We start from the raw sequence: 56,390 nt of genomic DNA on the forward strand, positions 1-56,390 counted from the left end.
GCACATGGCCTGGCGCTGGCAGGCGCTGATCCTCGCGATCGCGCTGCTGGTCGGCTTCGCGATCTCCGCCGCCATCCTCGTGGCCGCGGGCGTGCCCGCCGACGAACTGGCCAACGAGTTCGTGGTGCAGACCTTCCTGGACGGCCAGAACCTGCGCGCCGTGCTGTTCCAGGCCGCGCCGATGATCCTGGTCGGCCTGGCGGGCGCCATCGCGTTCCGCGCGCGCTTCTGGAACCTGGGCCTGGAGGGCCAGATGGTCTGGGGCGCCATCGGCGCGACCGCCGTCTCGATGTGGCAGATCGGCCCCGAGCACCTGCGCCTGCCGCTGATGTTCATGGCCGCCATCGGCTGCGGCCTGCTCTGGGTGCTGGGGCCGGCGTGGCTCAAGCTCAAGCTGGGCGTGAACGAGATCATCTCGACGCTGATGCTCAACTACATGGCGGCCAACTTCCTCTTGCACCTGGTCTACGGAAGCTGGAAGGACCCGAAGGACAACTTCCCCTATTCGCCGCAGTTCCGCGCCTTCGAGCGGCTGCCCGAGCTGGGCGCGGGGGTGGGCAGCGCGATCCTGCTGGCGGGCATCGTGGCGCTGCTGGCCTGGTGGCTGGTGGGCGTGAGCCGGGTGGGGCTGTACCTGCGCTTCGTCGATGCGAACCCGCGCGTGGCGCATGCCAACGGAGTGCCGGTGCGCCGCACCATCTATGGCGCGGTGCTGCTGTCGGGCGCGATGGCCGGGCTGGCGGGCTTTGCGGTGGCGGCGGGCCAGGAGGGGCGGCTCACGCAGGCCTTCTACCAGGGCTACGGCTTCTCGGGCATCCTGATTGCGTTTCTCGCGCGCAACAACCCGCTGGCCGCCACGGTGGTGGCGCTGCTGGTGGCGGCGCTGTTCGTCACCGGCCGCAGCCTGCAGGTGTTCTACCAGGTGCCGTTCTCGATGGTGCAGCTGATCCAGGCTATCGTCGTGGTGTGCGTGGCGTCGAGCGACTTCTTCATTCGCCACCGGCTGCGCCGCGTGGGTGCTGACATCGGCACCAACACTACGGAGACAGCAGCATGAGCGGCAGCGTCATCCTCAACTGGCTTGCGAACACGCCGGACTTCGCGGTGCCCTATGCGCTGGCGGCGCTGGGCTTGATCATCTGCGAGCGCGCGGGCGTGCTCTCGCTCGGGGCCGAAGGGCTGATGCTGGTGGGTGCGCTGGTGGGCATCGGTGCGCAGATCGCGCTGGGCCAGCCGGTCGTCTCGCTGGTGTTGGCGATGCTCGCGGCCAGCCTTGTCTCGGTGCTGTTCGCGGTGATGGTGATCTGGCTGCGGGTGAACCAGGTGATCGCAGGCCTGGCGCTGGTGTTCTTCTGCCAGGGGCTCACGGCGCTGGTGGGCAGCCTGGCCGAGTGGACCAACCATGCGACCGAGGGCATCGGCACGATGGCGCTGTGGCCGTTGTCGCTGCTGCCAGGGGTGGGCAGGTTGTTCGAGCAGAACGCGATGGTGTGGCTCACGCTGCCGATCTTCGGTGCGGTGGCCTGGTTCTTCGCGCGCACCTCGACGGGCCTGCGGCTGCGCGCAGTCGGCGAGAACCCGCAGGCGGCCGATGCGGCCGGCATCCGCATCACGGCGTGGCGCTTCGCTGCGGTGCTGGCAGGCTCTGCGCTGGTAGGCCTCGCGGGCGCCTACATCTCGGTGGTGAGCACCAAGCTGTGGATCGCGGGCATGACCGGCGGGCGCGGCTGGATCGCGGTGGGGCTGGTGATCTTTGCGCGCTGGTCGCCGTGGAAGGCGCTCATCGGCGCGCTGCTGTTCGGCTGCATCGAGGCGTTGATCCCGCAACTGGCCGCGGCCGGGGTCCAGCTGCCGCAGTACTTCGTGATGATGACGCCGTATGCGGTCACGCTGGGCGTGATGGTCTGGGTCGCGCTCGGAAAGCGCAGCGGCGATGACGAACCCGGGGCGCTGGGCCAACCGTACGTGAGGGAAGAACGCCGATGAAGGCCTGGGTCTACAACGAGGAGCGCGAGCTCGACACGGCGCAGTTCGCCGACTACCTGAACCCCGCGACCACCGCGGTCGTCTCCATCGACATGCACCGCGGGCACCTGGACAACAGCCCCGATTGCCCGTGCCCCGCGCCGCGGGCCCGCGACGTGGTCGCGCCCATCGACAGCTTTCACGACGAGGTGCGCGCGCTGGGTGTACGCATCGTGCACATCAAGTCGGTGCTGCGGCCGGGCGGCGAAGACGACATCCACGGCATTCCGGCCGCATGGCGGCGCACCTTTCCGCTGCATGTGGGCGCGATTCCCAACGCCGACGCGCACGCCATCGAAGGCTCGCGCTGGACCGAATGGGTCACGCGCGTCGAGCCCGGCGACATGCGCGTGGACACGAAGCGCCGGCTCTCGGCCTTCTATCCGACGGACCTCGACTTCCTGCTGCGCAACCAGCGCATCGAGACCGTGGTGCTCAACGGCGGCTTCACCGATTGCTGCGTGCTGAACACCGCCTTCGACGCCAACAACCACAACTACCGCGTGATCGTGCTGCGCGACCTGGTGCGCGGCACCGACCCGCATCTGGAGGGCGCCGCCCTCGCCATGGTGTCGCTGCACCTGGGGCTGGTGGTCGATTCGTCCGAACTGCTGCGCCAGTGGCGCGGCTGAAAGGCAGCTAGCTGCGGCCCAGCCAGCGCTCGGCCACCGCTTGCATCTGCTGGCCCTGCGAGGCCTCCCACACCATCTCGGGCGCGGCCACGTGCACGCCCGGCGGCGCGATGCGCAGCGAAACATCGACCAGCTCGGCCACCTTGGAAGCGCGCACCGGCTGCTCGCTGCTGGGCACCATGAAGCGCACGATCGACAGCATCCAGGCGGCGAGCCGCTCGGCGGGATTGGCGAACTTCGCGTTCAGCGGCTTGCGCGCCGAACGCACGAGGATCACGCGATCGAAACCGTTGGCGACCACCGCCTGCTCGTCGAGGCTCGCGAGGCCGCGCTTGAGCGCCTCGGGCAGTTTGCCCTGGTCGTGCGGCTGCACGATGGCCAGGGTCCGCACGCCGGAAGCGCGCAGCCATCGCGAGAGTTCGGGCAGGTCGGCAGGCTGCGGCACCCACAGCGCGCGCTCGCGGTCGTGGTACAGCCGCGGCGGGTCGAAGGCGATGACCGCGGTATCGGCCGAGGTCAGCGGCCATTGCGCAATCGGGAGGTCGGGACTCAGATAGGTTTCGACGCCGCGCAGCCCGTCGCGGATCGGCTCGCGCGCCAGCACGCGGGCATGGGCATACCGATGGCTGCCCGCCAGCCGCCGCAGCAACTCCTGCCCCAGTGCGCCCGTTGCCCCCGCAATCAGCAGCGTGCCGGTGGTCGCCGCCGCCGCAGGCCCGGCGGGACGGTTCGCGGCCTGCAGCGCCTGCAGCGCCTGCAGAGGGTCTATGGAATCGGGGGGCATGGAGGCACCTATGCTACCTTCCGCTTCTTCTCGCGGAGGTAATGCAAATGATGATGAAGCGCTGGTTCCTGATCCTCGCCGCGGCCGTTTCCCTGAGCGGATGCGGCTACAACGATTTCCAATCCCTCGACGAGGCCAGCAAGTCGGCCTGGAGCGAGGTGCTCAACCAGTACCAGCGGCGCGCCGACCTCGTGCCCAACATCGTCGCCACCGTGAAAGGTGAGGCCGGCTTCGAGCAGGACACGCTCACCAAGGTGATCGAGGCACGCGCCAAGGCCACCTCGATCCAGGTGACGCCCGAGACGCTCAACAACCCCGAGGCCTTCAACAAGTTCCAGCAGGCGCAGGGCGAGCTCTCCTCGGCGCTGTCGCGGCTGATGGTGGTGTCGGAGCGCTACCCCGAGCTCAAGGCCAACCAGGCGTTCCGCGACCTGCGCGTGACGCTCGAAGGCACCGAGAACCGCATCACCGTGGCGCGCAACCGCTACATCGAAAGCGTGCAGGAGTACAACGTGCTCGCGCGCAGCTTCCCCACCAACATCACCGCCAAGATCTTCAGCTACGCGCCGAAGCCCAACTTCTCGGTGCAGAACGAAGCGCAGATCTCGACACCACCCACGGTCGACTTCAGCGCCCCGAAGAAGTAAGCAAGAAGCACCGATGGCTGCAGCCCTGATCCGCCGCGCGCTGGCTGCAGTCTTCATCGCAGTCCTTGCGCTGCCTGCGCTGGCGCAAGGACTGCTGCCCGTGCCGACGCTCACCGCGCGCGTCATCGACCAGACCGGCACGCTCGACGCCGCGCAGCGCTCGGGTCTCGAGACCAAGCTCGCCGCCTTCGAGCAGCGCAAGGGCTCGCAGATCGTGGTGCTGATGGTGCCGACCACCCAGCCCGAGGACATCGCCAGCTACGCGCAGCGCGTCGGCGACGCCTGGAAGATCGGCCGCAAGGACGTGGGCGACGGCCTCCTCGTGATCGTCGCCAAGGATGATCGCAAGATGCGCATCGCCACGGCCAAGGCGCTCGAAGGCGCGGTGCCCGACCTCGCGGCGGTGCGGATCATCGACGAGGAGATGAAGCCGCGCTTTCGCAACAACGACTTCGCGGGCGGACTGAATGCGGCGGTGGACCGGATCATCGGACTGGTCGATGGCGAGCCGCTGCCGGAGCCTTCGCGCAGCAACAGCGGCAGCAACGGTTCAGGCGGCGACTTCGACTGGGAGAACCTCGCGATCTTCCTGTTCGTCGGCGTCTTCGTCGGCGCGCCGATCGTGCGCGCCATCCTCGGCAAGACGCTGGGCTCGGTCGTCATGGGCGGCGGCATCGGCGTGGTGGCGTTCTTTCTCACGACCAGCATGGTCATCGCGGTGATCGCCGGAATGATCGCGCTCATGGTCTCGCTGTTCACCGGTCTTGCCGGGTTCGGCGGGGGTCGCGGAGGCGGCGGCGGTGGCGGCTGGACCAGCGGCGGGGGCGGCGGATGGAGTGGTGGCGGCGGAGCCGGGGGCGGTGGCTTCAGTTCCGGCGGCGGTGGCAATTTCGGCGGCGGCGGCGCTTCGGGAGACTGGTGAACATGGCAACGGCAACTGCAGAACCCACGCTCTTCTCGAAGCTCGGCCGCATCTGGCGCCACCGTTGGACCGACGAAGCCGCGGTGCGCCGCGTGCTGCCGGCCGACGTGATGCAGCGCCTGGCGGCCCGCGTGGCCGCGAGCGAGCGGCGCCACAGCGGCGAGGTCCGCATCTGCGTCGAGGCGGGCCTGCCGATGTCGTACCTGTGGCGCCATGCGCCACCCAGGGAGCGCGCTGTCACGCTGTTCGGCAAGCTGCGCGTGTGGGACACCGAGCACAACAACGGCGTCCTGATCTATCTGCTGCTGGCCGAGCATGCGATCGAGATCGTGGCCGACCGTGGCATCGACTCGCGCGTGGACGATGCCGAGTGGGCTGCGATGGCGCAGCGCATGGGCGCAGCGTTTCGTGAGGGTCGCTTCGAGGATGGGCTCACGCAGGCGCTGGAAGAAATGTCGGCCTTGCTGGTGGCCCACTTTCCGCTGGCCGAGGACGAGGCCGACACCAACGAGCTGCCTGACGAGCCCGTGGTGCTCTGACTTTCTTTCTCCCTCCCGTTCCGGGGGAGCAACCGTGTCAATACCTACCGAGCAATCGGGTCAGTGCGCCAGGGCTGCTCGGACTTGAGCATGGCGTTGAGAATGACGAGCAGCTTGCGCATGCAGGCGGTGATGGCAACCTTGAAGGGCTTGCCGGCAGCGCGCAGGCGCTCGTACATCGCCTTGATCACGGGGTTGCATCGCGCTGCGCTGAGCGCGGCCATGTACAGCACGCAGCGCACGTCTGCGCGCCCGCCCTGGATGTACCTCTGGCCACGGCGCTTGCCGCTGTCGTCGGCAAACGGGGCGACGCCCGCCAGCGCAGCGATGCGCTTTCTCTCCAGCGTGCCCAGCTCGGGCATGCGGCTGAGCAAGGTGGTGATCGTCACCCGTCCCACGCCCGGCACGCTGTCCAGAAGGTCGTATTTGGGCCGATACAGAGGCGAGTCCTTCAAGCGCCCGTCCAGGTCACGCTCGATCTGCCTGATGCGTGCATCGAGCCACGCGATGTGCTCGCGCACGCTCTTGCGCGCAACCGGCTTGACCGTGGTCAGGCGCGCCTTCTCCTGCGCTCGCATCGCCACCAGTTGCGCGCGCCGGTCCACCAGCTCGGTAAGTTCCTGCTGCGCCTCGTCAGGCAGTGCATGCACCTGCGGGCGCATGCGTTGGGCAAATACCGCGAGCACCTGCGCGTCCAGCTTGTCGGTCTTGGCCAGGATGCCCGCGGCGCGGGCAAAGTCGCGCACCCGCTTCGGATTGACCACCGCCACGGGAACGCCGGCCAGGCACAACTGGCTTGCCAGCGCAGTTTCAAAGCCACCCGTGGCTTCCAGCACCACCAGCGTGGGTCGCAGCCGTTTGAGTTGCTCCACGAGAACGGCACGGGCACCATCCTCGTTGTCCACGCGCAAAGCAAATGCACTGGCTTCACCTGCAGCCAAGGCGGGCACTTGTGCCACGTCCAGCCAGGCCTTGCATACGTCGATACCGATAAAGATTTCGTCGTTCATGACACAGCGCCCTTCCTTGTGTTCGATGCGGTCTCTCAGACCTCACAACCGTTCGGGCTGTCTGTTCACTACGAACCGAGGTCGGCCGGCACGACCCTCGCTCCCCCTCGGTATGACCATGAAGGCCTACCCTGGGTCGATCGGCCTGTGCCGGCCAAGCGCTACTTTGCTACATACAAGGGCCGGGGTGGGGGCAGGCGGCGTATCCATTGAACGCTCTGTGCGCCCCCATCCCAACCTTCTCCCAGAGGGGGAAGGAGCAAAACCATCAATCCGATGGCGGCAGCGCCCACACGGTATCGCCACCCACTGCGTAGAAGCGCCGCTCCGGCGCGGTCTCCATCAACCAACCGCCCGTGAACTCGCCGAAGGCCGGCAGCACGGCCTGCCGCGCATCGCTCACGAAACAGGGCAGCCGCACGCTGTCGCGCCCCCGTCCGTAGAGCCGGCACGCCGGATGCAGGTGTCCCGCGAGCACGAAGTGCGTGGCGTGCGATTGCGGATGGTGGCAGCAGGCGAAGGGGCCGAGCAGGAACGGCTCGTCGACCACCTCGATGCCGAGCGCCGCCGGCGGATCGCCCGCGCGGCTGTCGTGGTTGCCGCGCACCAGCGTCATGGCAAGGCTGGCATTCGTGGCGCGCCAGGCTTCGAGCGCGGCCAGCACCTGCGGTGTGCGGGCCTGGGCCGCGTGCAGGAAATCGCCGAGAAAGACGATGTGCCCGGGCGCATGCGCCGCGATCAGGTCATCGAGCCGCGCGAGGTTCTCCTGCGTGGTGCCGCCCGGCACCGGCTGCCCCAGCGCGCGATAGGTCGCCGCCTTGCCGATGTGCAGATCGGCGATGAACAGCACGCGTCCGCCGGGCCACCAGAGCGCACGTTCGGGCAGCAGGTGCAGCAGCTCGCCGGCCCATTGGACAGCGAGCGTGGAGGCGGTAAGGTGCGAAGAAGTCACGGCCAAGGAGTGTCGCAAAAGACGCGCAAACCGGCCGCCACCTTGCAATTCAACCGGACGAGCCCCAGTTTTTCCTCATGACCGAATCGCCCCCGAAGCTCATCGTCTGCCCGCACTGCCACACGACCAACCGCGTGCGCGCGGAGCAGTTGGGCAGCGCACCCGACTGCGGCAGTTGCCACAAGGCGCTGTTCACCGGCCACTCCACCGCGCTCCCGGATGCGGCCACCTTCGACCGCCACATCGCACGCAACGAGATTCCGGTGCTGGTCGATTTCTGGGCGCCGTGGTGCGGCCCCTGCCGCCAGATGGCGCCGGGCTACGAACAGGCCGCGGCCCAGCTCGAACCCCATGTGCGCCTCGCCAAGGTGGACACCGAGGCCGTGCCCGCGCTCGGCGCGCGCTTCAACATCCGCAGCATCTCGACGCTGGCGTTGTTCCGCGGCGGCCGCGAAGTGGCACGGCAGGCCGGCGCGATGGGCGCGGCGGACATCGTGCGGTGGGTGAAAGCAAACGGCGGCTGATCGATCGGCTCACAGCGGCGGCAGCGGCCTTGACGGCCGCCTCCGCTCGCGCCGTGGCTTGGGCGGCGACTTGCCTGGCCCCTCCTGCCCGAACGCCAGCGTGCTCTTCACGCGCTCCACACCACCGGCCGTGACCACGCCGCCCGCGGCCTTTTCGAGTTGCTCGACCATGCGCGCGATGCGGTCGGCCACGTTCTCGTTCGACAGCTTCTCGCGGAACAGCTCGACCATCAGCGGAAACGAAAACGGCGTCGGCCGCTCGAGCGGCTTCAGCACGAGTTGCTGCGTGGCCATGCGCTCCAGGCTCGCACGCAGGCGTCCGATTTCCAGCTCCTGCGACAGCAGTTCCTTCTCGGCCTGCAGCAGCAGCTTGTTCGACGGGTCGTACTTGCGAAACACCTCCCAGAACAACGACGACGACGCCTGCAGCTGCCGGCTGCTGCGCTTCTCGCCCGGATAGCCCTGGAAGATCAGCCCCGAGACGCGCGCGATCTCGCGAAATCGCCGCTGCGCGAGTTCGCCCGCGTTGAGCGAGGCCAGCACCTCGTGCAGCAGCGCCGTGTGCGCGTCGGTGTTGCCGTCGCCTTCCGGCAGGCGCAGCACCTGCGGCAGCAGCGCGGGCCAGTCGACCTCGGTCGCACTCAGCAGTTCGAAGCCGTAGTCGTTGACGGCGATCGAGAAGGTGCGCGCCTCGTGCTGCGCGACGCGCCAGGCCAGCAGGCTCGCAAGCCCCAGGTGCACGTGCCGGCCGGCAAACGGATAGAGAAAGAGATGCGAGCCCTCGCGCGTCTTCAGCGTCTCGGCGAGCAGCGTCTGCGGTGTCGGAAGCGCCGACCACTGCTGCTGGATTTCGAGCAGCGGCCGCACGCACTGCAGCTCGGGCGAGTCGTAGTGCGCCTCGCCCGCCCGCGCGAGCTGCTGCACCACCGCATCGGCCAGCGTGTTCGACAGCGGCATGCGCCCGCCGTTCCAGCGGGGCACCGCGGCGCGCTTGCCGGTGGCGCGTCGCACCCACGCCGTCATGTCGTGGATGCGCACGAGTTCGAGCAGGCGGCCGCCGAACAGGAAGCAGTCACCCGGCTTCATGCGCGCGACGAAACCTTCTTCGACGCTGCCGATCTTCGCGCCGCCCAAGTACTGCACCGCCATGCTCGCATCGCTCACGATGGTGCCGATGTTCATGCGATGGCGCCGCGCGAGCCGCGCATCGGGCACGCGCCACACGCCCTCTGCATCGGGCACGACGCGCTTGTAGTCCGGGTACGCCGCAAGCGACGGGCCGCCCTGCGAGACGAAGTCGAGGCACCACTGCCAGCTCTCGCGCGAGAGCGATGCATAGGCCGCTGTACCGCGCACTTCCTCGTAGAGATCGTCGGGCACGAAGCCACCGCCGAGCGCCACGGTCACCAGGTGCTGCACCAGCACATCGAGCGGCTGGTCGGGCGAATGGCGCGCCTCGATGTGTCCTTCTGCAATCGCGGTGCGCGCGGCCGCGCCCTCCACCATCTCGATGCTGTGCGTGGGCACGAGGGTGATGCGCGACGGCCGCCCCGGCGCATGGCCCGAACGGCCCGCGCGCTGCAGCAGCCGCGCCACGCCCTTGGGCGAGCCGATCTGCAGCACGCGCTCGACCGGCAGGAAATCCACGCCCAGGTCCAGGCTCGAAGTGCACACCACTGCCTTGAGCTCGCCGCTCTTCAAACCCAGCTCGACCCATTCGCGCACTGCGCGGTCGAGCGAACCGTGGTGCAGCGCAATGGTGCCGGCCCACTCGGGCCTGGCTTCGAGCATCGCCTGGTACCAGATCTCGGCCTGTGAACGCGTGTTGGTGAAGACCAGCGTCGTGCTGCTCGCGGCGATCTCCTCGATCACCTGCGGCAGCATCGTGAGGCCGAGGTGACCGCCCCACGGAAAGCGTTCGGCGCGGCCGGGCAGCAGCGAATCGATGACAAGCTTCTTCGGCACTTGGCCCTGCACGAGCACGCCATCGCCGTTACCCAGCAGCGAACGCATCGCCTCCTGCAGATTGCCGAGCGTGGCCGACATCCCCCAGACCGCGAGGCCCGGGTTCCATCGCCTGAGCCGCGCGAGCGCGAGCTGCACCTGCACGCCGCGCTTGTTGCCGAGTAGCTCATGCCACTCGTCGACGACGACCATCTTCACGCGGCCCAGCACAACGCTGGCATCGGCGCGTGCGAGCAACAGCGAGAGGCTTTCGGGCGTGGTGACGAGCACGGTCGGCAGCCGTTCGTTCTGCGCGCTGCGCTCGGCCGACGAGGTGTCGCCGCTGCGCGCGCCGGCGCTCCACGGATGCACCTCGGCGCCGAGGGCTTCGAGCGGCTGCTTCAACGCACGCAGCGTGTCGGCAACGAGCGCACGCATGGGCGTGAGCCACAGCACCGTGAGCGGCGGTGCGGCGGGCCGTGCGGTTTCCTTGCGCGCCTGCGAGAAGACCTGCAGCGCGCCGAGCCACACCGCATAGGTCTTGCCCGCGCCGGTGGTCGCATGCAGCATACCGGACTTGCCGTCGGCAACGGCCTTCCATACTTCGCGCTGGAACTTGAACGGCTTCCACTCCCGCGCGGCAAACCACGCATCGAGCGCCGCCTTCACCGCCTTGTTCATGACGGCAGCAACGCAGCCAGCGTCTGCAGCGTGTCGGCTTCCGCCACCGGCTTGTCTTCCCGCCAACGCAGCATGCGCGGAAACCGCACCGCGATGCCGCTCTTGTGCCGCGTACTGCGTGCGATGCCTTCGAACCCCAGCTCGAACACCAGCGTCGGCTTCACGCTCTTCACCGGCCCGAAGCTCTCGACCGTGGTCTTGCGGATGATCGCGTCCACGCGCGCCATCTCCGCATCGGTGAGGCCGGAGTACGCCTTGGCGAACGGCACGAGCTTGCGGTCTTCCTGCTCCGGCGGGCCGTCCCACACCGCGAAGGTGTAATCGCTGAAGAGGCTTGCGCGGCGGCCGTGCCCGCGCTGCGCGTAGATGAGCACGGCATCGATGCTGAGCGGATCGATCTTCCACTTCCACCACACGCCCACGTCCTTCGTGCGGCCCACGCCGTACTGCGCGTCGCGGCGCTTGAGCATCATTCCTTCGACACCCATGGTGCGCGCCGCTTCGCGCTGCCGCGCGAGATCGCTCCAGTCGAGGCCGGTGAGCATCGGGCTGGGCAGCAGCGACGGATGCTGCATGCGCGTGACGAGGTCGTCGAGCAGCACGCGGCGCGCCGATTGAGGCTCTGCGCGCAGGTCGCGCCCTTCCCATTCGAGCAGGTCGTAGGCCAGCAGCACCACGGGGATGTCGCGCAGCAGCTTGGCGCCGAGCGTCTTGCGGCCGATGCGCTTCTGCAGTTCGGCGAAGGGCTGCACCTTGTCTTCACGCCACACGGCGATTTCGCCGTCGAGCACCGTGCCGTCGGGCAGCGCCTCGCCGAGCACCGCGAGTTCGGGGAAGCGGTCGGTCACCAGTTCCTCGCCGCGCGACCACAGCCACACCACGCCCGCGCGCTTGACGAGTTGTGCGCGGATGCCGTCCCACTTCCATTCCACGATCCAGTCGACCGGCGGGCCCAGCACCGCATCGAACTGTTCGAGCGGAATGTTGAACGGGTGCGCGAGGAAGAACGGGTACGGTTGCCCGCTGGTCTTCTGCACCTGCTCGGCATCGGACTCGGGCGCGATCAGCGTCGCGTAGTCGCCCGCTCGCGGCCGCGCGCCGATGTGCGTGTAGCCCATCAGCCGCTGTGCGACGCGCTTGGCATCGATGCCGCCCACGGCCGCGAGCGCCTGCGTGACCTGCAGCTTCGACACGCCGACACGGAACGCGCCCGTGATGAGCTTGAAGTACACCAGCCGCTCCTCGGCCGCGAGCTGACGCCACTGCGCGCGCAGTCGGTCCGCCAGTTCTTCCGGTGCGGTCTTCGCGGCCTCGCGCAGCGGCAGCAGGTGCTGCTCGACCCAGGCCGCGAGCCCGAGGTCGTGCACTTCGCTCGGCGGCGGCAGCAGGAGCGCGATGGTCTCGGCAAGATCGCCGACCGCGTCGTAGCTCTCGTCGAACAGCCACTCGGGCAGGCCCGCGGCTTCCTGCGCGAGGAGGCGCAGCAGCTTGGTGGGCACGAGCTGGCGCGGCTTGCCGCCCGCTAGGAAGTAGACGGCCCATGCGGCATCGGCCGCGTCGGCGTTGCGCAGGTAGCGCTGTAGCGCGGCCTGCTTCACGAGGTTCGACGTGCTCGCGTCGAGCTCTCGGTAGAGCGCGGCGAAGTCCTTCACTTCGCCTGCTCCTCGCCAGCGGCGAGTTCCGCGGCCGGGGCCTCCTGGTCGTCCTCGTCGCCGTACTCGGTCTTGAAGCCCTGCGCGTCGAGCCCGTTCTCCGTGAGCCATCGCACCATCACCTGCACGCTGCCGTGCGTGACGAACACGCGCTCGGCGCCCGTGCCCGCAATGGCCTGCTGCAGGCCAGGCCAGTCGGCGTGGTCGGACATGACGAAGCCGCGGTCCACGCCGCGCCGGCGCCGCGTGCCGCGCAGTTGCATCCAGCCGCTCGCGAAGGCATCGGCGTAGTTGCCGAAGCGCTTCATCCAAGGCGTGCCCTGCGCGGACGGCGGTGCGAGCACAAGGGAGCGCTTCAGCAGTGCCGCATCGACACCGGGATCGGTGACACGCACCGTTTCCGGCAGCACCACGCCCGCCGCCCGGTACACCGCGTTGAGCGGCTCGACCGCGCCATGAACGACGATCGGCCCGACCGACGCATCGACCCCGTGCAGGATGCGCTGCGCCTTGCCGAAGGCATAGCAGAACAGCACCGACGCGCGGCCGGCTTCCGCATTGGCGCGCCACCACGCGTCGATCTCAGCGAACAGCACGGCCTGCGTGGGCCAGCGGTAGATCGGCAGGCCGAAGGTCGATTCGGTGATGAAGGTGTCGCAGGGCACGGGCTCGAAGGGTGTGCAGGTGCCATCGGGCTCGGTCTTGTAGTCGCCCGAGGCCACCCACACGCGGCCGCCGTGTTCGAGCCGCACCTGCGCCGAGCCCAGCACATGGCCGGCCGGGTGCAGCGAGAGTCGCACGCCGTGGTGCTCGATGACCTCGCCGTAAGGCAGCGTCTGCAGGTCGATGTCGGCACCCAGCCGCGTGCGCAGCGTGCCGGCGCTGTCGGTGTGCGCGAGGTAATGCGCGTGGCCGATGCGGGCGTGGTCGGAATGCGCGTGCGTGATGACCGCGCGCGCCACCGGCCGCCACGGGTCGATGTAGAAATCGCCGGGCGGGCAATACAGGCCCTCGGGCCGGGCGACGACGAGATCCACCTTGTCGGGCATGGCCGCCATCGTAGGCTGGAGCGGGCGGCCGCGCTGCCGAACGGCGACCGCGAAGCGGTGTGGGCCGGCGCCTACTTGCCTGCTACTTCTTGCCGCGCGCGCCCATCATGTCGTTCACGTTCATCTTCATGCCGTTCATCACCATGTCCCCTGGCTTCTGGTCGGGCTTGCAGGGGCCGACCCAGCGGGCCTCCACGACGGTGGTGGCACCGGCGCGGCCCATGAGCGGCGGGCTGTAGGTGGACTTGCTCTCCAGGCGGTAGGCCGTGCTGAGGTCACCGGTCATCACGGCCTGCGAAGTGGCCGTGGTCTGGCCGATCTTGCAGACCGAGTCGATCACCAGCTTGCCGCCCTCCATGCGCATGTCCTGCTTGGCGCACATGTCCTTGCCCATGCCCTGGCCCATGTCGCGCAGCATCTTGTCGGTGGCGGCGTCGATGCATTGCTGGATGGCCTGGGGGCTCCCCTTGCTGCCGGGTCCGTCGCTGGTCTGCATTTCCCAGAGGCCCGGTTTGCGCGCGGGGTAGTCGAGGGCGAAGGCGGCGCCGGCGCCAAGGCCGGCGGCCACCATGCAGGCAGCGGCAACGGACGAACAAATCTTCATGAGGGCTCCTGCATCGGATGAAAGACGATGGCAGGTTGTACCGCAGGCGGCACGCCCGGCAAATACAACGGCCGGCCTACACCGCGCGCGCGCCCACGGGCTGCATGGCCACGCCGCGCTCGCGCGAGACGAAGCCGAGCGCGAGGCCCAGCGCCAGCCCGCCGAGCACGTCGATCAGCACATGCTGGCGCACCGCCATCGTCGAATACACGATGGCCACGGCCCATGCCACGTTGAAGAGGCGCAGCCATGCGGGCGCGCCGGCGTCGCGCAACTGGCGCGCGAGCACGATGCAGGCGAACACCGAGAACGACACGTGCAGCGACGGGAAGGCGTTGCCTGCCGAGTCGACCGTCTTCAGGAAATGCAGCGAGGTGCCCGGCGTGGCATCGATGGTGAAGTTCGGGATCGCCGTGGGCATGAACCAGAAGACGACCAGCGCAAGCGCCGTCATGGCCGCGCAGCCGAACGAGAAGCTCCACAGCTCGCGCTTGTCTTTGGCCAGCAGCACCGGCAGCGCGATGTAGCCCCAGAGCGAGAGATAGATGGGCAGCACCGCCGGCCAGAACGCGATCAGCCGGTCGAAGGCGGTGAGCGGCAGCACCCACGCCTGGCCCGCGTTCTTCATGATCCAGAAGTACAGCGGAAAGAAGCCGATGGTGGCGACCGTGTTGCCGACCAGCTTCAGCGGCCACAGCGTCTTGCAGCGCAGCCACAGGGCGCGCAGCCATTGCATGGAAGAGGATTCGTCCAAAGGGGAATGCGTCATGGATGCCGATGGCAGCGCGGCATGGCCTCGCGGGTGCGAGGCCGGCGCATCACCAGGGCGTCCACTTTAATTCGCTTTGGGCCGACGCCACCGTGCGCTCGATGAAGCGCACGCCGCGCGCGCCGTCTTCCACGCGCGGATAGTCCGCCGCGAGCGGATCGGCCGGCTGCCCCGCGAGCCGCGCGCGGATGTCCGCCGCCACGCCTGCGTAGATGTTGGCGAAAGCCTCGATGAAGCCTTCGGGATGCCCCGTCGGCAGCCGGCTCGCGCGCCGCGCCGCTTCGCACAGCCACGGCCCGCCGCGCGTGAAGATGCGCTTGGGCCCGTCGTGCGGCAGGTGCACCAGCTGGCTCGGCTGCTCCTGGTGCCATTCGAGCGTGCCGAGCGCGCCCGAGATGCGCAGGCGCAGGTCGTTCTCGAGACCGGTGCTGATCTGCGAGGCAATCAGCACACCGCGCGCACCGCCCTTGAAGCGCAGCAGCAGGCTGCCGTCATCGTCGAGCATGCGGCCCGGCACGTGCGCGGTGAGGTCGGCGCAGAGGCTTTCGATTTCGAGGCCCGTGATGCTCGCGACGAGGTTCTCGGCATGCGAGCCGATGTCGCCGATGGCGCCGGCCGCGCCGCTGCGCGCGGGGTCGGTGCGCCAGTCGGCCTGCTTGTTGCTGCCGCTGCCCTCGACGTGGCTCGCGAGCCAGCCCTGGTTGTATTCGACGACGATCTTGCGGATGTCGCCGAGTTGGCCCGAGCGCACCATCTCGCGCGCCTGCCGCACCATCGGGTAGCCGGTGTAGTTGTAGGTGACGCCGAACATCGTGCCCTGCTTCGCGACGGTGGCGACCAGCGCATCGGCCTGGTCGCGCGTGTGCACCAGCGGCTTGTCGCACACGACGTGAAAGCCCGCATCGGCGAACGCCTGCGCGACCGGAAAGTGCACGTGGTTCGGCGTGACGATCGAGACGAAGTCGATGCGCTCGTCCGCCGGGCGTTTCAGTTCGTCAGCCAGCAGCGTCTGCCAGTCGCCGTGGTTGCGGTCGTCGGCCAGGCCCAGGTCGCGGCCCGAGGCGCGCGCCTTGTCGGGACTCGACGAGAGCGCGCCCGCGACGAATTCGATCTGGCCGTCCAGCGCCATGGCCTTGCGGTGCACGGCGCCGATGAAGGCGTCGCGGCCGCCGCCGACCATGGCGTAGCGGAGCTTGCGAAGTGTTGTATCGGTCATGTCGAAGCGTTCCTGGAAACTGTTCCCTCTCCCCGAGGGGAGAGGGAGCGAGGCAGCCCCGTTCAGAAAGGCGAGTTCGGGTGGTAGAAGTCCTTGGCGTTTTCCTTGGTGATCAGCACCGAAGGAATGATCGTCGTCGCGGGCAGCTTCTCGCCCTTCAGGCGCGCTTCGGCGGTGAGCTTGATCGCGTCGTAGATGAATTTGGGCGAGTAGCTCACGTCGGCACCGATGCGCTTGTCCTTGCCATCCATGATGGTCTTGACCATGCCCTTGGCGCCCGCGCCGCCGAACACGATCTTGATGTCGTCGCGCTTGGCCTGCTCGATGGCCTTGAGCACGCCCACGGCCATGTCGTCGTCGGCCGCCCAGATCGCATCGATCTGCTTGAAGCGCGTGAGGTAGTCCTGCGTGACCTTGAAGGCGTCGTCGCGGTTCCAGTTGGCGTACTTGGCATCGAGCAGCTTGATGTCGGGGCTGCCCTTCAACACCGCGTTGAAGGCATCCATGCGCTCGTTGTCCAGCGTGGTGGCAATGCCGCGCAGCGCGACCACGTTGCCCTTGCCGCCGAGCGTCTTCACGATGTATTCGGCGGGGATCTTGCCGAAGGCGGTGTTGTCGCCGGCCACGTACGCATCCTGCGCACTGGTGTCGGTAAGGCCGCGATCGACCACGGTGACGTACGCGCCCTTGGCCTTGACCTGCGCGACCGGCTTGGTCAGCGCGGCCGATTCGAACGGGAACACGACCAGCGCGTTGATCTTGGTGACCGTCGACAAGTCCTGCAGCTGGTTGGCCTGTTCGGGCGCGTTGGCTGCGGTCTTGATCGTGATCTTCAGGTCCTTGTGTTCCTTCTCCAGGTCCTTCTTCGCCTGGTTGGCCCAGTAGTTGATGCCGCCCATGAAGCTGTGCGTCGCCGCGGGAATCGAAACGCCGAGGTTCACCTTTTCGGCGGCGAGCGCAGGCAGGCTCGCGAGCGCTGCGGCGGCGACCGCCGTGAGTGCGATGCGACGGGTGAAAGTTGTCATGCTGGATGTCTCCTCTTGGTGGGTGGAATGAAACGGGAAAAACTTTTGCGGCCGAGCGCCGGGCCGCCCCAAGCCGGCCGCGCCTCCCCCTCGGGGGGTGGAGTTACACGAGCGCAGCGAGTGAAAAGCCGGGGGGCCTTCATCGGCGTCCACGCTGCAGGAACGCGACGATGATGATGACGAAGCCCTGGACGGCAGCATTCAGGTACACGCTGATGATGCTAGTGAGGTTCAGGATATTGCTGATGACGGAGAGCAGGATCGCGCCCACCACCGTACCGGTGATGCTGCCCGCGCCGCCCTTGAGCGCCGTGCCGCCGACGATCACCGCGGCGATCGCCTCGAGCTCCCACAGGAGGCCCGTGGTCGGCGACGCCGAGCCCAGGCGCGGCACGTACAGCAGGGTCGCGATGCCCACGCACACGCCCAGCAGCACGTAGGTCATGATCTTCACGCGGTCGACGTCCACCGCCGCGTAGCGCGCCACCTGCTCGTTCGACCCGATGGCCTGCACATAGCGCCCGTAGGCCGTGCGGTTGAGGATCACGCCGCCGATGATCGCGACGATCACGAACACCCACACCGGCACCGGAATGCCCGCGAGGCTCGCGTAGTACACGGGCGCGTAGAGGTCCGACAGTTCGTTGTCGAGCGTGAGCGCACCGCCATCGGCAAAGTACGTGAGGTACGCGCGAAAGATGCCCAGCGTTCCGAGCGTCACGATGAAGGGCTCGATGCGTCCCTTGGTGATCAACAGGCCGTGCGCGAGGCCGAACACCGCGCCCAGCACGATGGCCAGCACCGCGCCCATCACCACCGCCAGCATCGGCGAGCCCGAGGCGGGGCCGGCCCAGTTGATAAACATGATCACGCTGCCCGCAATGAGCGCGGCCATCGAACCCACCGACAAGTCGATGCCGCCCGAGATGATCACGAAGCACATGCCCACCGCGATGATGCCGATGAAGGCCGTGCGCGTGAGCACGTTCATCGCGTTGTCGACGGTGGCGAAGTCGCTGTTGAGCAGCGTGCCCGCGATGCACAGCAGCACGAGCCCGATGACCGGGCCGAGGCCGTGCAGGCGCTCGGTCCAGCGCGGCTTGGCTTCGCTGCGGTGCGCGGCTGCTGCTGCTGCCGCCTCAGGCTGCTGCGACGGGGGAGTTTGCTGTTCCGGTGGCATGAGCGATGAGCTCCTCTTCAGTCAAATGGTCCGCGTCGAGCGTGGCAACCAGCTTGCCTGCGCGCATCACCGCGACGCGGTGGCACAGGCCGATCAGTTCCATCAGCTCCGACGAGACGACGATCACCGCGAGCCCTTCGCGGGCGAGTCGCTGGATCAGGAAATAGATGTCGCGCTTGGCGCCCACGTCCACGCCGCGCGTGGGCTCGTCGAGCACCACCACCTTGGGCTGCGGCTGCAGCACCTTGGCGAGCGCGAGCTTCTGCTGGTTGCCGCCCGAGAGCGACGACGCCTTCACATCGAGCGAGCCGGTGCGGATGCCGTAGTCCTTCACCGCCTCGGCCAATGCGCCGCGCTCGCCTTCGGGCTGCAGCCAAGGCTTGGCATAGCGCTCGAGCGCCATCAGCGTGAGGTTCTGGCGCAGGCCGAAGTCGACGTGCAGGCCCTTGCCCTTGCGGTCTTCGCTCAGGTACGTGAGGCCGTGCTTGGCGGCATCGCGCGGATTGCGCCAGCCCTTGTTGTGGGGCACGGGCTTGCCGAGCATCTCGACGCTGCCGCTCGCGGGGCGCAGGCCGAGCAGGCCTTCGAAGAGTTCGGTGCGGCCTGCGCCGACGAGGCCTGCGAAGCCGAGGATCTCGCCGGGGCGCACTTCGAAGCTCGCGTCCTGCGCCCAGCCGGGCACGGTGAAGTTGCGCACGCGCATGGCCGGCGCATCGGCGGCGACGACGAGGTCGCGCGGCGGGTAGAGGTCGGCGAGTTCGCGGCCCACCATCAGGTTCGCCATCTGGTGGCGCGTGACATCGGGCGTGAGCGCGCGGGCGACGAAGCGGCCGTCGCGCATGACGATCACCTCGTCGGTCACCTGCTCCACCTCATCGAGCTTGTGCGAGATGTAGACGATGGTCACGCCATCGGCGCGCAGCTGCGCGATGAGCTTGAACAGGCGCTCGGTCTCGCCGGGCGTGAGCGTGGCGGTGGGCTCGTCCATGATGAGCAGGCGCGCGCGGCGGGCGATGGCCTTGGCGATCTCGACAAGCTGCTTCTCGGCGACGATGAGCTTGCGCACCTTGGTGCGCGGATCGACCTGCAGGCCGACGGCGGCGAGCGCTGCGGCGGCATCGCGCTCCATCGAGGTGTCGTCGAGCAGCCAGCCCTTTTTCTTTTCATGGCCGAGGAAAATGTTCTGCGCAACGCTCAGGTCTTCGGCAAGGTTGAACTCCTGGTGGATCAGCACGATGCCCAGCGCTTCCGCATCGCGCGAGCTGGTGAACTGCTGCGGCTGGCCGTTGATGCGCAGCGCGCCGCCGGTGAGCGACTCGTAGCCCGCAAGGATCTTCATCAGCGTGGACTTGCCCGCGCCGTTCTCGCCGAGGAGGCCGTACACGCGGCCGGGCGCGAGCGCGAAGCTCACGCCGTGCAGCACCTGCACCGGGCCGAAGGCCTTCACCACGCCGTCGAACTCGACGGCGACGCTGCCCTTGGGGTTCTCTGCTCCGCTCATGGCGCCACTCCGCGAACTTTGAGGGTCTCGTGCATCGCGAGCACGCCGGCGCCGACGAGGCCGCCTTGCGTGCCGAGCGGCGTGTACTGGATCTCCAGGTGCCGCGTGGAGAGCGCCAGCGAGCGCTGGTACACGCTCTGCCGCACGGCCGCGAGAAACAGCGGCCCGATGCGCGTGATGCCGCCGCCGATGAACACATGCGACGGGTTGAAGAAATTGACGACCGACGCGAGCATCTGCCCGATCAGGCTGCCCGCTCGCTGGATGATGCCGTTGGCCGCGGTATCGCCGCCGCGGCTGGCCTGGCCCACGTCGATGGCGTCGATGCGGCCGTGCACGCGCAGGCATTCGGCCAGCACCTCGCTTTCGCCCGCCTCGGCCGCCTGCATCGCCATGCGCGTGATCGCCGGACCGGCTGCCATCGCCTCGACGCAGCCGAGGTTGCCGCAGTGGCAGAGCGGGCCCGCCTGGTCGACGCAGATGTGGCCCACGTCACCGGCCGAGCCCGCGGCGCCGCGGTACACCTCGCCGTGGCAGACGATGCCGCAGCCGATGCCGGTGCCGATCTTGATGACGAGGAAATTGGTGAGCGAGCGCTTCAGGCGCCACAGTTCGCCGAGCGCCATGAGGTTCACGTCGTTGTCGACGAAGACGGGGGCGGCGTAGTCCTCGCGCAGATAGTCGCGGATCGAGAAGCTGTCCCACGCCGGCATGAGCGGCGGGTTCACCAGTTGGCCGATCTCGAAGTTGACGGGGCCCGGTACCCCGATGCCGATGCCCAGCACGCTCTTCGCGCTGTGGCCGCAGCGGGCGAGCAGTTCGCGCATCAGCGTGCGCACGCGGGCCAGGACGACCGCGGGGCCGTCGCGCACGTCGGCCGGTTCGTCGTGCTGCGCGAGCACGGTGAGGTCGGGGCGCAGCACCGCGACGTCGAGGCTGGTGGCGCCGATGTCGATGCCGATGAGCACGCCGAGGCCGGCATGCAATTGAAGGTTTTCGGCACGGCGTCCGCCCGAAGAGCGCTGCAGGCCGGCTTCGGCCAGCAGCCCCTGGTCGACGAGCCCGGCGATCAGCGCATTGGCCTTGCTCTTGGAGAAGCCGAGCTGTTCGGCCATGGCGTGGCGCGAGCCGCCGGCCGACCAGAAGGTCGTTTCCAGCAACTGCATCTCATGAGCAGTGATGCCACTCCAGGGTGCCACGCGCTTGTCTCCGTGTTCTTTTTGCCTGCTCCGCAGCCTGGGGCTGTCGGGCGAACGCGAATACTAGGGGCAGGTCTTCAGCCGGACAAGGTCGAACTTCGACCAAGTTCAGATCGAAGATGGCTCGAAGCCTGCATCCAGACGCAAAAAAGCCGCCCGAAGGCGGCTTTTCCTGGGAAGAAGCGCTGGCGCGCTTGCTTGCTTACTTACTTCTTCTGGCGGTACTTGCGCAGCGCAGCGATCTGCGCAGCCATCACGGCCAGTTCGGATTGCGCCATCGCGATGTCGATGTCGCTCTTCGCGTTCTTCAGCGCTTCCTCGGCCGCGGCCTTGGCCACATTCGCCTTTTCGTCGTCGAGGTCCTTGCCGCGGATCGCGGTGTCGGACAGCACGGTGACGGCGTTCGGCTGCACTTCGAGAATGCCGCCGGCCACGAAGACGAACTCTTCGCCGCCGTCGGCCGTTTCGATGCGCACGGCACCGGGGCGGATGCGCGTGATCAGCGGGGTGTGGCGCGGATAGATGCCGAGCTCACCGGCTTCACCGGGCAGCGCGACGAACTTGGCTTCGCCCGAGAAGATCGACTCTTCCGCGCTGACCACGTCGACGTGAATGGTGTTTGCCATCTGAGTTCCTATCTATGCCGCCTCAAGCGACCTTCTTGGCTTTTTCGAACGCTTCGTCGATCGTTCCAACCATGTAGAACGCTTGTTCCGGCAGGTGGTCGGCTTCGCCGTTCACGATCATCTTGAAACCACGGATGGTTTCGGCCAGCGGCACGTACTTGCCAGGCGAGCCCGTGAACACTTCGGCCACGTGGAACGGCTGCGACAGGAAACGCTGGATCTTGCGGGCGCGGGCCACGGCGAGCTTGTCGTCGGGAGCCAGTTCGTCCATGCCCAGAATCGCGATGATGTCGCGCAGTTCCTTGTAGCGCTGCAGCGTGCCTTGCACGGCGCGGGCCACGTTGTAGTGCTCTTCGCCGACCACGTTCGGGTCGAGCTGACGCGAGGTCGAGTCCAGCGGGTCCACGGCGGGGTAGATACCGAGCGAAGCGATGTCACGCGACAGCACCACGGTCGAGTCCAAGTGGGCGAAGGTGGTGGCGGGCGACGGGTCGGTCAAGTCATCCGCCGGCACGTACACGGCCTGGATCGAGGTGATCGAGCCGACCTTGGTCGAGGTGATCCGCTCTTGCAGGCGACCCATTTCCTCGGCCAAGGTGGGCTGGTAGCCCACGGCGGAAGGCATACGGCCCAGCAGCGCCGACACTTCGGTACCGGCCAGCGTGTAGCGGTAGATGTTGTCCACGAAGAACAGCACGTCACGGCCTTCGTCGCGGAACGACTCGGCGATGGTCAGGCCGGTCAGCGCCACGCGCAGACGGTTGCCCGGGGGTTCGTTCATCTGGCCGTAGACCATGGCCACCTTCGACTCGGGCAGGTTGTCCAGGTTCACCACGCCGGAGTCGGCCATCTCGTGATAGAAGTCGTTGCCTTCGCGGGTACGTTCACCCACACCGGCGAACACCGACAGACCCGAGTGAGCCTTGGCGATGTTGTTGATGAGTTCCATCATGTTCACGGTCTTGCCCACGCCGGCGCCGCCGAACAGGCCCACCTTGCCGCCCTTGGCGAACGGGCATACCAGGTCGATCACCTTGATGCCGGTTTCCAGCAGGTCTTGCGAAGGCGACAGTTCGTCGTACGCAGGGGCCTTGCGGTGGATGGAGGCGGTGAGCTCCTGGCTCACTTCGCCGCGCTCGTCGATCGGACGGCCGAGCACGTCCATGATGCGACCGAGCGTGGCCTTGCCGACGGGCACCGTGATGGCGGCACCGGTGTTGGTCACGATCAGGCCGCGACGCAGGCCGTCGGACGAACCCAGCGCGATGGTGCGCACCACGCCGTCGCCCAGCAGCTGCTGAACTTCGAGGGTCAGTCCGCCGCCTTCGAATTTCAAGGCGTCATACACCTTGGGCATCTGGTCACGCGGGAACTCCACGTCGACCACGGCGCCGATACATTGGACAATTTTTCCTTCAGCCATGGCGTTTCCTTCTGGATGGATCTCAATAAATTTGCGACAGGTTCTTGCAGAAGCGTCCTGGTGCCAAAACGGGCCGCTTTTGCAAGAATGCCGGACGGGCCGGCACCCTTGAGAACTAATGCTTCAGTTCAGATCAGCACTTCATGGCCGTCGCTTGTGCAGCGAAAGCGTCCGAAGCGGCCTTGCAAGCCTGGCCCAGGGCCGCCTTGTCGGCGCCCATCGAAGCCCAGGTGGCCTTGGTCTGGTCGAGGCTGGCCTTCATCGCATCGGCGGCAGCGCCGCTTTGTGCGCCCACGCAGGTCTGAACCTTCGCCAGGTAGTCGTTGCACTCTTGTGGCAGGTCCGCGGCCGATGCCGTCGGGGCTGCAGCAGCAGGTGCTGCGGCGGCCGGCGCCGATGCCGGAGCGGCAGGAGCGGGCGCAGCAGGTGCAGCGGCAGGAGCCGGAGCAGCAGCGGGCGCTTCTTCCTTCTTGGAGCAAGCAGTCAGAGCGGCAGCAACAGCCACCAGAACGAGAAGTTTCTTCATGTGCGCAAAGTCCCCTAAAAAATAGGCCTGTGTTATCGGACGCGCAGCGCGCGCCCGTTCGGCAATGTGGCCCGTTGCATCGCCTTGATCAAACTCAAACCCCGGCGGCCGCCGCTGCGCCCGACACGATTTCCGACAGCTCTTTCGTGATGCCGGCTTGGCGGGTCTTGTTGTAGACCAACTTCAGCTCGCTGATCACGTTGCCTGCATTGTCGGTGGCAGCCTTCATGGCCACCATCCGCGCCGAATGCTCGGACGCCATGTTCTCGGCCACGGCCTGGTAGACCAGCGACTCCACATAGCGAACCAGCAGCTCGTCGATCACGCTTTGCGCATCGGGCTCGTAGATGTAGTCCCACGAATGCTGGCCTTCCTCGACCTTGAGCGAGTCTGCAGCCAGCGGCAGCAGCTGCTCGACGAGCGGCTCCTGCTTGATCGTGTTGATGAACTTCGTGTAGCACAGGTACACGGCCGAGAGCTTGCCTTCCGCGTAAGCGTCGAGCAGCGTCTTGACCGGGCCGATGAGCTTGTCCAGGTGGGGCGTGTCACCCAGGTGGGTGACGTGCGCGACCACGCGGGCGCCGATGCGGTTCAGGAAGCCGAGGCCCTTGCTGCCGATGGCGACCGACTCGATGGCCACGCCAGCGGCCTGCGCTTCGCGCAGCTTGATCGTCACGGCGCGCAGCAGGTTGGTGTTCAAGCCACCGCACAGACCCTTGTCGCTCGTCACGATGATGAAGCCGATCGCCTTGGCGTCGCTCTTCTTCATGAATGCGTGCGTGTACTCGGGGTTCGCCTTGCCGAGGTTGGCCGCAATGTTGCGGATCTTCTCGCTGTAGGGGCGGGCGGCACGCATGCGCTCTTGCGCCTTGCGCATCTTGGAAACCGAGACCATTTCCATGGCCTTGGTGATCTTCTTGGTGTTTTCCACCGATTTGATCTTGCCGCGGATTTCCTTACCAGCTGCCATATGAACTCCTTCTTGCGTCGGTCAAGGGGTCGATCAGGCGAACGACTTCTTGAACGAGGTGGCGGCTGCCAGCAGTTCGGCTTCGGCGTCCTGGCAAACCTTCTTGAAGGCTTGCTTCTCGGCGCTGTCGTCCGGCTTGGCGGGCTTCACGTCCCACTTGGCGCCATTCTTTTCCATGGTCTCGAGCAGGGCAGCGTGGCTCGACTTCAGCAGCTGGTGGAAGCCGTGTTCGAACGAGAGCACCTTCTTGACGTCGATGTCGTCCATGAAGCCCTTGTTCACTGCGAACAGCGTGGCATTCATCAGCGAGATCGGCAGCGGGCTGTACTGGGTCTGCTTGAGCAGTTCCGTCACGCGCGCACCGCGGTCGAGCTGCTTGCGGGTGGCTTCGTCCAGGTCGGAAGCGAATTGCGCGAACGCAGCCAGTTCACGGTACTGGGCCAGGTCGGTACGGATACCGCCCGACTGGTTCTTGATCAGGTTGGTCTGCGCCGACGAACCCACGCGCGACACCGAGATACCGGCGTTGATGGCGGGGCGGATGCCGGCGTTGAACAGGCTGGTTTCCAGGAAGATCTGGCCGTCGGTGATCGAGATCACGTTGGTCGGAACGAAGGCGGACACGTCGCCGGCTTGCGTTTCGATGATCGGCAGCGCCGTCAGCGAACCGGTCTTGCCCTTGACTTCACCCTTGGTGAAGGCTTCGACGTAGTCGGCATTCACGCGGGCTGCGCGTTCGAGCAGGCGACTGTGGAGATAGAACACGTCGCCGGGGTAGGCTTCGCGGCCTGGCGGGCGACGCAGCAGCAGCGACACCTGACGGTAGGCCACAGCTTGCTTGGACAGGTCGTCATAGACGATCAGGGCGTCCTGGCCGCGGTCGCGGAAGTATTCGCCCATCGTGCAGCCCGAGTAGGCCGACACGTACTGCATGGCTGCCGATTCGGAGGCCGATGCGGCCACGACGATGGTGTAGTCCATCGCGCCGGCTTGTTCGAGGGAGCGCACCACGTTCTTGATCGACGAAGCCTTCTGGCCGATCGCAACGTAGACGCAGGTCATGTTCTGACCCTTCTGGTTGATGATCGCGTCGATCGCCACGGCGGTCTTGCCGGTCTGGCGGTCGCCGATGATCAGCTCACGCTGGCCACGGCCGACGGGCACCATCGAGTCGATGGACTTCAGGCCGGTCTGCATCGGCTGGTCCACGGACTTACGTGCGATCACGCCGGGAGCGACCTTTTCGATCACGTCGGTCATCTTGGCGTTGATCGGACCCTTGCCGTCGATCGGCTGGCCCAGTGCGTTCACCACGCGGCCGATGAGCTCGGGGCCCACGGGCACTTCCAGGATGCGGCCCGTGCACTTGACGGTGTCGCCTTCGGAGATGTGCTCGTACTCGCCCAGAATCACGGCGCCGACCGAGTCGCGCTCCAGGTTCAGCGCGAGGCCGAACGAGGGGGTGCCGTCCGCCGTGGGCGGGAATTCAAGCATTTCGCCCTGCATCGCGTCGGACAGGCCGTGCACGCGCACGATGCCGTCGGTCACCGAAACCACGGTGCCCTCGTTGCGGATGTTGGCGCTGACCCCAAGGCCCTCGATGCGGCTCTTGATCAGTTCGGAAATTTCTGCGGGATTGAGTTGCATGACTCTTTCCTTCTTTCTTTGAGGCTACAAGTAGAGGGCTGAAGACCGTCAGGCCGCCAGCGCAACTTTCATTTGTTCAAGGCGCGCTTTGACGGAGGTGTCGAGCACCTCGTCGCCGACCACCACACGAATGCCGCCGATCAGTTCCGGATCCTGCTGGACCGTGACCTGCAGCTTGCGGCCGAAACGCTTTTCGAGCGCAGCCGACACGTTGGCCAGGGCCGCGGCATCGATCGGGAAGGCGCTGTAGACCACGGCGTCGGACGAACCGCTCTTCACGTTGGCCAGTGCCCGGAACTGCTTCGCAATTTCCGGCAGCACCGAAAAACGCCCGTTCTCCAGGAGCGCACCCAGGAAGTTCTGGGCATGGGCGGGCAACGGCGCACCGAAGGCACCGGCGACCACACCGAGAACCTGTTCGGCCGTGGCCTTGGGGTTGTCGGCGAATTGCTGGAGCTCGGGGTTGGCCGCAATGGCGGCAACCTTGTCGAGCCAGGCGCTGGTTGCGGCAACATCGGACGACGAGGCCTTGAAGAGCGCCTCGGCGTAGGGACGTGCAATGGTGGCGAGTTCTGCCATGGCTTCTATCAGAGTTCGGTCTGCAGACGGGCGAGCAAATCGGCGTGAACGCCCGCATTCACTTCCTTGCGCAGAATCTGCTCTGCGCCCTTGACGGCCAGTGCGGCAACCTGCTCACGCAGGGCTTCACGGGCCTTCAGTGCCTGCTGGTCGGCTTCGACGCGGGCAGCCGCAACGATCTTGTTGCCTTCTTCGGTCGCACGGGCCTTGGCCTCTTCAACGATGGCCTGGGCGCGACGTTCGGCGTCGGCAAGACGTTGTGCGGACTCGTTGCGTGCCTGACCCAGCTCGGCTTCCACGCGCTTGTTGGCGGCGGACAGCTCGGACTTGGCCTTGTCGGCGGCAGCGAGGCCTTCGGCGATCTTCGCAGCGCGGTCGTCCAGCGCCTTCGCGATCGGCGGCCACACGAACTTCATCGTGAACCCGACCAGGATCAGGAACACGATCATCTGAACGATCAGGGTACCGGTAATGCTCACTTTTCACCCTCTCTTTGGGATTGAATGCGAAGCCATTCCACAGAAGGGAACGACGACACGGGTCCGACGAGAAAGACTTACTTCGGCAGGTTGGCGATTTGCGCCAGGAACGGGTTGGCCGTTGCGAACCACAGGGCGATACCGGTGCCGATAATGAAAGCGGCGTCGATCAGACCGGCCAGCAGGAACATCTTGGTCTGGAGTTCGCCCATGAGTTCGGGTTGGCGTGCGGCCGACTCGAGGTACTTGCTGCCCATGATGCCGATGCCGATACATGCGCCCACAGCGCCCAGACCGATGATCAGGCCGGCGGCCAGTGCAACAAAGCTAATAACTTCCATGATGACTCCTAGAGGACTTTGGTTGAAGAGAAAACGAAAAACAGAAAACGAAACGGAATGATCGATGCGATCAGTGGTGATCGTGGGCCTGGCCGATGTAGACCAGCGTCAGCATCATGAACACGAAGGCTTGCAGCGTGATGATCAGGATGTGGAAGATGGCCCAGGCCGTGCCCGCGATGATGTGACCGATGGCCAGGCCGATGCCGGTGGCCGACAGCGTGAAGGCACCGCCCATCAGGGCGATCAGCAGGAAGATCAGTTCACCAGCGTACATGTTGCCGAACAACCGCATGCCGTGAGAGACCGTCTTGGCGACGAACTCGATCATCTGCATGGCGAAATTGAAGGGGTACAGCGCCCAGTGGTTGCCGAAGGGTGCGGTGAACAGCTCGTGGATCCAGCCGCCGGCACCCTTGATCTTGATGTTGTAGTAGATGCAGATCAGCAGCACCGCCACCGACATGCCCATCGTCACCGAGAGGTCGGCCGTGGGCACGACGCGCAGGTAGGCGTGGTGCGGGTCGGCGCCGGCGATGCCGAAGATCTTGGCCCAGATCGCCGGGAACAAATCGACCGGGAACAGGTCCATTGCGTTCAGCAGGAAGATCCAGACGAAGATGGTCAATGCCAGCGGAGCGACGAACTTGCGGCTCGTGGCGTTGTGCACGATGCCCTTGGCTTGCTGGTCGACCATTTCAACCAGCAGCTCGACGGCAGCCTGGAAGCGGCCCGGAACGCCCGAGGTGGCCTTGCGCGCAGCCAGCCAGAGCAACCAGCAACCCAGGATGCCCAGGGAGATGGAGAAAAACAGCGAATCGAAGTTGAAGACCGAAAGGTCGGCCACACCTGCAGGCTTGGAGCTTTGCAGATGCGTCAAGTGGTGAACGATGTATTCACCAGCGGTCTGACCATGTTCCGCAGCGTTTTCAGCAGCCATTCCGTTACTCGTCTCGTTGTTGCCGGCGCCGGGGCGAGAACATCACCGCCAACCAGGCCGCCTTCATTGTCACCACCAAGCCGACCAGCATTGCGGGCCAGCTCAGCGCCGTTATCAGCCTTGGCGCGGCGATCAGCATCGCCACGGACAAAGCCATCTTGACCATTTCCCAGAGGAAGAACCCAAACACCGCAGTGCCCGGATTCAGGGAAGAGAACCTGCCGGTCAGTCCACGAGCGAACACCGCCGATGGAATGACCACTGCGATCGCGCCGTAAGCGGCGGACCAACCCAGATTTTGCCTCCCCGTCAGTCCCCAGATGGCCAAAGCCACCACCAGACCGACAACCAACTGACCCGCGACCACCCGCCAAGGGGAGATCGAAGGGTTCTTTGCTCGCAGTTCACGCGCCTCATCGGCGGTCAACGGCTTGAATTCTGCGTCGAGGTCTTCAGCGACCTCCGACTCCTGTCGGGCGATTGTTTTCATTTCGAATGAAGCCCGGATGACGACCCAGAATTTCTACAAAGCCATTGATTATAAGTAAAAACCCAGCCGCTCCCGCCACATCCGCGTCACGATTGCGAATCGATGGCCACAAGACCTGACGTGAACCCGACTCGGCGCACGCAACCATAATTCCTTCATGCACCCTATCACCGACGCTTTGCCCGCCACGCTCTGTTACCTCGATGGCGAGTACACCGCCCTTCGCGACGCGAAGATCAGCGTCCTGGATCGCGGCTTCATTTTCGGCGATGGCATCTACGAGGTCGTTCCCGTCTACGGCGGCCAGCCCTTCTGCTTCGAAGAACACATGGCGCGCCTCGATCGCTCGCTCGCCGAGCTACAGATCGCCAATCCACTCTCCCTCGCACAGTGGCGCGACATCGTGATGCGCTTGATCGCGCCAGGCGGCAAGGCACCGCAAGCCGTCTACTTCCAGATCACCCGCGGCGTTGCGCCGCGCGACCACGCCATGGTCAAGGGCCTCACGCCCACCGTCTTCGTGATGGTGAACCCGCTGCCGCCCGTCTCCGACGCGGTGCGCGCCAAGGGCGTAGCCTGCGTCACCGCAGACGACTTCCGCTGGCAGAAGGCCCACATCAAGAGCACCAGCCTCCTGGGTGCCGTGCTATCCCGGCAGATCAGCGTCGAGGCCGGCGCGGCCGACACCATCATGTTTCGCGGCGAGTGGCTGAGCGAGGCCTCGTCGAGCAACGTATGGATCGTGAAGGACGGCGTGCTCATCGGTCCGCCCAAGGACAACCTCGTGCTCACCGGCATCCGCTACGGCCTCCTCGAGCGCCTGTGCCAGCAAGGCGGCATTCCCTTCGCGCTGCGCCGCGTGTCGCGCGACGAAGTGTTCGGTGCCGACGAGCTCATCCTTTCCTCGGCCAGCAAGGAAGTGCTGCCCGTCGTCACCCTCGACGGCAAGACCATTGGCAACGGCCATCCCGGCCCCATCTACAAGAGCTTGTATGCCGCCTACCAACAGGCCAAGCAACGCAACGCTGAAAAGCAAGGAGCCACTGCATGACCGAGAACATCACCGACGACGCAGTCACCACGCCCATTCCCGATCCGCGCAAGGAATCGCTGATCGAATATCCCTCGCAGTTCCCGATCAAGGTCATGGGCGCCAAGACCGACGGCCTCGTGCACGCGATCACGCAGATCGCCGAGCAGTTCGATCCGACCTTCGACGCCACCACGGTCGAGCTGCGCGACAGCAAGGCCGGCAACTACCTGGGCGTGACGATCACCGTCACTGCCACCAGCCGCGAGCAGCTCGACGATCTCTATCGCGCGCTCTCGGGGCATCCGGCGGTCAAGGTCGTTCTTTGAACTGAGCTTCGGATGACGACGGTCGCAGAGCTCCTCGTGAACACCGCCATCGCCCCGCAATGGCTGGGCCGCGTCGACTACGCCGAGACCTTCGCGGCGATGAAGCAGTTCACGCTGGAGCGCTCGGCCGAGACGACAGACGCGCTGTGGATCTGCGAGCACGCCCCGGTGTTCACGCAGGGTGTTGCCGGCAAGCAGGACCACATCCTGAACCCCGGCAACATTCCCGTGGTGCAGACCGACCGCGGCGGGCAGGTCACTTTCCACGGCCCGGGCCAGGTGGTCGCGTATCCGCTGATCGACCTGCGACGCGTCGGCTACTTCGTCAAGGAATACGTCTACCGCATCGAGGAATCGGTGCTGCGCACGCTCGCGCATTTCGGCGTGACCGGCCACCGCGTGCCGGGCGCGCCGGGCATCTACGTGCGATTGGACGACCCGTTCTCGCATGCTGCGCTGACCGGCCCGCTGCCCGCCAGCGACCCGTTCCGCGGCCTTGGCAAGATCGCCGCGCTCGGCATCAAGGTGAGCCGTCACGCCACCTATCACGGCGTGGCGCTCAACGTCGACATGGACCTCGAACCCTTCTCGCGCATCAACCCTTGCGGCTACGCGGGGCTGCAAACGGTCGACCTTTCTACAATCGGCATCCAAACCACATGGGAAGAAGCTGCCGGCGTGCTGGGCCAGAAGCTCACCACCTTCCTGGCACCTTAGCAATCCAATGAGCACCACCGAAGTCGTCCGCGACGCCCAGAGCGCCGAAACCTACAACCCCCTGGCCAAGCAAAAGGCCGCGGCCAAGCTCTCGCGCATCCCCGTCAAGGTGGTGCAGACCGGCGAAGTGCTCAAGAAGCCCGAGTGGATCCGCGTGAAGGCCGGCAGCCCCACCACGCGCTTCTACGAGATCAAGCAGATCCTGCGCGAGAGCAACCTGCACACCGTCTGCGAAGAAGCCTCGTGCCCGAACATCGGCGAATGCTTCGGCAACGGCACGGCGACCTTCATGATCATGGGCGACAAGTGCACCCGGCGTTGCCCGTTCTGCGACGTGGGCCACGGCCGCCCCGATCCGCTGGACAAGGACGAGCCGCTCAACCTCGCAAAGACCATCGCCAAGCTGCGCCTGAAGTACGTGGTGATCACCAGCGTCGACCGCGACGACCTGCGCGACGGCGGCAGCCAGCATTTCGTGGATTGCATCCAGAACATCCGCGAGCTCTCGCCGATGACGCAGATAGAGATCCTCGTGCCCGATTTCCGCGGTCGCGACGACCGCGCCCTCGAGATCCTGAAGGCGGCGCCGCCGGACGTGATGAACCACAACCTGGAAACCGCGCCGCGCCTCTACAAGGAAGCGCGCCCCGGGAGCGACTACCAGTTCAGCTTGAATCTCTTGAAGAAGTTCAAGGCGCTGCACCCGGACGTGCCGACCAAGAGCGGCATCATGGTTGGCCTCGGCGAAACCGACGAAGAGATCCTGCAGGTGATGCGCGACATGCGCGCCCACGACATCGACATGCTGACCATCGGCCAGTACCTGTCGCCGTCGGGCTCGCACCTGCCGGTGCGGCGCTATGTGCACCCGGACACGTTCAAGATGTTCGAGGAAGAGGCCTACAAGATGGGCTTCAGCCATGCCGCTGTGGGGGCGATGGTGCGGTCGAGCTATCACGCGGATCAGCAGGCGCACGCGGCTGGGGTGTAGGTCGTCGGGTGAGAGCGGCAGACTGACTCAAGGAGAGAACGCCGAGCGCAGCCTCGGGCGAGCACACTTTCAGTCAAGGCAACCACGCGCCAGGACGACTCATGCAACCGCCAGCGTCCACCGTACTTTACGTCCCTCGTGCAGGGGAAGCTCTTCTCCAACCGCGACTTCAACAGATGCGTGAAGATCGTCCTCAACCAACCAGCGTCCACCGAAGGGGGCTTTCTGCCCGCTTTCGGCCACGGTCAAGGATGTAGCGGGCGCACTGCGAACCGGTGCGTTCACGTCGTCTGACAAGGCGGGCTGGAGGAATACATAGCGCTTTTCCTCCTCTGGAATAGCACCCCCCTCATAGCGATCGTCACGCCAGAGCTGGCGCCAGGTGGTGGGTTCTCCTTTTCCGTGCGTACCATGGCTCGCCATGTTCGGCGCGGCAGTACCGCCATGCAAATAGGCCATCGTGCCCACTACAGGAAACGGACCTTTGGGCGGCCAAGGCTTGAACAGGCTGATGATCTTCGGAGCAGGCGCGTCGACCGGCTCCCAAATGCCGGAATGCTCGATGACCCTTCCGGTGCGAACCAAGGGAGACTCAGTCGGATCGGGAACCATCGGCAGCGGATCAGGAAAAGTCATGCGCTCGAGTTCCGCCTTCAAGTGATCGTTGAGGAAGGTTCGTGCAACTGTTTTTACAGCGCCGTCAAAGTTCGGCTGAATCGCGTTTGGTGAGCATTCGCTCCAAGCTTGCGCCAACTGCCCGACCGCCAATGCATATTCATCCCATAAGGGTGTAGCGTCACGGTCGATGCCAATATCCCCGTCCGCCAGACGCCACAGCCTTTCCGTTTCGTGATCCAGCGGCCTGTACGCCTGCACCAGTTCAGAGTATGAGGCGTACTTGAATATGCGCTTGTCGCCTTGCCTGAGCCTTGACACAGCTTCGTCCAAATTGGCCAAGCCTTTCAAAATCAAGACCAGTTTTGACTCATGAATTCCGGTCTTTTCCTCAAGTCCCTTGGCGCTGGCTTCGCGAAGGCTTTCTTCGGCGACAGCAGACCACGCTTGATAGAAATCCAGAATGCGCTTCCATGCCGTGTACGAAGTCCACCGCTTGAGCGCGTAGAAGATCTGCTTGCGCTCCAATTCATTGGGCAGCGTAGTACCCGCTGGCACTGTCATTTCGTGACCTCTCGGTTTTCCTTGGTCGCCATCTCTCGCGAGCCTAGCCGGGCCGTCTGTACGCTGGCAGCCCCCGGCATGTTGATGTAGCCATGAATACCGTTGGCATCGGTCCACCCCGTGGGCTTGATTTCGAACGTCATGCCGGTGACAGGATCCTTCCAGGGCTTCGCTTTGCCGCTGGCGATGACCTCCTTGGCTACGTTGGCTAAGCCACCCTTGGCTGCGATATCCATGTCGATGACCGCTTGTGGATTGCCACCGGGAAGATACTGACCCGGAATGTTTTTACCGCTCTGTTCTGAGATCGTGCCCACTGCCGCCTTGATGTTGCTATCCGCGGGAACAGTGCCGACAACCAGGTAACCGTCGCGATTCCATTCATCAAGTACGGCCGCCTTCTCACGCCACTCCTTGGCGGTCTTCGGCGGACTGCCCAACCCCCACCAGCCGCCTCCCGGGTGACTCTCGTCCAGCTTGTATCTATGCGTCACCCCCTCGGGGCCAAAGAAGCGATAAATCTGTTCGCCAGGTTTCAACGGGCGGTTGATGATCTTGCCGCTGAAGGCTTCGATCTGTACGTAATGGCCATTTCTGGGGTATTTGGTCAAGTCCGGATAACCTGGCTCGTGCTTGTAAACGCCCTCGTACGTTTCTGGCTGGCCGACGATTGCCTCGTTCTTTCGCCATCCATTGGCCGTCCGCGCCGGCAATGCGCCATCCTCAATGAGCCGAGCCTCGTCAGCCCTGGTGACAACGCGTTCACCCGTTGCCACCTCATGCGCTGCCACTCGGCTGGTCGTCTCGCCCCCGCTGTGCACATAGGCCTGCATTTCCCTGAGTTTCTGATCGAGCTCTTTCACCGCCTTGACAAGCATGTCCGGCGCCAATTGTTTGAGCGTGGCCACCCCCGCCTTGAGTGTTTCGATGCGATCGTTCAGACTGGCTGGCATCAGATTGCCGGCCTTGCGCTGAATCTGCACCAGAACGCCATTGAGGACCTCCATGAGCTTGTTGAAGCGCTCCAGCAATTTTGCTTGGTAGTCGGCAATGCGCAGCGCGAGAAACCATTTCTCTGCATCCTTGAACCCGATTCGGTTGAGGAACGCGATGATTTCCCTGGCACCCTCTTGCAGCTTGGCAGCTTTGGCCGCGCCCACCAATGCTTCGGCCTCCTTGGCGACCTTGACGATGATGCGACCCACGCCCTTGATCACGCCACCAAATACAGGAATCAAAGCGAACAGGAGCACAACCAACAGCACCCATTCCCACACCTTCTCGCGCTTCTCAGGGCTCTCGATCAATCCGATCACTACAGCAATCAGGTCGCGAACGGCTGTAGCGTCGCCGACCAGCGGAATCATGCCGATCACTGCGTCGACAACAATTTGAGAGAACGTGGCCTTTTCGTTGAACGCTCCTTGAGCCGTCCCCCAGAGCCATTGGCCCGATTCGACCGACCACGCCTTGAAGCGCGACCAACTCAGCCCTCCAGGAGCGCTGCCGGATGTAGCGGTGGTATTGCCCATTTCTATTTGCTGCCCTGTTGCTCGTTGGGTGCCGGTCGCTTGAAGTACTTATCGACAACGCTGCCGAGTTTTTCTTCGCTGGGATCGGGGTCGTGCCCTGGCGTCGGTGTCTTGTCCTTGCGCGCAAATGCGCCCGCCGCTGGCCCGAAGCTCACGGTGCCACCTAGCGGCACGTCGGAGATGGTCGCGCGTCCTTGATCGTCGAGGACACCGGTGCGCTCTCCGCCACCGGGCAGTCGTAGAAAGTACTTTGCTCCGGCGAGCCCTTCATCATCGTGATAGCGATGATCCAGTTCGACTGTGCCGAGTGGCAGATCGCCTACAGGTAGCGCCGGCAGTTGCGCCGGGCTCCCCTTCGGCCCCACAAAACTCTTGCTCGCCCCCTTCACATCCAACAACCCCGGCATCTTCAACGTGATGTTCATCCCATCCAGCTCGATGCTCGTCTGCCCACCCTTGAGCGTGATCTTCTGCTTGGCCAGCACGTGAATCTCGTCATTGCTGCTCGTGACCGTGAAGCCTTCCTTCGCCAGCCATTCGAGTTCGTCGGTATGCGCCTGCACGCTCACCGGCCCCTCCTGCGCGATGACCTGAATGCCGCCTTCGTGGCTGTACAACCCCACCGACTTGCCCGCCGCAAAACTCACCGTCTTGCCCGCCGCCATGTGCGCCTGCTCCTGCGCAGTCCAGTGAATCGCCTCGCCCGCATACACCGTCGCGCTCGCGGGCGTTGCCATGTTCAGGCTCATGTTCGCGTCCAGCACCATGAGTGGCCGAGCGAAGGCCGGCACCGGGTCCTGGCCTTGACGTGAATCCGCCCCCTCGCCGCCCTTGGGCTCCTTCGTGTCCTGCCCATTGACGCTGCCGGGGTAGTGCCCGTTCTTCTGCGGATCGATGTCGTCGATGAGCGGCTGCAGCAATGCCGTCGCATTCAATGCCAGTGCCTTGGCGCCACCGGCTGCATCCGACAGGTTCTGCGCCTCGCGCAACGCACCGGCCAACTGACCGCGCACGCTCGCAGTGTCCTGCACGCTGCCTGCGGCCCGTTCCTGGGCTAGCGTCGAGATCAACAGCCCTTCGCCCGCGCGCGTGACGACCCACGCATCCGAGCGCAGTTCGGCACCGCTGCCACGCCACGCACCGCGATTGCTCTCGCCGGGCGCCTGCGCATTGAGGTGCCCCAGGTTCAGCTGGCTCGTCGCATGCGAACTGGCGAGGCGCGTGCGCACCTGCCCGGGCGCGTCGTCCGCGATCCATTGGTTGTAGCCGCTGCCGTCGAGCGCACGGCTGTGCCAGCCCGAGAGCACGCCCGCGTGGTTGGCCGACGAGTCAGTGCCGGCGGACCACGGCGGCAGGTCCTGCCCGTTGTAGAGCTGCTGGCTCACCACCGGACGGTCGATGTCGCCTTCGATGAACGACACCAGCACTTCCGAACCGACGCGCGGCAGATGGTGCGCGCCCCAGTTCGGCCCGGCCACCGGCGCGGCCACACGCAGCCAGACCGACTGGCGGTTGCTCGCATGCCGGCCTGCGGTGACAAGACTGCCCTGCCCGCTTTGGCTTGAGCCCTGTTGCGTTGTCGCGCGCTGCGACTGCCAATGAAAACGCACCTGCACGCGGTGATCGCGCTGCGTGTGAACCGCCGTCGGCACCTCGTCGTCATCAGCGCCGACCACGAGCGCAACCATTGCCTCGGGCGCCGTCGGCTTGGGCCGCCAGATCGGCGCGATCTGCGCTTCGGCCGGCTGCGCCTCGAAGCTGTTGCGGTAGCTGCCCTTCTCGAGCTCGCCGGCTTCGAGCACCTGTGCGGCTTGCGCGCCGAGGTTGTTGGCGGCTTCGTGGCGCACGCGCAGCGTGACGAATTTCTGGCCTTCGTAGCGGTCGTGCTGCGTGAGCGTGAAGCGCTCGCCGGCGCCCAGCTGACGCACGCTGCCCCCGGCGTTGTAGCGTTTGATGCGCGACTCGAATGCCACGAGCTGGTTCTCGGCGCGTCGCGCGGCGGCGGCGTTGTTGGCGTAGCGCTGCGAGCCCGCGCCGTCGTAGTGCTCCAGCACAGGCACGTCGCCCATGGCGAGCGCGCTCTGCGTCGAGCCGGTGGGCGCCTGCAGCACGCTGGCGTCCCACGCGTTCAGCGTCACGGCGTTGCTGACGAGCTGGCGCTTGCTGCTCCATGCGGTGATCGCGTCCTGCTGCTCGGTGGCGTCGACGCGGTGGAAGCGGATCTCGGACAGCGCGCAATCGGGCGACCTCGCTTCGCGGTCGAAGATCACCAGCCGATGGTGCGAGGGCGTCGTGTTGTTGCTGTTGTTGCTGCTCGCGCCGCCGCTCTCGCCATCTTTCGTCTGCTCGTGCTCGAAGCGAAAGCTCAAGCCCTCCTCCGTGAGCAGACGCATCACGAAGGCGAGGTCCGATTCGCGGTACTGCACGCAGGTCGGCCGCACGGGCAGCTCCTGGGTGACTTCGAAGGTGAAGCTGGCGGTCGTGTGGTCGGCGAACACCTCGCTCACGATGTCCTGCACGCTCTTGGCGGCGTACACGAAGCTGTCGCGACGCAGGCCCAGCGCGGCGAGCCAGGGCTGCAGGTGCAGCCGGTAGCGCGCGAGGCCGCCATCGCCGCCCAGCGCGTCGACCGCCGTGAGGTAGCCGTGCCAGGTGCGGAAGCTGCCGTTGGCGAGCAGGAGGCGCAGGCTCAGCTCCTCGCCGATCAGCGCGAAGGGATCGAACTCGCTCGATGTGGCGAGGGTGTCGATGGTGAAGGCGAAGAGTTCGTTGATGCCTTCGGTGGCGATGAAGCGTTCGACGACGACGGCGTTCTGCGGTGCCGCTTCGGGCAGTTGCAGCTTGATGAGGCGCGCCTGCTCGGAGAGGCGCGCAACGTTGAGACCTTCGGACGTCCATGGCGCTGCGCCATGCGTCGGCATGAAGGTACTTGAAGTGTCTGGCATGAATTGCTCCCTCCCTGTTGTCACTGCCGATAGGTCCGGTCTTCGTCCGATGTTCTGCCGCGCATGATTTTCCTGTTCCTGGCTTCAAGCGATCGATTTCAGGAAGCAGATCCGCTGCTTCGCAGCTTCGACGCTTCATCCACGCCGGGAGGCCAGCTCGCCTCCGGAGCCAGGTGCATCACGACGAAGTTGCCCAGGCCGAACAACAGCCACAGCGGGAACGCCAGCGACATCAGCACCATCATCAAGGTGCCGAAAAAGCCGCGCATCCGCTCACGTGCGCGCCGTCCCATCTCCGTGGGGGCGAACCAGGGCATGGCGAACAGCAGGCAATCGATGAAGCCCGGCGTCTGATTGCGCAGGTTCTGTGGGGGCAGCCCCTCAGGCCCGTCGTTCATGTACCGGCGCAACAATTCCCACTGCTCTTCGTACTGCCGGGTCGTCTGGGCGCCATGCTGCAGCCGGAACCGGTCCACTTCTTCGAACGAACCAGGCTTGCAAGCCACAAGCTCGAGCGCGTAGCGTTGCGTCACCACTTCGCCGCTGGCGCCGATCTGCTTGGTGATCTCGGCCTGGAGCGTGGACCAGTCGAAGACTTTCACGCCGCCGCCCCACCGGCCAAAAGGGTTGTGGTTCCAGGTGTAGCTGTTGGCGTAGACCTTGCCTTGGCGGCGATTGAAGCGAACGGGCCGGTCCTTGGGCAGGCGCAAGTCGAGTCGCAGGAAAAAGATGCCGTGGCTGAAGGCGACAAGCCACATCACGATCGCCACACCCACGATCCAGCCCGCAATGCCGTCCCACGTCGAGAACCCGAGCATGAGATAGCTCAGGCCCAGCCCCGCTGTCAGGCAGGCAATTCCACCCCAAAGGATGAGCCCCCTCGGAATATTCGAGGCCGTCGAGAACTCCAGGTAGACCTCGTCCAGATGGTTCAATTCGTCCCAGCCGTCCGCCTTGCCCGACGGTGGCGCGTCCCGCAACACCAGGTCCTGTGCCCACTGGGGATGGACGGGCGTGATGCGGGGCGAATGAGATGCTGCTGACTCGGTGCTCATGATCAGTCGCTCTCGTTGAGTACCAGGCTCGCTCGACCGTGCGGATCGGATATGTCCGGCACGTAGTTGGCCGTCAGCTCGATGTCCTGAAAGTACGCCACGGCCACCTGCACGCTGACCTCGGCGACAAGAATGTCCTTGTTCTTGCCCTCAAACTTGTAGGTCGGCCCCACGAGGTTGCGAAAATACTGGGTCTTGTCGTTCGAAGGCAGTGGGACGCCGAGGCCGTTGCCGGCCGCGCTCGAGGCTGCCGGCATCGCATTGTGCTTGCCGCTTGCGAGCGTCACGCTCTTGGCCTTGCGACCCTTGACCGCGCACAAGCTCCATTCATAGGCCGAGTTCGTCGCGTCGTAGCTTGGAAACGTGAGCTTGGCCTTGACCGTGTCCCATACAAGATCGGCAAAGCCCCAGCCGTCGTCGTTGAAGCCGGTTTCGCCGGCCAGGCCGAGGATGATGGCGTTGAGCTGGCTCAGCTCGTCGTCGATTTCCGTGTCTGTCCAGGGCCGCTCGGCCGGGTGCTTTCCGTTCCCATAGCGCGCCCCCTTGCCCCAGTAGCAGCGGTCGAGCCAAATGGCGGCTTGGCTGTCCTCGGCTTTCATAGCGAAGTACAACAGCAGCACACCGGCGGCAATCAGGATCAGCGCCCATCCGATCGGACCGAGGAGGGCTGCACCAGTGAGTGCGCCATAGATGCCGACCGCGCCGCCCGCGATCATGGCAACGCCTGAAAGCGCGTAGAGCAAACTGGCGTCGTTGTCGCCATGGCGAGCCGTCCTGATCGAGGCCATCACGCCCTGCACCCCCTCCACGATGGAGGCTGCCGCCCCAAGCGCCCCCCCGATGCGACTGATTGCCGTTCCCCACGTTGCACTCATCAACTTTCCGCCCACGCCAACGAGTTCTATCGCCGCTCCGAGACACGCAGTACCGGCTGCCACCACCAGGATGCGTGCCTCGTTGTTGCCGACGAACGCTTTGTCCGCCTTCTTGATGCTGTCCTTGAAAGACCACGCCTGGACCACCAGCGAGGCTACCGCCAGGATGCCTGAACCGGTGCTGCTCAATCTCAGGCTGGTACGTGTCATGGTCTTCAGCACACTGGCCGTGCCGGCCTTCACGGCACTTGCACGCTGCACCACCGCATCCACGAATTTCTGCGCATCGGGACTGATGGTCAATGGGTGCACACGCATGGCGGTGGCCATGGCGGCGCTTTCGGCAGCGGTGGTGGCTTGAGCGACCTGATGTGCCGAGCGCGCGGCGTCCTGCGCGGGCGGCAACGCGTCGATCGCTTTCGTGACGTCGTCCAATTCGTTGTAAGCCCAGACCATGACATCGACGACGGCATCGCCCGTCTTCTTGTCGCTGATGTGCAGGATGCTGGCGACGGCCATCGAGCGCACCGTGTTCTTGCCTGCCTGCGCCACGCTGCGCATTCCCTTGGCGGTAACGCTGATGGCCGCTTCGGTGCTGCGAAAGGCTATGTCGTTGAGGTATGCAAGGTACTCGCGCACCTTGATGCGGGAAGTGACAAGAATGATTTCGCGCCGCTCATACAGAAGCACCGCGCCCTGAATCGCACGCAGAACGGTGGCCTCCGCGACTTCGGTCACCGCGCTGGCGGCCATGCGCGAGAGCGCGCTGCCAACCGTGTAGAGGCTGTTCGCCACGGCACCGGTGGCCTTGGGAATCCATCCGCCGCGAATTCTGTCCATCGCAGCAGCGCCAGCGGCGCGGACGGGATTGGGAACCTTGTCTGCCGCTTCACGCGTGAGGTCGAAGGGTTCGTTGCGAAAGTTCCGCATCGTATTGCTGGTCAGTTCCTTGGTGCCGATGATGTTCTTCACCGCCTTGAACAGCTTGCTGCCCTTGTGCAGCTTGTCCTCCATCGGGTTCGGCCCTTCGGGCAGAAGGTACTCGAGCAGTTCCTCCTGGTCGCCAAAGATCGCAACGTAGATCGGGTTGGTCTCGTCGGTGGGCTTCTTCGCGATGAAGTCTTTCCAGACCTCGTAGACACGGGTGTCCTGCGGCGACTTCTGTCCCTGGACCTGGGACGGGCTGCCGCTGGGTCCGCCGCTGAGCGCGACGGCGAAAGCCTCGATCAGCACATCCTGCTGTGCGGGCGATGCTTTGTCGAAGTCGTGGCGGCGCCGCACCCATTCGGGTTGCGCAAGCCAGTATGCGTAGTCGGCATCGCAACGCACGATCCAGTCCTGAAAGAGCTTGAGCGTGTTGTTGAGCCTGGTGTCGAAAGCGGCGCGCTCGGTTTCGCGATAGTGCTCTTGGAGCGAAGACCACAGGCTCTTCACTTTGGAGTCGACACGCTCCTTGCGCGTGGTGGTCACGCTTGTCGTCTCGGAATACGCCAGACCGTCCGAGTAGGTGTACGTCTCGGTCTGCACGTCGGGTAGGCCCTTGCTGGTTTCCTCCTGCTGCACGGTCGCAGCGACTTGGTCGCCAATCACTTGCTTCAGGCCCAGGATCGATTGGGAAATCAGCATCGGCCTGACGACGCGGACGTCGCTCAGGTAGCGCTGGCGAGAGTCCATGGTCTGGAGCCGCGTCGCGTTCAGCTCTTGCACCATGCCCAGGGGATCGTTCAGAACAATCGCGCTGGCCATGAATTTCTGGCCGTTGAAGTCGCTCGGCTTGGCGCTGAACTTGGCCACTGCCGGAGCCTCGCCGGTGCGCATGCTCACACCGTGCGCGCCCACCCAATCGAGGTGGTTGGGCTTCTTTGGGTTGAAAGGGTCTTTGGCGTCGTACTGGGTTCGTGAACGTGCCTCGGCATCGTCTTTGGCGTACTCCAGGACAAGGGCGTTCAGACGCTGCGTCGTGTCGGCCGCGTCCGGGTGGAACTGGAACGCATCGGGCACGCCATCGGCTTGTTTGCCGAGCGAATCCGTAGTGAACTCCTGCATGCGCTGGGTCCGCGCCCCCGCGGAACCGCCACCCTCATACTTCTGGCGCACGCTGCGCGTCCATGGCACCTCGCTGAAAGCGATCCAGAACTTGGTCGGCAAGGCCCGCGTTGCACCGAGCGGAACCAGCGGAATCGTGATGAAGCTCGCCGGGACGTTGTGGCCTTCGCGCCGGCAAGCCGGCGTCAGTTCGCGATCGGTCTTGAAGTCAGGGTCGTCGGGGTCCGCGAGCTTGCGAAGCATTCCGCTTCCAGTCACTGCATACGTGTGCCAAAGGCCGGATCCGAAATAGACCATGACGAAGCCCTTGCGCAGGGTACGCAGGGCGTAGCGATGTCCCTTGAGTCCCTCGGGCGGCTTGCCTTTCAGGCTCGTGCCGAGCTTGAGCGAGGTCGTAGGATCGGCCAGTCTTGCAGGTACGTACGTCGGCACGACCGCATAGCGCAGCGGCAAGACCGGCAAGCCGGTCCTGCCGCAGAACGCGCACTTGCCATCGGCGCCGAGCGCGCATGCCTGGGCGGCCTGGCCGTTGGCACGAATCGTGGCTGCACCTGTCGTCGCCGTTCTCGCCTTGGTGGTTTCGCTTCCCATGAGCCTGCACTCCCGTTCGTTGTGTCTGATGCGATGGTTATTCGTGCGCGCTCGCGGCCATCTCGTCGAGCACTGCATCCGGCAGCGCTGCAATGAGCTGCGCCAGTCCCGGCTGGTCATCGGGCGCGGAGGCGACTTGACGAACCAAAGTCGCTGCTTGCGGGTGCTCGGCCCATCGGGGACCGAGCGTGAAAACGTTGAGCGCGTAGAAGACGATGTCTTCGGTGCGATGCAGGCCGCTGCCCGATGCCTGACGCATCGCGGCATCGATGCGCAGTTCGGGCTCGGAAGGCACGGCGATGCCTGCGCGTGTCATCGCCATCACGACAAAGCGTGCCGTGGCGATGCGCGCCTGCGATGCGAACTGCTCTCTGCCGAGCGGCGCGGTGTGCTCGGAATCATCTTGCTGCGGCGCCGATATCACCTTGAGTTCGCCGGCCGTGTCGATCAGCGCCCAATGCCTGATGGGCCCCAGCCAACGCCGCAAGAATCCCGCTGCAGCCGGATCGCCCGCCAACAAGGCCAGACGATAGGGCTCGAAAAAGGGCAGGTAGCGCTGCCGGGCCTGGCTCTTGTCGAGCACCACACCCGACTTGGCCAGATGGCGAGCCGCTGCCGTCGGCAATGCATCGGTGCACAGCCAGCCGGCCACATAGGCACCATTCACGCTGCGGCACCGCGCAACCGCGCATTGCAGCGTGAGGTCGATCAGCGCTTCATCCGGGTAACCGTGCTCGCCGGCGACATGCAACTGCAGGAGTTGCGGCAAGAGTTCGGGCTCATGCGCCAGATCGGGCCGGTGCACAGCTTCCATGTGCCGTTCGATCGGTCGCTGGCTCAGATTCGATAGATGCAGTTCATGGTACTGAGCGACAGGACAGTTGAGGTCGAGCAACGCATGGATTTGGGCCTTGGGATGCACCTCGCGCCACTGAAAAAACTGCGCTCGAAGTTGCGTGCGCAATTCGTCGATGTCGCGTCCGCGTGGTTGTTCGGGGGTCGTCATGTCTTCCATTCGCACTCAGCCAGTTTGTCGGTCGGCAGGCTGTTGCTCGCACTGTCCCCCTGCGGCCCGACGAAGTTGTGCATGCCCCTGAACGTCACCTTGCCCGGCGCATGGATCTTGATACTTGATCCTTCGAGCTTGACGTAGGCGCCGGCGCTGGTGAGAAGCACATGCGTGGGCGCCTCCACCTCGACGTTCTTCGTCACGCTGGCGATCGTGACCTTCTTGTCCGCCGCGATCTTCGTAGCACCCTTTTGGCTTTGCAACGTCACGCTGCCGCTGGCCGCATGCAGCGCAATGCCGCGCTCTTGATTCGGCTCCTGGCCTTCATTTGCCTTCGCCCCCATGGTGTACAGGCTCACCCCCTTGGCCACGCTCACCGCGATCTGTCCCTGCGCGGGCAGGTCGATGTCCTGGCTCGCCACGATGGCGGTGTTCTTGCCGCTCACCGCAATCACCTCCTTCGGCGTGACGAAGCCGATGCCCATCGGTGCGCTGAACTGCAGGTGCGGCTCGCTGTACGCGGTGACGCTGCCCTGACCGCCTTCGGTGGCCTTGATGTCACCACCGTTGCCGTTTGCGCTGCTTGCCGTTGCGCTGCCTTCCTGCGTCGCGCCCAGCACTTCGGCCACGTGCTTGAGCGCCTCGATGGCCGGCAGCTTGTCCGGCGCCTCTTCGCCCTTGATCTGCGCCTTCTGCGTCTGCGCACTCTTGGCCAGCGAGGTCGCGAGCTCCTCGGCTTGCTTGGTCTGCTGCTGTGCCTCCTTGCTCGCCATGAACGCACCCTTGGCGTTCGGCTGCGCATGGGCGCTCACGAGCAAGCCCGATCCAGCCCGGATGGCACCCTGCGCGGTCGTGGCGAGTTCAGCCCCATGCCCCCGCGCCTTGCCGCGCGCGTTGTCGTCCTGCTGCTTGTGGTGTCCCAGGTGCAGCCGGCTCATGGCCTGCGTGGTCGCGAGGCTCGTGCTGCCCTGCCCCGGCGTGTCGTCGAAGACGAGTTGGTTGTAGCCGCCATCACCGCTCTGGCTGGCGCTCAACTCCTGGGTCTTGATGCCCGAGAAGACGGCGTTGTGCGCGTGTTCCTTGGCCTCCTTGCCTTCGCCGGCGAACCAGGCGGGGGCGTTGCCTGTGGACTGGGCGGCGCCTGCGGACTTCTCGTTGTGCTGGGCGTCGACCTGGCCAGCACCGTTGTAGAGGGCTGCAACGACGACGGGGCGGTCGATGTCGCCATGGTGGAATTCCACGAGCACTTCCTGCCCCACACGCGGCAGCGTGACCTGGCCCCAGTTGTCGCCCGCAGCGCTGGCGGCCACGCGCACCCAGGCGCCCAGGCGGTCGGCGGCGGGAGCGTTGTCCTGGCCGTCGGGGCGGGGCTGTCTTGCGCTGGAGCCGCTGCCGCGTTGCCAGTGGAACTGCACCTTGACGCGGTGGTCTCGGTCGGTGTGAACCGGTGCATCTCCGCCCACACCGATGACGATGGCGCTCTGGCTGCCGTGCACGCTGGGCTTGGGGTGGATGCGCTGGCCGTGGCCGTCGATGCTCAACGGACGGTAGGGGATGCCCGCGCGCACTGTCGTGAAGTCGTTGCGGTAGTGGGTGACGGTGTCGGGTTTGGCTGCAGCATTGCCGCTGTCCTTGTCATCGTCACTGCCTGCATCGAACACGGTGGCGATGTCCGGCAGGCCAAGGCGTTCACCGACACCGGCCTTCAAGGCTTCATCGAAGTTGTTCCGCGCGATGTGGCGCACGGCCAGGACCGCAAAACGGCGGTCTTCTTCGCTGTCCTTGTCGTGCTGCTCGTGGCCGGTCAGGGTGAAAGTGATGGCGGGTGCGAGGGTGCGCACGGCGCTCTGGCCTTCGAAGCGCTTGTTGCGAAGCTCCAGGGCTTGAAGGGCGTTGGACAGGAGGCGTTCGCCTTGGGCGGAGGTCTCCCAGCCATAGGCGCCGGGGTCGTCGCTCCACTGCAGAGTGCGGTGGCCTGCGCCGCGGCTTTGCTGCTGCACGGGCCTCGCGCTCACGCTCTTGTAGTCCCAGCTCTGCTGCGCGAGGCTGTTGGTCTGCAATTGGCGACTGCCGCGCCATTGCTGGATGGTGTCTTCGCGCTCGCTCGCATCGGCGCGGTGGAAGCGGATGGTGGCTTGGGTATTCGCGCGGAAGGCGCCGTTGTGGTCGGCGATGACGAGGGTGTGGCTGCCCAGGTCGCCGTCCTTGCCGGTGGCGTGTTCGAACCAGTAGCACAGGCCTTCTTCAGCGAGCAGCCGCGAAACGAAATCGAAGTCGCTCTCGTGGTACTGGGTGGTGATGCCGCGCACGGGATAGATGTCTCGTTGCGCAATCTCCCAGCGCCATTGCACGGCCAGCTTGCCCTGGCTTTGATATCGCGCGAACACGGCATCGACGATGTCGAACACGCTTTGGTGCTGGAAGAGGCAACTGTCCTGGCGGTGACGCAGGAATGCGAGCCAGGGTTCGATGACGATGCGATAGCGGGCCATGCCGCCGTTGCTAGCGACGCACTCAGCCTCGGTCACATGGCCGTGGAAGGGGCGCAGGTCCGTGCGGCTTTGCGCGGTCTGCAGATCAAGACGCACGCCCTGCCCCATCAACGTCTTGAGTTCGATGTTCGCGTCGTCGCTCAAAGCGGTGAGTTCGAAGCGGAAGCCGCCATCGTCCAAAGACTCCACACCGTCCAGGCGCTCGGCCAGCAGCTTGTTGGCACCGAGCGGCGTATGCAGCACCAGCAGGCGATCCTGCTGCGTCGTGCCTGCGCGCAGCAAGCCGCCAAGCGAAGCCGTTGAGAAGGTCGTCATTGTTCTGTTCCCCCTTTGACCCAAGCCGCCGCGGCCCTAGCTGATCCTGTAGCGGAACTCGCCGCTCTTGGCGCAGCTGGCCTTGATCTTCGCGAGCGGCGTCTCGTCCGCCATGCGCGTGAGCACCGCTTCCGCGATCTCGGGCAGGAGCGTGCCGTTCAGGATGTGATCGACGTTGCGCGCGCCCGAATCGACCTCGGTGCAGCGCGCAAGCACGGCCTCCACCAGCGCGTCGTCCCACTCGAACACCGCCTTGTGATTGGTCGCGATGCGGTCGCGGATGCGGCCCAGCTTCAGCGCGATGATCTGCTCGAGCACCGCATCGGTGATCGGATAGAACGGCGCCACTTTCATGCGGCCGAGAAAGGCCGGCTTGAAGGCCTTCATGAGCACGGGGCGCAGCGCATCGGCCAGCGCGTCAGGCGCGGGGCGCTCGTCGTCGGCCTTGTTCAGGCACGCCTGCATGATCTGCGACGAACCGATGTTCGAGGTGAGGATGATCAGCGTGTTGCGAAAGTCGATCTCGCGCCCCTCGGCGTCGTCCATCATCCCTTTGTCGAACACCTGGAAGAACATCTCCAGCACATCGGGATGCGCCTTCTCGACCTCGTCGAGCAGCACCACGCTGTAAGGCTGCCGACGCACGGCTTCGGTCAGCACGCCGCCTTCGCCATAACCCACGTAGCCGGGCGGCGAGCCCTTCAGGCCCGAGACGCTGTGCGCCTCCTGGTACTCGCTCATGTTGATGGTGATGAGCTTCTTCTCGCCGCCGTAGAGGATGTCGGCCAACGCGAGCGCGGTCTCGGTCTTGCCCACGCCCGAGGGGCCGACGAACATGAACACGCCGCGCGGCTTGTTGGGGTCTTCCAGGCGCGCGCTGGCGGTGCGCACGCGCTGGGCGACGGCGGCGAGCGCGTGGTCCTGGCCGATCACGCGTTCGGCCAGCAGCGTGTCGAGGGCGCGCACGGTCTTGATCTCGTCCTTGACCATGCGGCCGAGCGGCACGCCGGTCCAGGCCGAGACGATCTCGGCTACGACGTGGCCGTCGACCTGCAGCGGCACCATCGGCGTGGTGCCTTGCAGTGCGCGCAGTTCGGCGAGCAGGGCGTCGAGCTGGTCGCGTTCGGGGTCGGCAGTGGTCGCGGTTTTCTTGCGGCTCGCGGCGCGTGCCGGTGCCTTCTCCGCGGGTGCGGCCTCGGGCTGTGCAGCCGACTCGTCGCGTTGCGCACGCAGTGCGCGAATGCGTTCGACCAGCGCGTTCTCTTCGGTGAGGCGTTGCTGGCTCGCAGCCAGTTCGGCCTGCAGCGTGCTCCTTTTTTCCGCCAGTTCGGCAAGTCGCACTTCATGGCGCCCGCCGGCCGCGGTGTCGCGCACCAGCGCAGCGCTCTCGGCCTCGATGCGTTCGAGGCCGCGGTTCGCTTCCTCGATCAGTGCCGGCGTCGCGCTCTGGCCGAGCGCCACTTTGGCGCACGCGGTGTCGAGCACGCTCACCGCCTTGTCGGGCAGCTGGCGGCCGCTGATGTAGCGGTGCGACAGGCGCACCGCCTCGGTGATGGCTTCGTCGAGCACGCGGATGTTGAAGTGCTTTTCCATCAGCGGCACCATGCCGCGCAGCATGGCGGCAGCCAGCGTTTCGCTGGGCTCTTCGACCTTCACGACCTGGAAGCGCCGCGCGAGCGCCGCGTCCTTCTCGAAGTATTTCTTGTATTCGCCCCAGGTCGTGGCGGCGATGGTGCGCAGTTCGCCGCGCGCGAGCGCGGGCTTGAGCAGGTTGGCCGCGTCGCTCTGCCCGGCCTGGCCGCCCGCGCCGATCATGGTGTGGGCCTCGTCGATGAAGAGCACGATCGGGTGCGGGCTCTTCTTCACTTCGGCGATCACGTTCTTCAGGCGGTTCTCGAACTCGCCCTTCACGCTCGCACCGGCCTGAAGGAGCCCCATATCGAGCGTGTGCAGCGCCACGGCGCGCAGCGACTCGGGCACGTCCTGCGCCGCGATGCGCAGCGCGAGCCCCTCGACCACCGCCGTCTTGCCGACGCCGGCTTCGCCGGTGAGGATGGGGTTGTTCTGGCGCCGGCGCATCAGGATGTCGATGACCTGGCGGATCTCGGTGTCACGGCCGATCACCGGGTCGAGCGCGCCGTCGCGCGCGCGCTGCGTGAGGTTGGTGGTGAACTGGTCGAGCGCGGGCGTCTTGCCCGGCACGCCCGCGGCCAGCGCATCGGCCGGCGCTCGCTGCGCGTCGCCTTCCGTGGCCGCAGCGCCCGAGGCGCCGGCTTCGGCCGCTTCGCTCGAACCGTCGGTGAGCTTGTCGAAGTCGTGCTTCAGGTCATCGAGGCGGATCTTCGCGAAGAGCGGCGAGCCGCGCTGCGCGAGTTGGGCAAGGTCGGGCTCGGTCAAGAGCGCGAGCAGCAGGTGGCCCGAGCGGATCTGCGCCACGTGCGCATCGAGCGAGGCCAGGAGCCACGCCTGCTGAAACAACTGCTGCAGGTGCTGCGAGAACACCGGCGTGCGCGTGTTGCCGTTCTTGAAGGTCTGGATCTCGCGTTCCAGGTCCGACTGGATCGCGGTCGCGCTGATGCGGTTGGCGCGCAGCACGCGCGCGAGGTCGTTGTCGGTCTGCTCCAGCAGCGCCAGGAACAGGTGCTCCAGGTCCACTTCGTAGTGGCCGTTGGCCAGGCACAGATTGGCGGCGCGCTGCGTGGCCATGCGTGCGCTTGCGTTGAGCTTGGTGATCAGTGTTTTCAGCGATGTGCTCATGAACGGTGGTTGTCTTCTGTCGGTCTTCTTCGTTGAAAGGTCGCTGCCGGTTGCTGCTGCATTAACTACTGCAGGGGCTGGAGTTCGTACTGGGTGTCGCTGCGGTCGCTCTCGGCCTCGCCGGTGGCGATGAAGCTGTCCCAGCCGAGATGGCTGCCGCCGCCGTCGCTCAGCTGCACAGCGGCCACTTCCTCGCGAGCCAGGATCAATCGCACCTCGTACTCGCAGGTCACGCCAGCGAGCAGCGCCAGCATTTTTTCGAGCGCCTTCGCATGCGCGCGGCCCGGAAAGAATTCGCGCAGCGCGCTGCGCTTGAGCGGGCCGATCCACAGGCGGATGCGCAGGTCGCGCTGCCAGATGCGTTCGCCCGCCATCGCGTTCTGCCCAAGGCTCACGTTGCCTTCGCCCAGGCGCGAGCGCTGCTGCTCGGGCATGTCGTACCACTTGCCCAGGAACTGCTCGATGCGGATGTTGCTGCGGAAGTAATCGGACAGCACGCGCTGCAGGTAGGCGGCCGACATCGGCCGATGCCGCACCGCGGCCGCATAGCCGGCCACGGTTTCGTCGAACACGGTGCCCGTGCCGTCGGTGAGCGGATCACGCTGGGCCGTGTGCTCCAGCCCCGCCATCGACAGCAGCACCGGCAGGTAGGCACGACTGCGCTCGTGCTCGTAGTGCAGCGGCAGGCGGTACTTGCGCCAGGCCGCATAGAAGAGCGCGGTCGCGCGATTGGTGAACACGTCGAGAAACGCGCGCGCCGAGCTGTCGCGCAGATGCTGCTCCCGGCGCATCAGCATCTCGGTGTAGACGATGGGCAAGGCGCCCGATACGCCGAGCATGCCGAAGGAGGCGGGCGTGAGCTCGATGCGGCCGAGGCCATGCACGTCTTCGCCCTGCAACGGCGGCTCGCACAGTTCGGCGCTCGACACCAATTGGCCCACCGCATCGCGCACCGCCAGCGCCTCGATCTCGCTGGGTGGAAAGGTGAGGCTCGTCGAGCTGCGAAAGCGCAGCCAGCGCGGCACCATGCGCTCGCCGGGCACCAGGCGATGGTGCACGTCGCGCTCCTGCCGCTTGAGCAGCACGAGCTCGAGCAACCGCACCGCCTGGAAGAACTCGAAGCGGTACGGTTCGCGCAGCAGCCGGTCGGCTACAGCAGGATCGATTCGCCGCTGCGGGGTTTGCATCGCACCAGCTCCTCCTTGTCGCGCGCCGAAACGATCACCAGCTGGGTGAAGCTGTTCAGGTGCACATAGAGACCGAAGAAATGATCCATCACGCGCGCAAAGGCCTGCAGGCTGCTGCCGACGAAGCCGGCCTCGTCGACCGTGAGCTTGAGTTCGATGCCGCGCACGAAGGTGGCGAAGGGCTTGCCCGGCAGCCACTGGGTGGTGGCCTGCTGGTCGATGCCGGTGATGGCCTCGATCTGCCGCGCCGACACGGCCGAGCGGCCGAGGTCGTACAGGCGCAGCATCTCCTTGAGCGCCGGCAATCCGCTGGTGGCCAGCGACAGGTGGTTGAGCGACAGGTGCGACACCAGCCGCCACTGCACGCCCTTGCCGCGCGGCATGCGCAGCGTCTGCGTCGGGCGGCGCAGCATGCGGATCGAGCGCGCGACCGAGTTGCCCTCGATGAACAGGTCGCCGCCCGGCAGGCCGAAGGCCAGCGAATGCGGCAGGTCGCGGTTGGTGCAGGTGAGGTCGATGCTCAGCGTTTCCGTTTGCGGCAGCGAGGGCTGGAAATCGATGTCGACGATCGAAAGCTCGGTCTCGTAGCCCGGGCTCTTCTGCGCCACCAGCTCGTTGCGCCGCGCGAACCAGTAGTGCTCGGCTTCCTTCGGATGCTCGCCGTGGTGCAGCGAATAGAAGGGCCGGAACTCGATGTAGGCGTCGCCCTCGGCGGTCTGCTTCACGAGCTTGACCGAGTCGATGCTGTAGACCTCGAAGCCGAAGGCCCGGCGCGCATCGGCCACCACCGGATATGCGGCCGCGGCGTGCGTCACGCGGATCGGATCGCTGCGCTGCTTGAAGAGGTTGATGACGGGCGTGCAGCCCAGGCGCAGGTTTCGGCTGGACACGCCTTCGAGCAAACGCGCCGTGGGCGAATCGGCGCGCACGCCGGTCATCACGAGATGCAGCGTGATCGCGCGGCACGAGCCGATGTGGCGCAGTGCGTTCGCCAGATCGATGTCGACGAAGTTGAACTTCTCGGGGAACGCGAAGTACTCGCTCAGCAGGCGGTAGGCGGGGTGCGAACGCGGCGGCAGCTCGATGAGCGCATCGGCCTCGTCGAAGCCGACAGGATGCAGCGCCTCGCCCTGCACCTGCGTCCATTTGCCGCTGCGCTCGGGCTCCACGAAAACGGCGGCCGTCTTCAGGAAGATCACATCGGCCAGCGCGGTGGCGAGCGAAGGCTCGGCATCGATGAAGGTGCGCAGGCGCGCCATGGTGAGCGCGAGCGTGCCGAGCGACTTCTGCTCGCCGGTGGCTTCGAGCGTGATCGAGAGGCATCCGGTGGCGTTGCGCGGCAGCGAGGCATGCGCGGGCGCATTCACAACCGAATGGAACACCACGTTGGACACCTGCACGGCTGCCAGCGTCACGTCGTAGACGCTGCGAAAGCGGCATGCGCCGCCGCGCACCGGCTGCGAAGTGAGCTCGGTGCCGCGCGCGATGGTGACGGGCTTGCTCAGCTTCGCGAGCGCCGCGCCGCCGGCATCGAACTGCGCGATCGAGCACGAAGGAAAGGGCCGCAGGTAGTGCGGGTACAGCACTTCGAGCAGCGCTTCGGTGAGCTCGGGGTAGTCGTCGTCCAGCTTCTTGCTGATGCGGGCGGTGAGCAGCGCGAACGACTGGATCATCCGCTCGACGTGCGGGTCCTCGCTGCTGTCGGCGGAGATGGCCAGGCGCGCCGCGATCTTCGGGTAGCCCTTGGCGAACTCTTGCGAGTAGCCGCGCAGGAAGGCGAGCTCTCGTTCGTAGAAGGGCAGCAATTCATCCATGGCGTGGCGCTTCAGGCAGAGCGGCTTTTGCCGGTGCCGCGTGTGATCGAGTACTGCAGCGTCGTGGGCTGCAGCATCGCGTCGAAGTTCACCGGCTCGGCAAGCTCGGGCAGCACGAGCAGTGCGGTGATTCCGAAATAGAGCATGTTGGTGCTGGTCTGGCCGTCGACCTCGAGCGTCACGACGACGTCGCGCAGCCGCGACTCGTGGCGGGCAATGGCCTGCTCCAGCGAGCGGCAGATGAACGAGCGGTCGTAGTGGCTCGCGAGGCTCAGGCCCGAGAAGTCGCTCAGGCCATAGGTCATGACGGAACGACGGCACTCGGGAAACGACTCGAGCTTCGCGTCGTTGAAGACCATGCGCGTGTTGAGCAGCGATTCGAGATCGCGCGCGACCATGTTCTTGACTTCTTCGAGCGACAGGTGCCTGAGCACCGGCGAAGCCGGCCCGCGCCAGTCGTCATCGAAGAGTTTGTCGAGCAAGCCCGGTTCGAATCCATTCATGGGTCTCTCGCCTCGTGCTTTGGATATCGGGCATGGGCGCCGCGCGTGATGGGCGGCGCCAAAAAGAAACCGCGGCCCTCGCGCCGCGGTCGACATGGCCCGAAGGGCGTCAGACCGAGTAGGTCTTGTCGTTCTTGGTGAGGCTCCAGGCGCCTTGCGAATTGCCGCCCTGGTTGCCGCCGATTTTTTGCTGCGTGTACTTCCACTGCACGGCGGCGTACTTCAGCGAGAAGGTCTCGCTCGGCACGCTGGCCACGTCGGTGCTCACGACCTTCGGGTTCACGCTGGCGATCAGCACGTACTTGAGCTTGATCTCCATGTACTGCACGCGCTTGCCTTCGCCGTCGGCGCGATAGAACTGCACCGTCACCTCGTCGAAGGTGGTGCCGCCCGACGCGTGCTGATACAGCAGCGGGCTGACCACGTCCATGTCCTTGGTGAAGATCATTTCGCCGTGCTCGCAGCGCTCGGCGGTGTGGCCGCCGGCGGTCGATGCGGTGGCCGAACGCGGCTGCACGATGCTGTGCTGCCAGGAGCTGACCTCGACCCAGTCCTTGTGGTCCTTGTCCTGCGACTCGCCGTTGATGGCCGGGCTGCCGAACTTGACGTAGATATCTTTCATGTTTCTTCCCCTTCTTGATTGATTGAAACGACAGTTAACGTGTTGATGCGCGGCCCCTCGGCCGCACCTGCGATCCGCCTCTACTGACTCTTCTTACTTATTCACTGACTTCGGCAGATCGGCGACCAAGCGCAGTGAAATCGACAGCTCATCCAGTTGGAAGTGCGGCCGCAGGAATGCGACGGCACGGTAGACACCAGGCCGGCCGGGCACTTCGCCCACCTGGATGGACGCTTCCCGCAGCGGGAATTGCGCCTTCTGTTCCTGCGTCGCGTTGTCGTCGAGCAGCACGTACTGCGCGATCCAGCGGTTGAGGAACTGTTCGACGTTGTGTGCCGAGGCAAAGCTGCCGATCTTGTCGCGCATCATGGCCTTGAGGTAATGCGCGATCCGGGACACGGAGAAGATGTACTGCAACTGCGCCGAGAGCACCGCGTTGGCGTTGGCGCTGTCGGTGTTGTACTTCTTGGGCTTCTGCAGCGACTGCGCACCGAAGAAGGCCGCGTAGTCGGAGTTCTTGCAGTGCACGAGCGGAATGAAGCCCAGGTCGCTCAGCTCCTTCTCGCGCCGGTCGGTGATGGCGATCTCGGTCGGGCACTTGAGGGCGATCTCGCCCTCGTCAGTCTTGAAGGTGTGCGTGGGCAGGTCTTCGACCAGGCCGCCGCCTTCCACGCCGCGGATCGCGGCGCACCAGCCGAAGTCGTCGAACGCAGCCGTCAGGCGCGTGGCGAACGCCCAGGCGGCGTTGCACCAGAGGTACTTGGAGTGATCGGTGCCGTCGACGTCTTCCACATAGTTGAAGCTGTCGACCACCGTGCCTTCGCGCGGGTGGTACGGCAGGCGGCCAAGGAAGCGCGGCAGCGTGAGGCCCACGTAGCGCGAGTCTTCCGAATCGCGGAACGACTTCCACTTGGCGTATTCGACGGTGTCGAACACCTTGGCCATGTCGCGCGGCTTGCCCAGGTCGTCGAAGCTCTCCAGGCCCAGCAGTTCGGGCGAGGCGGCGCCGATGAATGGCGCGTGAGCGGCAGCCGCCACGTGCGCCATCTGGTCGAGGAAGTACATGTCTTCCGGCTGGCGCGTGACGGCGAAGTCGCCGACCAGTGCGCCGAAGGGCGCGCCGCCGAAGGTGCCGAATTCTTCTTCGTAGACCTTCTTGAACATCGCGCTCTGGTCGAACTCGACGGCGGCCTTGAAGTCACGGATCAGGTCGCGCTTGGTGGCGTTGATGACCTTGATCTTGAGCATCGTGCCGGTGGGCGTTTCCTTTACGAGGTATTCGAGGCCGCGCCAGGTGCTCTCGAGCTTCTGGAACTCGGGCGCGTGCATCACGGCGCTCAGCTGCGCGGAGATGAGCGCGTCCAGGTCGGCCACGCGGGCGTCGATCATGGCCGAGACGTTGTCGGAGACGATCACCGAGCCTTCGAGCACCTGGCTGACCAGTTCGCCGATGAGGTCCTTGGCGCGGGTGTGCTCGGCGTCGGACTTGGCGACCTTGCTCTTCTCGACGATCTGGTCGAGCAGGTCGACCGAAGCCTCAGGCGAAGCGGCGCCACCCGATGACGATAGTGCTTGCGCAGTCATGTTCAGCTTCCGTCCTTCTTGCCGGCGTCCTGGCCCAGGCGCTGGAGTTGCTCGGTGTTGTTCAGCACGTCGGCCAGCAGGTCTTCGAGCTTGCTGTTGCCGGCCATCTTGTTGCGCAGGTCCGCCAGCTTGGTGCGCGCTTCGAGCAGGCGCTTGAGCGGCTCGATCTGGTCGACCACAGCCTCGGGCGAGAAGGCGTCCATCGAATTGAAGGTGAGGTCGACGCCGAAGGTGCCACCGCGCTGGTCGAGCTTGTTCTCGACCTGGTAGGCCGCGCGCGGGGCCAGGCCCTTCATGACGTCGTCCAGATTGTCGCGATCGACATTGACGAACTTGCGGTCCTTCAGCTTGGGCTGCTCCACCTCGGACTGGCCAGCCAGGTCGGCGACCACGCCAACGACGAACGGCAATTCCTTTTTCTCGATGGCATCGCCGAGTTCCACGTCGTACGTGAGTTGCACGCGCGGCGGGCGCACTTTCTGCAGGCGCTTTTGCACACTCTGTCTTTTGGTCGCCATGACTTCAATACCTTCCGAATAGGACTGCGAGACGAATTACTACTTTTGTGCGTCTTATTGCGGGTGCGCACACATTTCAATTAATACTTTGGTTCTGAAAAACCAATTCAATGCGCCAAAAGATTTACTTGAGCGCGTCAAACGGATTGGCACTTCCACCCGCGCGCGGCGCAGCGGCGGGTGCGGGCGTCGGACGCGCCGCCGGTGCAGGTGCCGGGCGTGCTGCAGCAACCGGGGTGGGCTGCGAAGCAGTCGACGTCGCGGCCGGAGGCATCGGCGCGGGGGCCGGATTGGCGGCCACGGGGCGGCGCACAGGCGGCTTGGCGTCGGAGCCGGTCGGCACCAGAACAGAGAGGCCGAGGGTTTCGCGCAGTAGCGCGGCGAGCCGGTAGGCGTCGGCGTTGACGTCGCCGCTCAGGGTGTTGTCCTTGCCCAGGTCCTCGATGGAACGGGCTGCCAGACGAAGCCCGCCCACGGCGGTGATGCTCTTGGCCTGGCGGCTGGTGGGGTCGCGACGCAGCGTTTCCTCGGCGGACGAGATGGCAAGGCTGTAGCGGCCTTCGTTGAAGTAGATCTGCGCGATGCGCGACCACGGCTCACCGCGGGTCGGGTTGTCGATGGCGATCTTCTGGTACTGGCGGATGGCTGCGGACTTGTCGCCGGTGGCTGCGGCTGCAGCGGCGTCGGCTTCCGCCAGGCTCTTGTTGAAGGCCTCGGCGGACTGCGCCACCGCGGCGTCTGGTGTGGTGGTGCAGCCCGACAAGAAGCTGGTGGCTGCAATGGCACCAGCAATCATCGTGCAAGTCATGTACTTTCGAATCAACACAATCCCTCCGCTTGGATCTGACTTTTTTTGGCGGGCCGCAATGATTCAATACGTTGCGGCCAGTGGACAATACACGATACTACATATTGGTTTCCGTTTGAATAACTAAAGTCACGTAACCCAAACTGCTTAATTGCGAAACCAAAGGGCTAATTATTTAAGCCTAATGACACCAATTGATTGCAGTTACATCAGCAGTCCTAATGAAAATACCAGTCACGATTGGCGCGCTGCTGATGACGCTCCTGCTCGCCGGATGCAGCTCTCCAGCGCTCACGATCGCCAACATCGCCCTGGAGGCGAGCGGCCTGAAGAAGCCCGAGTTGCCCGAGTCGCAGAAGCCGCCGCGCAAAGTGTCGATGTCGATCGCGGCCGGCAAGAACCTCAACGCCGACAGCCGCAACCGCCCGCTCGCCGTGGTGGTGCGCATCTACAAGCTGAAGGAAACGACGGGTTTCTACCAGTCGTCGTTCGACGCCTTCGTCACTCCCGGACGCGACAAGACGCAGTTGGGCGACGACCTCGTCGAAAGCCGCGAGATCACGCTGATTCCCGACCAGCAATACACATGGACCGAGACCGTGCCGCGCACCGCCA

Annotated in this window: 50 protein-coding genes (2 of these 50 only partly in view); 12 read left to right on the top strand and 38 right to left on the bottom strand. The window is 65.6% G+C overall.

Going from position 1 to position 56,390, the window contains the following annotated elements; translation table 11 throughout:
• The 3 genes in view from QFZ83_RS25890 to QFZ83_RS25900 are tightly spaced (each overlapping or abutting the next) and all read left to right on the top strand, a layout consistent with a single transcriptional unit that may run on beyond the window.
• On the top strand, positions 1-1,057 hold the 3' portion of the coding sequence (locus tag QFZ83_RS25890; RefSeq protein ID WP_307511167.1) for an ABC transporter permease. 119 nt of this gene lie to the left of the window's left edge; only the last 1,057 of its 1,176 coding nucleotides appear in the window; its start codon lies beyond the left edge, outside the window; the stop codon is at positions 1,055-1,057.
• Positions 1,054-1,986: an ABC transporter permease gene (locus QFZ83_RS25895; protein WP_307511169.1), complete on the top strand. Its 933-nt coding sequence runs from the start codon at positions 1,054-1,056 to the stop codon at positions 1,984-1,986. Before QFZ83_RS25890 ends, QFZ83_RS25895 begins: the two co-directional genes overlap by 4 nt.
• Positions 1,983-2,657, top strand: coding sequence for a cysteine hydrolase family protein (locus QFZ83_RS25900; protein WP_307511171.1), 675 nt, complete (start codon positions 1,983-1,985; stop codon positions 2,655-2,657). The genes QFZ83_RS25895 and QFZ83_RS25900 overlap by 4 nt, the downstream gene beginning before the upstream one ends.
• A gap of 7 nt (positions 2,658-2,664) precedes the next feature.
• Here QFZ83_RS25900 and QFZ83_RS25905 read toward each other — a convergent pair whose 3' ends face one another.
• A complete protein-coding gene (locus QFZ83_RS25905) occupies positions 2,665-3,441 on the bottom strand; it encodes a hypothetical protein (RefSeq protein WP_307511173.1) in 777 nt (258 codons plus the stop codon).
• Between the two features lie 47 nt (positions 3,442-3,488).
• Here QFZ83_RS25905 and QFZ83_RS25910 point away from each other — a divergent pair, with 47 nt between their 5' ends.
• From QFZ83_RS25910 to QFZ83_RS25920, 3 genes are read left to right on the top strand one after another with little or no spacing between them, the layout of a single operon-like run.
• The gene (locus QFZ83_RS25910; protein WP_307511174.1) at positions 3,489-4,088 is read left to right on the top strand and encodes a LemA family protein; all 600 of its coding nucleotides are present in this window, start codon (positions 3,489-3,491) and stop codon (positions 4,086-4,088) included.
• Between the two features lie 13 nt (positions 4,089-4,101).
• Positions 4,102-5,010, top strand: a complete 909-nt coding sequence (locus QFZ83_RS25915) for a YgcG family protein (protein WP_307511176.1) — start codon at positions 4,102-4,104, stop codon at positions 5,008-5,010.
• A 2-nt stretch (positions 5,011-5,012) separates the two neighbouring features.
• On the top strand, positions 5,013-5,549 hold the full coding sequence (locus tag QFZ83_RS25920; protein ID WP_307511178.1) for a TPM domain-containing protein: 537 nt from the start codon (positions 5,013-5,015) through the stop codon (positions 5,547-5,549).
• A 44-nt stretch (positions 5,550-5,593) separates the two neighbouring features.
• Here QFZ83_RS25920 and QFZ83_RS25925 read toward each other — a convergent pair whose 3' ends face one another.
• Positions 5,594-6,559, bottom strand: coding sequence for an IS110 family transposase (locus QFZ83_RS25925; protein WP_013541048.1), 966 nt, complete (start codon positions 6,557-6,559; stop codon positions 5,594-5,596).
• Between the two features lie 268 nt (positions 6,560-6,827).
• Positions 6,828-7,511, bottom strand: a complete 684-nt coding sequence (gene pdeM, locus QFZ83_RS25930) for a ligase-associated DNA damage response endonuclease PdeM (protein ID WP_307511181.1) — start codon at positions 7,509-7,511, stop codon at positions 6,828-6,830.
• 77 nt (positions 7,512-7,588) lie between these two features.
• Here pdeM and trxC point away from each other — a divergent pair, with 77 nt between their 5' ends.
• Positions 7,589-8,035, top strand: coding sequence for a thioredoxin TrxC (trxC, locus tag QFZ83_RS25935; RefSeq protein WP_307511183.1), 447 nt, complete (start codon positions 7,589-7,591; stop codon positions 8,033-8,035).
• A 9-nt stretch (positions 8,036-8,044) separates the two neighbouring features.
• Here trxC and QFZ83_RS25940 read toward each other — a convergent pair whose 3' ends face one another.
• The 20 genes from QFZ83_RS25940 to QFZ83_RS26035 all read right to left on the bottom strand — a co-directional run bounded on the left by QFZ83_RS25940 (position 8,045) and on the right by QFZ83_RS26035 (position 28,876).
• On the bottom strand, positions 8,045-10,660 hold the full coding sequence (locus QFZ83_RS25940) for a ligase-associated DNA damage response DEXH box helicase (RefSeq protein WP_307511185.1): 2,616 nt from the start codon (positions 10,658-10,660) through the stop codon (positions 8,045-8,047).
• Positions 10,657-12,312 carry an ATP-dependent DNA ligase gene (locus tag QFZ83_RS25945; RefSeq protein WP_307511187.1) on the bottom strand — a complete coding sequence of 552 codons (1,656 nt, stop codon included), beginning with the start codon at positions 12,310-12,312 and terminating at the stop codon, positions 10,657-10,659. Before QFZ83_RS25945 ends, QFZ83_RS25940 begins: the two co-directional genes overlap by 4 nt.
• Positions 12,309-13,370 carry a ligase-associated DNA damage response exonuclease gene (locus QFZ83_RS25950; protein ID WP_373425133.1) on the bottom strand — a complete coding sequence of 354 codons (1,062 nt, stop codon included), beginning with the start codon at positions 13,368-13,370 and terminating at the stop codon, positions 12,309-12,311. The genes QFZ83_RS25945 and QFZ83_RS25950 overlap by 4 nt, the downstream gene beginning before the upstream one ends.
• A gap of 73 nt (positions 13,371-13,443) precedes the next feature.
• Positions 13,444-13,965: a DUF3617 family protein gene (locus QFZ83_RS25955; protein ID WP_307511189.1), complete on the bottom strand. Its 522-nt coding sequence runs from the start codon at positions 13,963-13,965 to the stop codon at positions 13,444-13,446.
• Positions 13,966-14,041: 76 nt separating this feature from the next.
• Positions 14,042-14,701, bottom strand: a complete 660-nt coding sequence (locus QFZ83_RS25960; RefSeq protein WP_307511191.1) for a phosphatase PAP2 family protein — start codon at positions 14,699-14,701, stop codon at positions 14,042-14,044.
• An 82-nt stretch (positions 14,702-14,783) separates the two neighbouring features.
• Positions 14,784-15,950, bottom strand: coding sequence for a Gfo/Idh/MocA family protein (locus QFZ83_RS25965; protein WP_307511193.1), 1,167 nt, complete (start codon positions 15,948-15,950; stop codon positions 14,784-14,786).
• 62 nt (positions 15,951-16,012) lie between these two features.
• The gene (locus QFZ83_RS25970; RefSeq protein WP_306882566.1) at positions 16,013-16,975 is read right to left on the bottom strand and encodes a substrate-binding domain-containing protein; all 963 of its coding nucleotides are present in this window, start codon (positions 16,973-16,975) and stop codon (positions 16,013-16,015) included.
• A gap of 139 nt (positions 16,976-17,114) precedes the next feature.
• Positions 17,115-18,155: an ABC transporter permease gene (locus QFZ83_RS25975; protein WP_307511195.1), complete on the bottom strand. Its 1,041-nt coding sequence runs from the start codon at positions 18,153-18,155 to the stop codon at positions 17,115-17,117.
• On the bottom strand, positions 18,115-19,656 hold the full coding sequence (locus QFZ83_RS25980; RefSeq protein WP_307511197.1) for a sugar ABC transporter ATP-binding protein: 1,542 nt from the start codon (positions 19,654-19,656) through the stop codon (positions 18,115-18,117). Before QFZ83_RS25980 ends, QFZ83_RS25975 begins: the two co-directional genes overlap by 41 nt.
• Entirely contained in the window at positions 19,653-20,822 is a 1,170-nt protein-coding gene (locus QFZ83_RS25985; protein WP_306882644.1) for an ROK family protein, read from the bottom strand. The genes QFZ83_RS25980 and QFZ83_RS25985 overlap by 4 nt, the downstream gene beginning before the upstream one ends.
• Before the next feature lie 239 nt (positions 20,823-21,061).
• Positions 21,062-21,481: a F0F1 ATP synthase subunit epsilon gene (locus tag QFZ83_RS25990; RefSeq protein WP_013543863.1), complete on the bottom strand. Its 420-nt coding sequence runs from the start codon at positions 21,479-21,481 to the stop codon at positions 21,062-21,064.
• A 22-nt stretch (positions 21,482-21,503) separates the two neighbouring features.
• Positions 21,504-22,904, bottom strand: coding sequence for a F0F1 ATP synthase subunit beta (gene atpD / locus QFZ83_RS25995; protein ID WP_307511199.1), 1,401 nt, complete (start codon positions 22,902-22,904; stop codon positions 21,504-21,506).
• A gap of 133 nt (positions 22,905-23,037) precedes the next feature.
• Complete coding sequence (locus QFZ83_RS26000; protein ID WP_307511200.1) at positions 23,038-23,430, bottom strand: hypothetical protein; 393 nt, start codon at positions 23,428-23,430, stop codon at positions 23,038-23,040.
• Positions 23,431-23,524: 94 nt separating this feature from the next.
• The gene (gene atpG / locus QFZ83_RS26005) at positions 23,525-24,400 is read right to left on the bottom strand and encodes a F0F1 ATP synthase subunit gamma (protein WP_280811931.1); all 876 of its coding nucleotides are present in this window, start codon (positions 24,398-24,400) and stop codon (positions 23,525-23,527) included.
• 33 nt (positions 24,401-24,433) lie between these two features.
• Positions 24,434-26,047 carry a F0F1 ATP synthase subunit alpha gene (gene atpA, locus QFZ83_RS26010; RefSeq protein ID WP_093443448.1) on the bottom strand — a complete coding sequence of 538 codons (1,614 nt, stop codon included), beginning with the start codon at positions 26,045-26,047 and terminating at the stop codon, positions 24,434-24,436.
• Between the two features lie 48 nt (positions 26,048-26,095).
• Positions 26,096-26,626: a F0F1 ATP synthase subunit delta gene (locus tag QFZ83_RS26015; protein WP_307511202.1), complete on the bottom strand. Its 531-nt coding sequence runs from the start codon at positions 26,624-26,626 to the stop codon at positions 26,096-26,098.
• 8 nt (positions 26,627-26,634) lie between these two features.
• Positions 26,635-27,105 carry a F0F1 ATP synthase subunit B gene (locus QFZ83_RS26020; RefSeq protein WP_007830193.1) on the bottom strand — a complete coding sequence of 157 codons (471 nt, stop codon included), beginning with the start codon at positions 27,103-27,105 and terminating at the stop codon, positions 26,635-26,637.
• Positions 27,106-27,182: 77 nt separating this feature from the next.
• Positions 27,183-27,446 (bottom strand): F0F1 ATP synthase subunit C, encoded by a 264-nt coding sequence (gene atpE / locus QFZ83_RS26025; RefSeq protein ID WP_007830191.1) that lies wholly within the window; start codon positions 27,444-27,446, stop codon positions 27,183-27,185.
• A 70-nt stretch (positions 27,447-27,516) separates the two neighbouring features.
• Positions 27,517-28,386 carry a F0F1 ATP synthase subunit A gene (atpB, locus tag QFZ83_RS26030; RefSeq protein WP_280811927.1) on the bottom strand — a complete coding sequence of 290 codons (870 nt, stop codon included), beginning with the start codon at positions 28,384-28,386 and terminating at the stop codon, positions 27,517-27,519.
• 4 nt (positions 28,387-28,390) lie between these two features.
• Positions 28,391-28,876, bottom strand: a complete 486-nt coding sequence (locus QFZ83_RS26035; RefSeq protein ID WP_306882561.1) for an ATP synthase subunit I — start codon at positions 28,874-28,876, stop codon at positions 28,391-28,393.
• A gap of 157 nt (positions 28,877-29,033) precedes the next feature.
• On the opposite strand from QFZ83_RS26035, the gene QFZ83_RS26040 reads away from it, so the two are divergent.
• From QFZ83_RS26040 to lipA, 4 genes are read left to right on the top strand one after another with little or no spacing between them, the layout of a single operon-like run.
• Entirely contained in the window at positions 29,034-29,927 is an 894-nt protein-coding gene (locus tag QFZ83_RS26040) for a D-amino acid aminotransferase (protein ID WP_307511204.1), read from the top strand.
• Positions 29,924-30,235, top strand: coding sequence for a YbeD family protein (locus QFZ83_RS26045; protein WP_307511206.1), 312 nt, complete (start codon positions 29,924-29,926; stop codon positions 30,233-30,235). The genes QFZ83_RS26040 and QFZ83_RS26045 overlap by 4 nt, the downstream gene beginning before the upstream one ends.
• A 12-nt stretch (positions 30,236-30,247) precedes the next feature.
• On the top strand, positions 30,248-30,952 hold the full coding sequence (gene lipB / locus QFZ83_RS26050; RefSeq protein ID WP_307511209.1) for a lipoyl(octanoyl) transferase LipB: 705 nt from the start codon (positions 30,248-30,250) through the stop codon (positions 30,950-30,952).
• A 7-nt stretch (positions 30,953-30,959) separates the two neighbouring features.
• The gene (lipA, locus tag QFZ83_RS26055; RefSeq protein WP_307511211.1) at positions 30,960-31,943 is read left to right on the top strand and encodes a lipoyl synthase; all 984 of its coding nucleotides are present in this window, start codon (positions 30,960-30,962) and stop codon (positions 31,941-31,943) included.
• A 99-nt stretch (positions 31,944-32,042) separates the two neighbouring features.
• Here the strand turns inward: lipA and QFZ83_RS26060 are convergent, their stop codons facing one another.
• The 15 genes from QFZ83_RS26060 to QFZ83_RS26130 form a co-directional block, all read right to left on the bottom strand.
• Positions 32,043-33,122: an Imm71 family immunity protein gene (locus QFZ83_RS26060; RefSeq protein ID WP_307511213.1), complete on the bottom strand. Its 1,080-nt coding sequence runs from the start codon at positions 33,120-33,122 to the stop codon at positions 32,043-32,045.
• The gene (locus QFZ83_RS26065) at positions 33,119-34,654 is read right to left on the bottom strand and encodes a hypothetical protein (protein ID WP_307511215.1); all 1,536 of its coding nucleotides are present in this window, start codon (positions 34,652-34,654) and stop codon (positions 33,119-33,121) included. Before QFZ83_RS26065 ends, QFZ83_RS26060 begins: the two co-directional genes overlap by 4 nt.
• A gap of 2 nt (positions 34,655-34,656) precedes the next feature.
• Complete coding sequence (locus QFZ83_RS26070; RefSeq protein ID WP_307511217.1) at positions 34,657-37,599, bottom strand: type VI secretion system Vgr family protein; 2,943 nt, start codon at positions 37,597-37,599, stop codon at positions 34,657-34,659.
• Between the two features lie 98 nt (positions 37,600-37,697).
• Entirely contained in the window at positions 37,698-38,654 is a 957-nt protein-coding gene (locus QFZ83_RS26075; RefSeq protein WP_307511219.1) for a DUF6708 domain-containing protein, read from the bottom strand.
• A gap of 2 nt (positions 38,655-38,656) precedes the next feature.
• The gene (locus tag QFZ83_RS26080; protein WP_307511220.1) at positions 38,657-42,166 is read right to left on the bottom strand and encodes a T6SS effector BTH_I2691 family protein; all 3,510 of its coding nucleotides are present in this window, start codon (positions 42,164-42,166) and stop codon (positions 38,657-38,659) included.
• A 37-nt stretch (positions 42,167-42,203) separates the two neighbouring features.
• Positions 42,204-43,181, bottom strand: coding sequence for a hypothetical protein (locus QFZ83_RS26085; RefSeq protein WP_307511222.1), 978 nt, complete (start codon positions 43,179-43,181; stop codon positions 42,204-42,206).
• Positions 43,169-45,982, bottom strand: a complete 2,814-nt coding sequence (locus QFZ83_RS26090) for a type VI secretion system Vgr family protein (protein ID WP_307511224.1) — start codon at positions 45,980-45,982, stop codon at positions 43,169-43,171. Before QFZ83_RS26090 ends, QFZ83_RS26085 begins: the two co-directional genes overlap by 13 nt.
• Positions 45,983-46,018: 36 nt before the next feature.
• The gene (gene tssH, locus QFZ83_RS26095; protein ID WP_307511225.1) at positions 46,019-48,739 is read right to left on the bottom strand and encodes a type VI secretion system ATPase TssH; all 2,721 of its coding nucleotides are present in this window, start codon (positions 48,737-48,739) and stop codon (positions 46,019-46,021) included.
• A 65-nt stretch (positions 48,740-48,804) separates the two neighbouring features.
• Complete coding sequence (tssG, locus tag QFZ83_RS26100; protein WP_307511226.1) at positions 48,805-49,926, bottom strand: type VI secretion system baseplate subunit TssG; 1,122 nt, start codon at positions 49,924-49,926, stop codon at positions 48,805-48,807.
• Positions 49,890-51,740: a type VI secretion system baseplate subunit TssF gene (tssF, locus tag QFZ83_RS26105; protein WP_307511227.1), complete on the bottom strand. Its 1,851-nt coding sequence runs from the start codon at positions 51,738-51,740 to the stop codon at positions 49,890-49,892. The genes tssG and tssF overlap by 37 nt, the downstream gene beginning before the upstream one ends.
• 11 nt (positions 51,741-51,751) lie before the next feature.
• Positions 51,752-52,243 (bottom strand): type VI secretion system baseplate subunit TssE, encoded by a 492-nt coding sequence (tssE, locus tag QFZ83_RS26110; protein WP_013543887.1) that lies wholly within the window; start codon positions 52,241-52,243, stop codon positions 51,752-51,754.
• A 109-nt stretch (positions 52,244-52,352) separates the two neighbouring features.
• The gene (locus tag QFZ83_RS26115) at positions 52,353-52,865 is read right to left on the bottom strand and encodes a type VI secretion system tube protein Hcp (RefSeq protein ID WP_176661952.1); all 513 of its coding nucleotides are present in this window, start codon (positions 52,863-52,865) and stop codon (positions 52,353-52,355) included.
• 93 nt (positions 52,866-52,958) lie between these two features.
• Positions 52,959-54,449, bottom strand: a complete 1,491-nt coding sequence (gene tssC, locus QFZ83_RS26120) for a type VI secretion system contractile sheath large subunit (protein ID WP_307511229.1) — start codon at positions 54,447-54,449, stop codon at positions 52,959-52,961.
• 2 nt (positions 54,450-54,451) lie between these two features.
• Entirely contained in the window at positions 54,452-54,967 is a 516-nt protein-coding gene (tssB, locus tag QFZ83_RS26125) for a type VI secretion system contractile sheath small subunit (RefSeq protein WP_176661953.1), read from the bottom strand.
• Positions 54,968-55,091: 124 nt separating this feature from the next.
• On the bottom strand, positions 55,092-55,763 hold the full coding sequence (locus QFZ83_RS26130; RefSeq protein WP_307511230.1) for a hypothetical protein: 672 nt from the start codon (positions 55,761-55,763) through the stop codon (positions 55,092-55,094).
• Between the two features lie 233 nt (positions 55,764-55,996).
• On the opposite strand from QFZ83_RS26130, the gene tssJ reads away from it, so the two are divergent.
• Positions 55,997-56,390, top strand: partial view of a type VI secretion system lipoprotein TssJ gene (gene tssJ / locus QFZ83_RS26135; RefSeq protein ID WP_307511233.1) — the 5' portion only. It continues 230 nt past the right edge of the window; 394 of the gene's 624 nt are visible here — the first part of the coding sequence; its start codon is at positions 55,997-55,999; the stop codon falls past the right edge of the window.

This window comes from Variovorax sp. W1I1, from assembly GCF_030815625.1.
GTDB classification, from domain to species: domain Bacteria; phylum Pseudomonadota; class Gammaproteobacteria; order Burkholderiales; family Burkholderiaceae_C; genus Variovorax; species Variovorax paradoxus_C.

What these genes read in the sequence shown, in the direction of transcription:
- QFZ83_RS26015 (WP_307511202.1), bottom strand. Translation starts at nt 26,626, where the DNA reads ATGGCAGAACTCGCCACCATTGCACGTCCCTACGCCGAGGCGCTCTTC.
- QFZ83_RS25960 (WP_307511191.1), bottom strand. Translation starts at nt 14,701, where the DNA reads ATGCAATGGCTGCGCGCCCTGTGGCTGCGCTGCAAGACGCTGTGGCCG.
- tssF (WP_307511227.1), bottom strand. Translation starts at nt 51,740, where the DNA reads ATGGATGAATTGCTGCCCTTCTACGAACGAGAGCTCGCCTTCCTGCGC.
- QFZ83_RS25950 (WP_373425133.1), bottom strand. Translation starts at nt 13,370, where the DNA reads ATGGCGGCCATGCCCGACAAGGTGGATCTCGTCGTCGCCCGGCCCGAG.
- QFZ83_RS26035 (WP_306882561.1), bottom strand. Translation starts at nt 28,876, where the DNA reads ATGAAAACAATCGCCCGACAGGAGTCGGAGGTCGCTGAAGACCTCGAC.
- QFZ83_RS26090 (WP_307511224.1), bottom strand. Translation starts at nt 45,982, where the DNA reads ATGACGACCTTCTCAACGGCTTCGCTTGGCGGCTTGCTGCGCGCAGGC.
- atpG (WP_280811931.1), bottom strand. Translation starts at nt 24,400, where the DNA reads ATGGCAGCTGGTAAGGAAATCCGCGGCAAGATCAAATCGGTGGAAAAC.
- QFZ83_RS26065 (WP_307511215.1), bottom strand. Translation starts at nt 34,654, where the DNA reads ATGGGCAATACCACCGCTACATCCGGCAGCGCTCCTGGAGGGCTGAGT.
- QFZ83_RS26060 (WP_307511213.1), bottom strand. Translation starts at nt 33,122, where the DNA reads ATGACAGTGCCAGCGGGTACTACGCTGCCCAATGAATTGGAGCGCAAG.
- QFZ83_RS26085 (WP_307511222.1), bottom strand. Translation starts at nt 43,181, where the DNA reads ATGGAAGACATGACGACCCCCGAACAACCACGCGGACGCGACATCGAC.
- QFZ83_RS25895 (WP_307511169.1), top strand. Translation starts at nt 1,054, where the DNA reads ATGAGCGGCAGCGTCATCCTCAACTGGCTTGCGAACACGCCGGACTTC.
- tssE (WP_013543887.1), bottom strand. Translation starts at nt 52,243, where the DNA reads ATGAATGGATTCGAACCGGGCTTGCTCGACAAACTCTTCGATGACGAC.
- QFZ83_RS25985 (WP_306882644.1), bottom strand. Translation starts at nt 20,822, where the DNA reads ATGCAGTTGCTGGAAACGACCTTCTGGTCGGCCGGCGGCTCGCGCCAC.
- tssH (WP_307511225.1), bottom strand. Translation starts at nt 48,739, where the DNA reads ATGAGCACATCGCTGAAAACACTGATCACCAAGCTCAACGCAAGCGCA.
- QFZ83_RS26040 (WP_307511204.1), top strand. Translation starts at nt 29,034, where the DNA reads ATGCACCCTATCACCGACGCTTTGCCCGCCACGCTCTGTTACCTCGAT.
- QFZ83_RS25900 (WP_307511171.1), top strand. Translation starts at nt 1,983, where the DNA reads ATGAAGGCCTGGGTCTACAACGAGGAGCGCGAGCTCGACACGGCGCAG.
- tssG (WP_307511226.1), bottom strand. Translation starts at nt 49,926, where the DNA reads ATGCAAACCCCGCAGCGGCGAATCGATCCTGCTGTAGCCGACCGGCTG.
- QFZ83_RS26070 (WP_307511217.1), bottom strand. Translation starts at nt 37,599, where the DNA reads ATGCCAGACACTTCAAGTACCTTCATGCCGACGCATGGCGCAGCGCCA.
- QFZ83_RS26045 (WP_307511206.1), top strand. Translation starts at nt 29,924, where the DNA reads ATGACCGAGAACATCACCGACGACGCAGTCACCACGCCCATTCCCGAT.
- QFZ83_RS25925 (WP_013541048.1), bottom strand. Translation starts at nt 6,559, where the DNA reads ATGAACGACGAAATCTTTATCGGTATCGACGTATGCAAGGCCTGGCTG.
- tssC (WP_307511229.1), bottom strand. Translation starts at nt 54,449, where the DNA reads ATGACTGCGCAAGCACTATCGTCATCGGGTGGCGCCGCTTCGCCTGAG.
- QFZ83_RS26000 (WP_307511200.1), bottom strand. Translation starts at nt 23,430, where the DNA reads ATGAAGAAACTTCTCGTTCTGGTGGCTGTTGCTGCCGCTCTGACTGCT.
- QFZ83_RS25980 (WP_307511197.1), bottom strand. Translation starts at nt 19,656, where the DNA reads ATGAGCGGAGCAGAGAACCCCAAGGGCAGCGTCGCCGTCGAGTTCGAC.
- trxC (WP_307511183.1), top strand. Translation starts at nt 7,589, where the DNA reads ATGACCGAATCGCCCCCGAAGCTCATCGTCTGCCCGCACTGCCACACG.
- QFZ83_RS26130 (WP_307511230.1), bottom strand. Translation starts at nt 55,763, where the DNA reads ATGATTGCTGGTGCCATTGCAGCCACCAGCTTCTTGTCGGGCTGCACC.
- lipA (WP_307511211.1), top strand. Translation starts at nt 30,960, where the DNA reads ATGAGCACCACCGAAGTCGTCCGCGACGCCCAGAGCGCCGAAACCTAC.
- QFZ83_RS26075 (WP_307511219.1), bottom strand. Translation starts at nt 38,654, where the DNA reads ATGAGCACCGAGTCAGCAGCATCTCATTCGCCCCGCATCACGCCCGTC.
- atpB (WP_280811927.1), bottom strand. Translation starts at nt 28,386, where the DNA reads ATGGCTGCTGAAAACGCTGCGGAACATGGTCAGACCGCTGGTGAATAC.
- lipB (WP_307511209.1), top strand. Translation starts at nt 30,248, where the DNA reads ATGACGACGGTCGCAGAGCTCCTCGTGAACACCGCCATCGCCCCGCAA.
- QFZ83_RS25920 (WP_307511178.1), top strand. Translation starts at nt 5,013, where the DNA reads ATGGCAACGGCAACTGCAGAACCCACGCTCTTCTCGAAGCTCGGCCGC.
- QFZ83_RS26115 (WP_176661952.1), bottom strand. Translation starts at nt 52,865, where the DNA reads ATGAAAGATATCTACGTCAAGTTCGGCAGCCCGGCCATCAACGGCGAG.
- QFZ83_RS25905 (WP_307511173.1), bottom strand. Translation starts at nt 3,441, where the DNA reads ATGCCCCCCGATTCCATAGACCCTCTGCAGGCGCTGCAGGCGCTGCAG.
- QFZ83_RS25910 (WP_307511174.1), top strand. Translation starts at nt 3,489, where the DNA reads ATGATGATGAAGCGCTGGTTCCTGATCCTCGCCGCGGCCGTTTCCCTG.
- QFZ83_RS25955 (WP_307511189.1), bottom strand. Translation starts at nt 13,965, where the DNA reads ATGAAGATTTGTTCGTCCGTTGCCGCTGCCTGCATGGTGGCCGCCGGC.
- tssB (WP_176661953.1), bottom strand. Translation starts at nt 54,967, where the DNA reads ATGGCGACCAAAAGACAGAGTGTGCAAAAGCGCCTGCAGAAAGTGCGC.
- atpA (WP_093443448.1), bottom strand. Translation starts at nt 26,047, where the DNA reads ATGCAACTCAATCCCGCAGAAATTTCCGAACTGATCAAGAGCCGCATC.
- atpE (WP_007830191.1), bottom strand. Translation starts at nt 27,446, where the DNA reads ATGGAAGTTATTAGCTTTGTTGCACTGGCCGCCGGCCTGATCATCGGT.
- QFZ83_RS25970 (WP_306882566.1), bottom strand. Translation starts at nt 16,975, where the DNA reads ATGACAACTTTCACCCGTCGCATCGCACTCACGGCGGTCGCCGCCGCA.
- QFZ83_RS25940 (WP_307511185.1), bottom strand. Translation starts at nt 10,660, where the DNA reads ATGAACAAGGCGGTGAAGGCGGCGCTCGATGCGTGGTTTGCCGCGCGG.
- QFZ83_RS26080 (WP_307511220.1), bottom strand. Translation starts at nt 42,166, where the DNA reads ATGGGAAGCGAAACCACCAAGGCGAGAACGGCGACGACAGGTGCAGCC.
- atpD (WP_307511199.1), bottom strand. Translation starts at nt 22,904, where the DNA reads ATGGCTGAAGGAAAAATTGTCCAATGTATCGGCGCCGTGGTCGACGTG.
- QFZ83_RS25965 (WP_307511193.1), bottom strand. Translation starts at nt 15,950, where the DNA reads ATGACCGATACAACACTTCGCAAGCTCCGCTACGCCATGGTCGGCGGC.
- QFZ83_RS25975 (WP_307511195.1), bottom strand. Translation starts at nt 18,155, where the DNA reads ATGCCACCGGAACAGCAAACTCCCCCGTCGCAGCAGCCTGAGGCGGCA.
- QFZ83_RS25915 (WP_307511176.1), top strand. Translation starts at nt 4,102, where the DNA reads ATGGCTGCAGCCCTGATCCGCCGCGCGCTGGCTGCAGTCTTCATCGCA.
- QFZ83_RS25990 (WP_013543863.1), bottom strand. Translation starts at nt 21,481, where the DNA reads ATGGCAAACACCATTCACGTCGACGTGGTCAGCGCGGAAGAGTCGATC.